The sequence below is a fragment of the Pararhizobium capsulatum DSM 1112 genome (assembly GCF_030814475.1).
Taxonomy (GTDB): domain Bacteria; phylum Pseudomonadota; class Alphaproteobacteria; order Rhizobiales; family Rhizobiaceae; genus Pararhizobium; species Pararhizobium capsulatum.
In genome coordinates, this window is sequence record NZ_JAUSVF010000001.1 from 2,259,220 (window position 1) to 2,316,672 (window position 57,453).

A 57,453-nucleotide genomic window follows, 5' to 3' on the forward strand; every position below is an offset into this window, starting at 1 on the left:
TTCCCTCGGGCGCGTCCACCGGCGCGCATGAAGCCGTAGAGCTTCGCGATGGCGGCAGCCGCTATCTCGGCAAGGGCGTGGAGAAGGCTGTCGAAGCCGTCAATGGCGAAATCTACGAAGCTGTCGGTGGTCTCGAGGCCGAAGACCAGGTTCTGATCGACGACACCATGATCGAGCTGGATGGCACGCCGAACAAGGCGCGTATCGGCGCCAACGCCATCCTCGGCGTATCGCTCGCCGTTGCCAAGGCTGCTGCCGCTGCTGCCGGCCTGCCGCTCTATCGCTACGTCGGTGGCCCGAACGCCCGCGTTCTGCCGGTTCCGATGATGAATATCATCAACGGCGGCGCCCATGCCGATAACCCGATCGACTTCCAGGAATTCATGATCGTTCCGGTCGGCGCCGAAACCATCCGTGACGCTGTTCGTATGGGCTCGGAAGTCTTCCACACCTTGAAGAAGCAGCTTGCTGCCGATGGCCACAACACCAACGTTGGCGATGAAGGCGGTTTCGCACCGGGTCTCGCATCTGCTCCGGCAGCCCTCGACTTCATCATGAAGTCGATTGAAAAGGCCGGCTACCGTCCGGGCGAAGACATGCACATCGCTCTCGATTGCGCCTCGACCGAATTCTTCAAGGACGGCAAGTACGTGCTCGAAGGCGAAGGCCGCACGCTTGAGCCGGAAGCCATGGCCGAATATCTGGCCGAGCTTGCCGGAAAGTACCCGATCTTCTCGATCGAAGACGGCATGGCTGAAGACGACTGGGATGGTTGGAAGGCCCTGACCGACAAGATCGGCAAGAAGGTGCAGCTGGTCGGCGACGACCTGTTTGTCACCAACTCGGCCCGCCTGCGCGATGGTATCAAGATGGGCGTCGCCAATTCGATCCTCGTCAAGGTCAACCAGATCGGCTCGCTCTCCGAAACGCTGGATGCTGTTGAAACCGCACACAAGGCAGCCTATACCGCCGTCATGTCGCACCGTTCGGGCGAGACCGAGGATTCGACGATTGCCGATCTCGCGGTTGCCACCAACTGCGGCCAGATCAAGACCGGCTCGCTGGCTCGCTCCGACCGTACCGCCAAGTACAACCAGCTGATCCGCATCGAAGAGCAGCTTGGTCCGCAGGCCCGTTACGCCGGCACGTCCATCCTGCGCGGCTGATAGGCGCTCCGACTGCAAGTTTGAGGCGCCTTCAATTCTCCGGTCGTCATCCTCGGGCCTGACCCGAGGATCTTCCAGCCTCTCACTGAGTGGAGAGGCTGATGGATGCTCGGCTCAAGGCCGAGCATGACGGAAGAGGGTCGCTCCTTCTCAATGATCCAACCCGCGTTCTTCACAGGGCGCGGGTTTTTTCATAGGCCCCGTTATGGTCAACGGTCGGTTAATCAATCGGCGCTATCGTCTGCCTGTATTGCGTACAGGGCATGAGCAATGTGGACCAAACATCACAAGAAGCGGAAACTGGGGCGGTTTGTCATGCCGCTCATCACGGTCGCCTTTCTTTCCTATTTCGGCTATCATTCCGTCCATGGCGACTATGGGCTGAAGGCGACGGAGACATTTGATCGCCAGCGGATCGAGCGCCAGGCGCGTCTCGACGAGTTGACGGAGAAGCGCCAGATCCTCGAAAAGGAAGTTGCGTTGCTGAGTGACGGATCGCTGGAACGGGACATGCTCGACGAGAAGGCTCGTTTCGGGCTGAATATGTCGCGCGCCGATGAAATCGTGATTTTTCACTGATTTCTGAAATTAACTCGAAATAAGTTAATCTTGAAAAGACTTTAAATTTCATACATTTGAGCGGAATATAAGCCATGCAAATATAGCATTGCTGTCGGGTCGTTCTTTGCCTATGGTGTCGTCAAAAGGCAAACCATAGGGAGGATTGTATGGCACCGCGAAAATCCGCGTCCGTATCCAGCCGCAAGACGTCGGCAAAACCCGCCAAGAGGGATTTCACCGCAGGAACGATAGCTGAGTTTGACCGCGATGCCGATATGAAGGCCTATCGCGAGATGCTGCTGATCCGTCGTTTTGAGGAGAAGGCCGGCCAGCTTTACGGCATGGGTTTCATCGGTGGTTTCTGTCACCTCTACATCGGCCAGGAAGCTGTCGTCGTGGGCATGCAGCTGGCCTTGAAGGAAGGCGATCAGGTTATCACCGCCTATCGCGATCATGGCCACATGCTGGCTTGCGGCATGAGTGCCCGCGGCGTCATGGCCGAGCTGACCGGTCGACGCAGCGGACTTTCCCGAGGGAAGGGCGGCTCGATGCACATGTTCTCCAAGGAAAAGAATTTCTACGGCGGCCACGGCATCGTCGGCGCGCAGGTTTCGCTCGGAACCGGTCTTGCCTTTGCCAAGAAGTATCGCGGCAACGACAATGTCTCGCTCGCCTATTTCGGCGACGGCGCTGCGAACCAGGGCCAGGTATATGAGAGCTTCAACATGGCCGCCCTCTGGAAGCTGCCGGTGATCTACATCGTCGAGAACAACCGTTACGCCATGGGTACTTCGGTATCACGCGCATCGGCCGGCCACGATTTCTCGCAGCGCGGCGTAGCACTCGGTATTCCGGGCTTTCAGGTCGACGGCATGGACGTTCGCGCCGTCAAGGCTGCAGGCGACGAGGCTGTTGCCCATTGCCGCGCCGGCAAGGGTCCGATCATCCTTGAAATGCAGACCTACCGTTATCGCGGCCACTCCATGTCCGACCCGGCGAAATATCGCTCCAAGGACGAAGTGCAGAAGATGCGGTCGGAACACGACCCGATCGAACAGGTGAAGGCGCGTATCCTTGAAAACGGATGGGCGAGCGAAGACGAGCTGAAGGCGATCGACAAGGACGTCCGCGACATCGTTGCCGACAGCGCCGATTTCGCCCAGTCCGATCCGGAGCCGGATGTATCCGAGCTCTACACCGACATTCTGCTTTAAGACCGGGACGAGGAAAACATCATGCCTATCGAAATCCTGATGCCCGCTCTGTCGCCGACGATGGAAGAAGGCACGCTCAGCAAGTGGCTGAAAAACGAAGGTGACAAGGTCACCTCCGGCGACGTGATCGCCGAAATCGAAACCGACAAGGCGACCATGGAAGTGGAAGCCGTCGATGAAGGCACGATCGGCAAGATCCTGATCGCCGCCGGCACCGAAAACGTCAAGGTCAACACCGCTATCGCCGTCCTGCTGCAGGATGGCGAAAGCGCTGGCGACGTTGCAGCTCCGAAGGCTGCGGCTCCTGCCGAGCCTGCGAAGGCCGAAGAGCCGGCACCTGCCGCAGCAGCGTCCGCTCCGGTCGCTGCCCAGCCGAAGGTCGAGGTTGCCTCCGATCCGGATATTCCGGCCGGCACCGAAATGGTTTCGACCACCGTGCGCGAAGCGCTTCGCGACGCAATGGCTGAAGAAATGCGCCGCAGCGAAGACGTCTTCGTCATGGGTGAAGAAGTCGCCGAATACCAAGGCGCCTACAAGATCACCCAAGGCCTGCTGCAGGAATTCGGTCCGCGTCGCGTCGTCGATACGCCGATCACCGAACACGGTTTTGCCGGCGTCGGCGTCGGTGCGGCGATGACGGGCTTGCGCCCGATCGTCGAGTTCATGACCTTCAACTTCGCCATGCAGGCGATCGACCACATCATCAACTCGGCTGCCAAGACGCTCTATATGTCCGGCGGTCAGATGGGTGCGCCGATGGTGTTTCGCGGCCCGTCGGGTGCGGCTGCCCGCGTCGGTGCGCAGCATTCGCAGTGCTATGCCGCCTGGTACAGCCATATTCCGGGCCTCAAGGTCATCATGCCCTACACGGCGGCTGACGCGAAGGGCCTCCTGAAGGCGGCGATCCGCGATCCGAACCCGGTGATCTTCCTTGAAAACGAAATCCTCTACGGTCACTCCTTCGATGTGCCGAAGATGGATGATTTCGTCCTGCCGATCGGCAAGGCGCGCGTTCACAAGGTCGGCACGGACGTGACCATCGTTTCCTTCGGCATCGGCATGACCTATGCGGTCAAGGCCGCTGCTGAACTCGAAAAGGATGGCATCGATGTCGAGATCATCGATCTGCGCACCATCCGTCCGATGGACCTGCCGACCGTGATCGAATCGGTGAAGAAGACCGGCCGTCTGGTCACCGTCGAGGAAGGCTTCCCGCAATCATCAGTCGGCACGGAAATCGCCACCCGCGTCATGCAGCAGGCTTTCGACTACCTTGATGCGCCGATCCTGACGATTGCCGGCAAGGATGTTCCGATGCCGTATGCGGCAAACCTCGAAAAGCTGGCCCTGCCGAATGTCGGCGAAGTCGTCCAGGCGGTGAAGACCGTCTGCTACAAATAAGGGAGGGTGAACAGATGCCTATCAACATCACCATGCCAGCCCTTTCGCCGACCATGGAAGAGGGCAACCTTTCCAAGTGGCTGGTCAAGGAAGGCGACAAGGTCTCCTCCGGCGACGTCCTCTGCGAGATCGAAACCGACAAGGCGACGATGGAAGTCGAATCCGTGGACGAGGGCGTCGTTGCCAAGCTCGTCGTTCCCGCCGGCACCGAAGGCGTCAAGGTCAATGCCCTGATCGCCATTCTCGCTGCTGACGGCGAGGATGTTGCCGCTGCCGCATCCGGCGGCGGCGCAGCTGCTCCCAAGGCCGAAGCCCCGAAGACGGAAGCGCCGAAGGCTGAAGTTGCCCCGGCCGCTAAGGCTGAAGCTGCACCTGCCGCCGCTCCGGCCGTTGCCCAGGCTTCTGCATCCTCCGGCGCACGCACCTTCTCGTCGCCGCTGGCCCGGCGTCTTGCCAAGGACGCGGGCCTCGACATCTCGGCTGTTGTTGGCTCCGGCCCGCACGGTCGCGTCGTCAAGAAGGACGTGGAAACCGCTGTCGCTGGCGGCGGTGCCAAGCCTGTCGCCGCTGCTCCGGCATCTGCCGCTGCATCCGCACCGGCCCCGGCGCTTGCCAAGGGCCCGTCCGAAGAGGCGGTGCTCAAGAACTTCGCCGAAGGTTCCTACGAGCTTGTTCCGCATGACGGCATGCGCAAGACCATTGCCAAGCGACTGCAGGAATCCAAGCAGACCATCCCGCATTTCTACGTTTCTGTAGACTGCGAGCTGGATGCGCTCCTGGCGCTGCGCGCGCAGGTCAATGCGTCTGCACCGGAGAAGGACGGCAAGCCCGGCTACAAGATCTCGGTCAACGACATGGTCATTAAGGCCCTTGCCCTTGCCCTGCGTGACGTGCCGGACGCGAACGTGTCCTGGACGGATAGCAACATGGTCAAGCACAAGCACGCCGATGTCGGCGTTGCCGTCTCGATCCCCGGCGGTCTCATCACCCCGATCATCCGCAGTGCCGAACTGAAGAGCCTGTCGGCTATCTCCAACGAGATGAAGGATCTCGGCGCTCGCGCCAAGAGCCGCAAGCTGAAGCCTGAGGAATATCAGGGCGGCACGACGGCCGTTTCCAACATGGGCATGATGGGCGTGAAAAACTTCGCCGCCGTCGTCAACCCGCCGCACGCGACGATCCTGGCGATCGGTGCAGGCGAGGAGCGCGTCGTAGTGAAGAAGGGCCAGATGGTTGTCGCCAACGTGATGACCGTCACCCTTTCGACCGACCACCGCGCCGTCGATGGAGCACTCGGAGCCGAACTTCTCGGCGCCTTCAAGCGCTACATCGAAAATCCGATGGGCATGCTGGTCTGACGCAGTCTTTCCCTCCCCCTTGCGGGGAGGGTGTCCGCTTAGCGGACGGGTGGGGGTGCTGACGAAGGACGGAGAGAGCTGCCATGGCTTGGAATCGCGAAAATCCGCAACCAGCCAGCCGCGAAGCCGCAAGGAATGCGCCGCGCCTGCGTCGCTCCTTGACGGACGCGGAACGCCGTTTCTGGACCGCACTTCGCAAGGAGTTGGCGGAAATGCCGGACACGCATTTTCGACGTCAGGTGCCTATTGGTCGTTACGTGGCAGACTTCGTTTGTCTCGGGCGGCGTCTCATCATCGGACTCGATGGTGAGATTCATGCCGACCCGGAGCAGAGGAAACGGGACGTAGAGCGTGATGCCTATCTTCGAGCGCAGGACTTTCGTGTCATTCGATTCAAAAACCGTGATGTGATGCTGGATATGAAGACGGTGTTGAAAACAATAGCTGTGGAGCTTGGTCGATGCACCCCCACCCCTAGCCCCTCCCCGCAAGGGAGAGGGGTACCTGGAGGTTCCGCATGAAAACAATCCTCTGCTATGGCGACAGTCTGACCTGGGGCTACGATGCAGCCTCTGTCGGTCGGCATGCGCTTGAGGATCGCTGGTCAAGCGTGCTGGCGAAGGCCCTGGGGCCGGATGTCCACATCATCGCGGAAGGCTTGAACGGCCGTACCACCGCCTATGACGATCATCTGGCCGATTGCGATCGCAACGGCGCGCGCATCCTGCCGACGATCCTGCATAGCCACGATCCCATCGATCTCGTGATCCTGCTGCTCGGCACCAATGATCTGAAGCCGGTCATTCACGGCACGGCCTTCGGTGCGGTGCAGGGCATGGAGCGGCTGGTCGAACTGGTGCGGCATCACGCCTGGTCGTTCGACACCGACAGCACCCCGGAAATCCTGATCGTCGCACCACCGGCGATCCGCGAAACCGCGAATGAGGCCTTTGCCGCCATGTTTGCCGGTACGCTGGAACAATCGGCGATGCTGGCTTCGCTCTACGCAGATCTGGCTGATGAGAAGGGCTGCGGCTTCTTCGATGCCGGCTCTGTTGCTGAAACAACGCCGCTCGACGGCATTCATCTCGATGCGGAAAATACCCGCGCCATCGGACGCGGCCTCGAGCCGATTGTCCGCATGATGCTCGGGCTTTGAGAACAAGACGCGATTTTGCTTTCGCGCAAGGACAAAGGCAGGAAACACCATGGCTGAGAATTACGACGTCATCATCATCGGTTCCGGTCCCGGCGGCTATATCGCAGCGATCCGTGCGGCCCAGCTCGGCCTGAAAGTCGCCTGCGTCGAGCGCGAGCATCTGGCCGGCATCTGCTCCAACTGGGGCTGCATACCGACCAAGGCGCTGCTGCGCTCTGCCGACGTGCTGCACAGCGCCCAGCATGCCAAGAACTACGGCCTGACGCTGGAAGGCACGATCAAGCCGGACCTGAAGGCGATCGTCGCCCGCTCGCGCGGCATTGCCGAGCGCATGAACGGCGGCGTCGGCTTCCTGTTCAAGAAGAACAAGGTCGATATCATCTGGGGAGAGGCCAAGCTGACCAAGCCCGGCGAAATCGTCGTGTCAAAGACGACAAAGCCCGCGCAACAGCCGCAGGCGCCTCTGCCGAAGAACGCCAAGGGCGAGGGCACCTATACCGCCAAGCACATCATCATCGCCACCGGCGCCCGTCCGCGCGCGCTGCCCGGCATCGAGCCGGATGGCAAGCTGATCTGGACCTACTTCGAGGCGATGAAGCCGGAAGAAATGCCGAAGTCACTACTGGTCATGGGCTCGGGCGCCATCGGCATCGAGTTTGCGTCCTTCTACCGCACCATGGGTGTCGATGTGACGGTCGTCGAAGTCATGAGCCAGGTGATGCCGGTCGAGGACCCGGAAATCTCGGCGATCGCCAAGAAACAGTTCGAAAAGCAGGGCATGAAAATTCTGCTCGATGCCAAGGTGACGAAGGTCGAAAAGGCTGCCAACTCTATCACCGCCCATGTCGAAAAGAAGGACGGCTCGGTCGAGAAGATCACCGCTGACCGGATGATCTCGGCTGTCGGCGTGCAGGGCAATATCGAGAACCTCGGCCTTGAAGCCCTCGGCGTGAAGACCGATCGCGGCTGCATCGTTATCGACGGTTATGGCAAGACCAACGTTCCCGGCATCTATGCGATCGGCGACGTCGCCGGCCCGCCGATGCTGGCCCACAAGGCCGAGCATGAAGCGGTCATCTGCATCGAGAAGATCGCCGGCCTGCCGAACGTGCATCCGATGGACAAGCTGAAAATCCCCGGCTGCACCTATTGCAATCCGCAGGTCGCCTCTGTCGGCTTGACGGAAGCGAAAGCCAAGGCCGAAGGCCGCGAAGTCCGCGTCGGCCGCTTCCCCTTCGTCGCCAACGGCAAGGCGATCGCGCTTGGCGAGGATCAGGGTCTCGTCAAGACGATCTTCGACAAGAAGACCGGTGAGTTGCTCGGCGCCCACATGGTTGGCGCAGAAGTCACCGAGCTCATCCAGGGCTTCGTCGTCGCCATGAACCTGGAGACGACGGAAGAAGACCTGATGCACACCATCTTCCCGCATCCGACGATTTCGGAGACGATGAAGGAAAGCGTGCTGGATGCCTACGGGCGTGCACTGAACGCTTGATTGTGTTAGGGCTCGCCTCCATTTTGAAGGCGAGCCGCATTTTCGGCTCGAACGGGCGTGTGCTTTGATGCGCCTGAAGGAAAGCGAAAGATGGTCACTATTCTCGACCGCACCAACAATATTGATGATGCCAAGCGCGTTCGCCATCCGGAAAAGGCCCACAAGCCCGACACCGAGATGCTGCGCAAGCCGGAATGGATCCGCGTCAAGGCGCCGGTGTCGAAGGGCTACCAGGAAACCCGCTCTATCGTGAAGGAGCACAAGCTCGTCACGGTCTGTGAGGAAGCGGGCTGCCCGAATATCGGCGAGTGCTGGGACAAGAAGCACGCGACCTTCATGATCATGGGCGAGATCTGTACCCGCGCCTGCGCGTTCTGCAATGTCGCCACCGGCAAGCCGAATGCGCTGGACATGGCCGAGCCCGAAAACGTCGCCAAGGCCGTCAAGCAGATGGGCCTTTCCCACGTCGTCATCACGTCAGTCGACCGCGACGATCTGGCCGACGGTGGGGCCGAGCATTTCGAGAAGGTGATCTGGGCAATCCGCGCCGCGTCGCCGCTGACCACCATCGAGATCCTGACGCCCGACTTCCTGAAGAAGCCCGGCGCGCTGGAACGCGTCGTTGCAGCCAAGCCGGACGTCTTCAACCACAACATGGAAACCGTGCCCGGCAACTATCTGACCGTCCGCCCCGGTGCGCGCTACTTCCACTCGGTTCGTCTGCTTCAGCGCGTCAAGGAACTCGATCCGACGATGTTCACCAAGTCCGGAATCATGGTCGGTCTCGGCGAAGAGCGCAACGAAGTGCTGCAGCTGATGGACGACCTGCGCACGGCCGACGTCGATTTCCTAACCATCGGTCAGTACCTGCAACCGACCCGCAAGCACCACAAGGTCGAGAGCTTCGTTACGCCCGAAGAATTCAAGTCCTATGAGACTGTCGCCTACACCAAGGGCTTCCTGATGGTGGCATCGAGCCCGCTGACCCGCTCCTCGCACCACGCCGGCGACGATTTCGCCCGCCTCAAGGCGAACCGCGAGAAGAAGCTTCTGGCCGCCGCCGAGTAATTTTTAGTGGTCGTACGGAGCCGCAGCCGAAAGGCTGCGGCTTTTTGCATTCGCAGCAAACCAATTCGGAGTGGGGACAGTATGGCGCGCTATCTCGATACACTGGACCAAGCTGCTGATATCCTGCAATCAGCCGAACGTATCCTCCTCATCGGCTGCTCCGGCAGCGGCAAGAGCACTTTGGCAACAGCGCTCGCGAAGCGTTTCGGTTTGACCTACATCTCCATGGATCGCGAAGTTTTCTGGATGCCCGGCTGGACGCCGCGCCCGCGCGCTGAGGCACTTGATCGCCTGCGCGCCTTCGTGGACGAACCCAGATGGGTGATAGACGGCACCAGTCCCGGCACGCTTCCACTGCGCCTACCGCGCACCGATATCCTGATCTGGCTGCGCCCCCCACGTCGCATTTCGCTTTACGGCGTTATTTCCCGCTGGTGGAAATTCCGCGGCCGCACGCGGCCTGAAATGGCGGATGGTTGCCCGGAACGCGTGACCATTGAGTTTCTCCGCTACATCTGGAATTTCGAGAAGACGCAAACACCCGAAATCGAAGCGGCACTGGAAAAGTCCGGCACCGACGTACCCCTCATCGTGTTGAAATCCCGCGCGATGAACGAGCGCCTACTTGCACTTGTAACCGGTCGCGATTAGCTCTCACCCATGCCTCAATTCGAAACCAGACGCCCCGTCAAGCACTCCGCCGAGCAGATGTTCGATCTCGTCGCCGATGTGGAGCGCTATCCCGAGTTCCTGCCGCTCTGTGAAGCATTGACCGTTCGCTCCCGCAAGGAACGCGACGGCAAGGTGCTTCTGGTTGCCGACATGACGATCGGCTACAAGGCGATCCGCGAAACCTTCGCCACACAGGTTCTGCTCAACAGGGCAGAGCGCGTGATCGATGTGAAATATATCGATGGCCCCTTCAAGTATCTCGACAATCGCTGGCGGTTCGAAGATGCGGATGAGGGCGGCTCGAATGTGCATTTCTTCATCGACTATGAGTTCAGGAGCCGGATTCTCGGTGCACTGATGGGGTCGATGTTCGACCGCGCGTTCCGCATGTTCGCAGAAGCCTTCGAAAAGCGCGCCGATGCGATCTACGCCTCAGCTTGAGCCGTATTTTCAGATTGTTTTTTCAAGGAGACTTGCCGACGGCAACGCGTTCTGGGAGGAGCGCCGGACGAGCAGGCCATGAATGCCTTTCAGATTTGCCCGCCGGGCGCAAACTGACTACGTGAAAGCTCCTGCCTCGATCAGTATTTCCAGCGCCGTCCGCAGCGTTGCAAGCCGCACGCCCTGACGCCCGATGTCGCCGTACCGCATCTCGCGATGAAACACCTTGCCATCACGCCGGGCCGCCGCCAGATGCACAAGGCCGACCGGTTTTTCGATCGAGCCGCCGCCCGGGCCGGCAACACCCGTTACGGCGATGCTGACGTCTGCTCGCGAGCCCGCCAGAGCCCCATTCGCCATTTCGATCGCCGTTTCCCGCGAGACTGCGCCATAGGCCTTGAGCGTCTCCGACGAAACGCCGATCATCCGCATCTTCGCCTCGTTGGAATAGGTGACGAAGCCGCGGTCGATGACGGCGGAGGAGCCGGGGATTTCCGTGAGCGCACCGGCGATCATGCCGCCAGTGCAGGATTCGGCTGTGGCGATCATCAGTCCACGGGCCGTAAAATCGTGGATGATGGAATAAGCCTGTTCCTCGATATCCCTCGGCCAGATGCTCACGGTTCTATCCCCCGAAAGCCACGGTCGCTGTTGCAATCGCGGCGATGCCTTCGCGCCTTCCGACGAAACCGATTTTCTCGTTGGTGGTCGCCTTCACCGAGCATCGGTCGAGGCTGATGCTCAGCATATCGGCGAGGTTTTCCCGCATCTTGTTCCGATGCGGCCCGACCTTCGGCGCTTCGGCGATCAGCGAGATGTCCGCGTTCATGATAACGCCACCACGCTCGCGCACGATCTTTGCTGCGTGCTCAAGGAAAATGCGGGAGGCTGCACCCTTCCACTGCGGATCGGACGGCGGAAAATGGTCGCCGATATCGCCGGCGCCGCAGGTCGCAAGCAGGGCATCGGTCAAGGCGTGAAGGGCGACATCGGCATCCGAATGGCCGAGCAACTTCTGGTCATGCGGAATGAAAATACCGCAAAGCGTGACGCCATCACCCTCTACGAGCTGATGCACGTCGTAACCGTTGCCGGTGCGGATGTCGGGCAGGGCGGTACGGTTGAGTATCTGGTCGGCCATGGCGATATCCCGTTTGGTCGTCAGTTTGAAATTATCCGGCGATCCCTCGACCAGCGTCACGGGCATTCCGGCCCATTCAGCGATAGAGGCATCATCGGTAAAGTCGGTACGCGCGGATCTGGCCGCCTCTTCATGCGCCGGCAGGATCGACGCAAAGCGGAAACACTGGGGCGTCTGGGCACCGAAAAGTCCGGTGCGGGGAACCGTTTCGCTAACCAGGCCATCGGCACCGGCCCGCTTCAGCGTATCGGCGACGGCGATGGCGGGAAGAACCGCATCGTGACCGACAGAAAGGGCGTCGTGGCATCGCTCCAGCAGCGCATTGTCTACGAACGGGCGGGCTGCATCCTGGATCATCACATGGCTTGGTGCGCGCAATGAAAGTGCCCTGAGGCCCGCCAGCACCGAAAGCTGTCGTGTCGAGCCGCCATGCACGACGGTCAGGTCAAGGCCGGGGGAAAGAAGCTGGCGCGCCTTTTCAAACAGGGCTTCATCGTCGGGATGAATGACCACAACGAAGACAAGCTTCCGGGACGCCTCCACAGCCCATGTCGCAAAAGCTTCAAGCGTGTGGCAGATAACAGGCCGACCACCGATCAGCCGATATTGCTTGGGACCTTCTTCGGGGGCGCCGGCCCTTTCGCCGCGTCCCGCCGCCACGATGACGACACCACAGGAAATTTCTTCTTTTGTTCGCATCTTCTAAAAGGCGTCCTGTGATTCTCTTCGCTTTTCAGCTATGAGGCCCCTCCGCTTCCAGGGGCGTCGCCCCTATGGGCCATATTTGGGGCGAGGTTTACCGTGAACCTCCGGGCTTGGCCAGTTGTGGATGAAAAAATGGACGGGCTTGCGGAAAAGGCTTGGCAAGTCCATGAACAATGTCTAAAAATAGTGCAAAAGTTTTATGTGCCTGAAAGATAATCAATTGCCATTGCTGGCCTTGTCATCCCCGTTTCAGGTTGGGGGAGTTGCGTTTCGAAACCGCATCGTGCTCGCGCCGATGTCGGGCGTCACGGACTTGCCGTTTCGCCAGCTTGCCTGGCGCTTTGGCGCCGGCCTCGTTGTGACCGAGATGGTAGCGAGCCGCGAGCTCGTCGGCAATGCCTCGGAGAGCTGGGCTCGCCTGAAAGGCGTGGGTATAAGACCTCACATGGTGCAGCTCGCGGGACGCGAGGCCCATTGGATGGCGGAGGCTGCGCGCATCGCTGCCGACCATGGAGCCGATATCATCGACATCAATATGGGTTGCCCGGCAAAGAAGGTGATAGGCGGCTATTCCGGCTCGGCGCTGATGCGCGATCCCGATCACGCTCTTTCGTTGATCGAGGCCACGGTCGGTGCCGTTTCCGTACCTGTGACGCTGAAGATGCGGCTTGGCTGGGACGAAAACTCCATCAATGCGCCGGAGATCGCGCGCAGGGCGGAAGCGGCTGGCGTGCAGATGATCACCATACACGGGCGCACGCGGATGCAGTTCTACAATGGGCGCGCCGACTGGGATGCGATCCGTGCAGTGCGCGACACCATCTCCGTGCCGCTGGTTGCCAATGGCGATGTAGAAACTGAGGCGGATGCTCATGAGATCCTGCGTCGTTCGGGTGCTGATGCGGTGATGGTCGGTCGCTCAACGCAGGGGCGGCCCTGGCATGCGGGCGTCCTGGCCGGGGCAGTCAAGCACCCCAATCTCGAAGAGGTCGCCCGGATCATTGCCGAGCACTATTCGATGATGCTCGAATTCCACGGTGCGGAGGCCGGTCTTCGCCACGCGCGCAAGCATATCGGTTGGTACCTCGATCGGTTCGCGCCAGGGCTTGCGGGAGCATCCAAGGCGGAGATCATGACCTCGACAGACCCGGGAGCCGTGCTCTCAAAGGTGACCGCAGCCATCGCTGAAGGCGAGGGTGCGGCGGAAACGGATATCGCAGCATGAGCAACGAGATACGTGACGAGGAGCGAAAGGGGATCAACTCCCTGCCGATGGCCGTGCTCAATGCTATCCAGAACCCGGTCATACTCGTCAACGAGAAGGGCCTCGTCGCCTTCGCCAACTGGGAGGCCGAAGCCTTCTTCGGGGCGAGCGCCAACTATCTGGCAAAGCACGACATCAGCAATTTCATCCCCTTCGGTAGCCCTTTGCTGACGTTGATCGATCAAGTGCGCGAGCGTCGTGCAGCCGTGAACGAATATCGTGTCGATCTCAGCTCGCCCCGCCTCGGTGCAGACAAGCTGGTCGATCTCTATGTGGCGCCGGTGCTTTCGGAGCCGGGCTCGGTCGTCATTGTCTTCCAGGAGCGATCGATGGCCGACAAGATCGACAGGCAACTCACGCATCGTGCTGCAGCGCGCTCGGTGACCGGTCTTGCCTCAATGCTCGCACATGAAATCAAGAACCCGCTTTCCGGCATCCGGGGCGCTGCTCAGCTTCTGGAAACGTCTGTCGATGACGAGGATCGGGCCCTGACCCGGCTGATTTGCGACGAGACGGATCGGATTGTATCCTTGGTGGACCGTATGGAGGTTTTCTCCGACGAGCGCCCGGTCGATCGGCATCCGGTCAATATCCACTCGGTACTCGACCATGTGAAGGCCATTGCGAAGGCTGGATTCGCCCGCAACATCCGCATCACCGAAAACTACGATCCCTCGCTTCCGCCGGTCTATGCAAACAGAGACCAGCTTGTGCAGGTATTTCTCAATCTGGTGAAGAACGCAGCCGAGGCGGTCGGCAACAGGCCAGAGGGCGAGATCATGCTGACGACGGCCTATCGGCCCGGTATCCGCTTGTCCGTCGCAGGCACGCGCGAAAAAATCTCGCTTCCGCTCGAATTTTGCGTCCACGACAATGGGCCGGGCGTGCCGGCCGACCTCGTGGAACATCTCTTCGATCCGTTCATCACCACCAAGACGAATGGATCTGGCCTTGGTCTTGCTCTGGTCGCCAAGATCATCGGTGGCCACGGCGGCATCGTTGAATGCGACAGCCAGGCCCATCGCACCACATTCCGCGTTCTGATGCCGGCATCCAAAGGCAACTCGGCAGAGGACACAGCACCCATGAGCATTAAAGGACAATCCTGATGACAGGCGCCACGATTCTCGTTGCTGACGACGACGCCGCGATCCGCACCGTGCTCAACCAGGCGCTCAGCCGCGCTGGCTATGACGTACGCATTACTTCCAATGCTGCCACGCTTTGGCGTTGGATCGCCGCCGGTGATGGCGATCTTGTCGTGACCGACGTCGTGATGCCGGACGAAAACGCATTTGACCTGCTGCCGCGCATCAAGAAGGCTCGTCCGGATTTGCCAGTGCTGGTCATGAGCGCCCAGAACACCTTCATGACGGCCATCAAGGCTTCAGAGAAGGGCGCCTACGACTATCTGCCGAAGCCCTTCGACCTGACCGAACTGATCGCGATTATTGGTCGTGCCTTGGCCGAGCCGAAGCGCAAGCCCGTCAAGCTGGAAGATGACACGCAGGACGGCATGCCGCTGGTCGGGCGTTCCGCCGCCATGCAGGAAATTTACCGTGTTCTGGCGCGTCTGATGCAGACCGACCTGACGCTGATGATCACCGGCGAATCGGGTACCGGCAAGGAACTGGTGGCCCGTGCGCTGCATGACTACGGCAAGCGCCGCAATGGCCCGTTTGTCGCGATCAACATGGCTGCCATTCCGCGTGACCTGATCGAATCAGAACTGTTCGGCCACGAGAAAGGCGCCTTCACCGGCGCGCAGAACCGCTCCACCGGCCGCTTCGAGCAGGCCGAAGGTGGCACGCTCTTCCTCGATGAAATCGGCGACATGCCGATGGATGCCCAGACACGCCTGCTTCGGGTGCTCCAGCAGGGCGAATACACAACAGTTGGCGGGCGCACGCCGATCCGTTCAGACGTGCGCATCGTCGCTGCGACCAACAAAGACCTGAAGCAGTCGATCAATCAGGGCCTTTTCCGCGAAGATCTCTATTACCGCCTGAACGTCGTTCCGCTGCGTCTGCCACCGCTTCGTGATCGTGCAGAGGACATTCCGGATCTCGTTCGCCACTTTGTCCAGCAGGCGGAGAAGGAAGGCCTCGACGTCAAGCGCTTCGATCAGGAAGCGCTTGAACTGATGAAGGCGCATCCCTGGCCCGGCAACGTCCGCGAGCTGGAAAACGTCGTGCGGCGTCTGACGGCTCTGTATCCGCAGGACGTCATCACCCGCGAAATCATCGAGAACGAACTGCGTTCGGATATTCCCGACAGTCCGATTGAAAAGGCTGCAGGCCGGACGGGATCGATGTCGATCTCGCAGGCGGTCGAGGAGAATATGCGCCAGTATTTTTCCGGCTTTGGCGATGGCCTGCCGCCAGCTGGCCTTTACGACCGTGTTTTGGCTGAAATGGAATACCCGCTTATTCTCGCGGCATTGACAGCCACACGCGGTAATCAGATCAAGGCGGCGGACTTGCTTGGCCTCAATCGCAACACATTGCGCAAGAAAATCCGCGAACTCGGCGTATCTGTTTACCGAAGCTCACGCAACGCTTGACTTGATCATAACAACCGTTGCATTTTCGCCACATTGTGTTGCTTAGACGACACATGTGCGGAGCCCATCACAAGTTCTCCGCAGCGTCATTGGCGCCGGATCAGCGGTTGTTTGCAACAACCTGTTTGGTTCGGCCGGTCACTTTCTGACCAGAAAGCGAAAGAGTTGCCGGCGGCGTTTCCGTAGGAAACTTCGTCGGATCGGGGAAAGCTTTTTATATGGCCGACAGGCTGACACTGCCACTTGAGGGCGAGGAAATTGTCGTTGCCGGTACAGACCGGCGTGCTACCTTTGCCCTGCCGGGTTTGCTTCTCGCCACTGGCGCACTTTTCTGCGCGATCGCCTCGCTGCTGATCCTGCTTGGGCTGACGCCAATCCGTCCGGAAACGCCAGTCGTTATCGGATCGGCAGCGATCAACGCCATCTTTGTCATCGGCCTGATGGTGCTTATAGGTCGTGAGGTCACGCGGCTGCTCAAGGCGCGTAGCCGGGGAAGGGCAGCGGCCAGGCTGCATATCCGTATCGTCGCGCTGTTCTCTATCGTTGCCATCACACCAGCCATTCTCGTCGCCATTTTCGCGTCGATTACACTGGATGTTGGCCTAGACCGGTGGTTCTCGCTTCGAACCCAGTCAATCGTTCGTTCATCCATGGATGTCGCCCAGGCTTACGTGCTTGAAAACGCGAGCTATCTGCAGGGACAGACGGTTTCGATGGCGAACGATCTGGAGCGTAATCGCCAGCTTTACAGTCTCGATCGTACCGGCTTCATCGAACTGATGACGCGGCAAGCGCGGGGGCGTGGCATGCTCGGCGCCTTTCTGGTGCGCGCTGACGGATCGGCAATTCTTCAGGCGAATATTCCGACGGAACGCCCGTTACCGGCGATCCCGAAAGACGCGTTGCTAAGCTCGGTCGCCGGGCAGCCGACCCTCATTCCTCCGGGGGTAACAAATCTTGTTGGCGCTGTGATCCCAATCGACAACATCGAGGGCGCCTATCTCTACACCGTCCGCACCGTCGACCCGAAGGTGATGAATTCGATGCGGCTGATGGAGGAGAATGCCGCGGAATATCGTAATCTGGAGGCTGGCCGTACCTCGCTTCAGGTCGCTTTCGGTGTTCTTTATCTGGGCTTCGCGTTGATTGTGCTTCTGGCTGCGATCTGGACCGCAATTGCCGTGGCAGACCGCATTGTACGTCCGATCCGTCTTCTGATCGGTGCCGCTGACAGTGTCGCGGCGGGTAACCTCAATGTGGCCGTGCCCGTCCATACTGTCGATGGTGACGTCGGTAGCCTTTCGCGCACGTTCAACAAGATGATCGCCGAAATCCGCACGCAGCGCGACCAGATTCTGGAGGCCAAGGACGAGATGGATCATCGCCGCCGCTTCATAGAGGCGGTGCTTTCAGGCGTAACCGCAGCTGTCATTGGCGTTGAAAACGATCGTCGGATCACGATCGCCAATCCGTCGTCCGAACACTTCCTCTCCAATCATCCTCTTGATTTGATCGGTGAAAGGCTGGCCGACGTCGCGCCGGAGATAGAGGAGGTGCTGAATGAAGCCTCCAGCCGCCATCGCAATGAGTATCGTAAACAGATCAACATCATGCGCGGCGGAACCGAGCGCACATTGAATGTCCAGGTCACGCGCGAGGAGACGACGGATGCAAAGGACGCCTACGTCATCACCATCGACGATATTACCGATCTCGTGATCGCTCAGCGTTCGACGGCCTGGGCGGACGTGGCGCGCCGCATTGCCCATGAAATCAAGAACCCCCTGACACCAATCCAGTTGTCCGCCGAGCGGCTGAAGCGCCGCTATGGACGGCAGATTGCCGAGGATGACCGTGTTGTTTTCGATCAATGCACGGACACGATTGTCCGCCAGGTAGAAGACATCGGCAGGATGGTCGACGAGTTTTCCGCCTTCGCCCGTATGCCCAAGCCCACCAAGGAAAAAGTGGATATCAGGGCGGTTCTCAAGGACGCCGTATTCCTGCGGGAGATGGGAAACACCCATGTCAGCTTTATCAGAGACTTCGGCGACGAGCCGCTGGAAGGCCTCTTTGACAGCCGCATGCTGAGCCAGGCCTTCGGAAATATCGTCAAGAACGCAGTCGAGGCTATCGAGGCGCTGCCTGCCGACGCTGTTCGCGGGGAGTTGAAGATCATGGTGCGTTCCCGCCGAAACGAGGCAACAGGACAGTATGTCGTTGACGTCATCGACAACGGCAAGGGGCTTCCTACGGAAAATCGCCACCGCATTCTCGAGCCCTATATGACGATGCGTGAAAAGGGCACTGGCCTTGGTCTCGCGATCGTCAAGAAGATTATCGAGGACCACGGCGGGCACATTGAGCTGCATGACGCCCCGGCTGATTTCGATGGCGGCAATGGGGCAATGATCAGAATTATCCTGCCACCGGCTCCAGGCGCTGGCGGCTCCGAAATGACACAGGACAAGGACTACTCTCATGGCGGCTGATATTCTTGTAGTTGATGACGAGGAGGACATCCGCGAGATCGTTTCCGGCATCCTCTCCGATGAGGGCCACGAGACACGAACTGCCTTCGACAGCGACAGCGCGTTGGCCGCGATCAGCGATCGTGTACCGCGGCTGGTGTTTCTCGATATCTGGATGCAGGGGAGCAAGCTCGACGGGCTGGCTCTGCTCGACGAGATCAAGAGCCGTCATCCCGACCTGCCGGTGGTGATGATCTCCGGCCACGGCAATATCGAAACCGCCGTATCGGCGATCCGACGTGGCGCCTATGACTTCATCGAGAAGCCCTTCAAGGCGGACCGGCTGATCCTGATCGCCGAACGGGCGCTGGAAACGTCGAAGCTCAAACGCGAGGTTTTCGAACTCAAGAAGCGCTCGGGAGACCCGGTCGAGCTGATCGGCACCTCCGTTGCTGTCTCTCAGTTGCGCCAGAATATCGAGAAGGTTGCGCCCACCAACAGCCGCATCATGATCCACGGCCCGTCCGGTTCTGGCAAGGAACTGGTGGCGCGCATGATTCACCGCAAATCGACGCGAGCAGGCGGTCCTTTTGTTGCGCTAAATGCCGCCGCCATCACGCCGGATCGCATGGAAATGGCGTTGTTCGGGACCGAAGGCACTGCCGGCCAGCCGCGCAAGACGGGCGCGCTTGAAGAAGCTCACGGCGGCATTCTCTATCTCGATGAAGTCGGAGAGATGCCGCGCGAGACGCAGAACAAGATTTTGCGTGTCTTGGTCGACCAGCAGTTCGAACGTGTCGGCGGCTCCAAGCGCGTCAAGGTCGATGTCCGCATCATCTCCTCGACAGCCTACAATCTGGAAAGCCAGATTGCCGAGGGCGCCTTCCGCGAAGACCTCTATCACCGTCTGGCCGTCATCCCCGTGCGGGTGCCGGCACTTGCCGAGCGCCGCGAGGATATTCCCTTCCTCGTCGATATGTTCATGCGCCAGATCAGCGAGCAGGCGGGGATCCGTGCCCGCAAGATCGGCGACGATGCTCTTGCCGTCCTGCAGGCCCATGACTGGCCGGGCAATATCCGCCAGTTGCGCAACAACATCGAGCGTCTGATGATTCTGGCACGTACCGACGGGCCGGATACGGCAATCTCCGCCGACATGCTGCCAACCGAGGTCGGCGACAGCCTGCCGAAGATTTCTGCGCAGGGTGACCAGCACATCATGACCTTGCCGCTCCGTGAGGCGCGAGAAATGTTCGAAAGGGATTACCTCATCGCGCAGATCAACCGTTTCGGCGGTAATATTTCCCGCACGGCTGAGTTTGTCGGCATGGAGCGCTCGGCGCTGCATCGCAAGCTCAAGTCTCTCGGCGTCTGATAGTTCAAACCCGGAGGCGGGCATGACGAGAATAGCTTATGTAAACGGGGCCTATCTTCGCACGGCTGACGCAGGCGTTTCGATCGAGGATCGTGGCTTCCAGTTTGCCGATGGTGTCTACGAGGTCTGCGAAATCCGGAACAGCTATATCGTGGACCTGACCCGCCATCTGGATCGTCTCGACCGCTCATTGTCGGAAATCCGCATCAATCACCCGATGTCACGCAAGGCATTGGTCGGGATCATCCGCCATGTGATCCGCCGCAACCATGTCAAAAACGGGCTGTTCTACATGCAGGTGACGCGCGGTGCCGCACGGCGGGATCATGTGTTTCCAGCAGCCCACACGCCGCCGACGCTGGTTGTGACGGCAAAGCGCACGGATGCCTCGCTGATCGCCCGGAAGAATGCTGACGGTATCCGCGCCATTACCATGCCTGAAAATCGATGGGATCGGGTGGATATCAAGACAGTCGGCCTTCTGTCTAACGTGCTGGCGCGCCAAGATGCCAAGGAGGCGGGTGCGCAGGAGGCGATCTACGTCGATACGGACGGAAAGGTGACGGAAGGAGCGGCCACCAATGTCTGGATCGTGGACAAGGACGGAGTGCTGAGAACTCGCCCCGCCGATCACGGCATCCTGCGCGGCATTACCCGCACGACGCTCCAGGATGTGGCAACCAAAATTGGGCTTAAAATCGAGGAGCGCGCCTTCACCGTCGAGGAAATGCTGGCCGCACGGGAGGTGTTTATCACCGCGGCGACCAGTATTTGCTTCCCGGTCGTGACTGTGGACGGCCACACGATCGCCAACGGCCATCCCGGCAGCACGGCGCAGAAAATCCGCGAAGCCTTTTTCGACGTTGCGGAGAAGACTTTGATTTGATACCAAATCCGGGGAGATGCCGTGAACTTCATAGCTGGCGGTGTTTGGGGCATTCGAATCGTATAATCAACCGGTTAATCGGAACCGGCAAATAAGAAAGAAGCGGCGCCATGGCGGAACGTTCTCAGAACCTGCAGGACCTTTTTCTCAATACAGTCCGCAAGCAGAAAATATCTTTGACGATTTTTCTTATCAATGGTGTGAAACTGACAGGGGTCGTCACGTCTTTTGACAACTTCTGTGTGCTTTTGCGTCGTGACGGTCATTCGCAGCTGGTGTACAAGCACGCCATCTCGACCATCATGCCGGGTCAGCCGATGCAGATGTTCGAGAGCGAAGAATCCGCTTCCTGACAGGACACCTGACATTACCAAACGTGATACCAAATCGTCGTCGATCATCCCGGAGCTGGAAAAGCTTCGTGATGACATGCGCGCTCTCGTCGTCGTTCCGGTTCTGAAGAAAACCGGCCGCCAAGCTGCGGCCGATCCTTCTGTGCCGACGACAACCCGTTCCGATGAAAGCCGTCTCGAAGAGACTGTTGGGCTTGCTCTGGCCATCGACCTGACAGTCGTGCAGGGGCTGATTGTCCCGGTCGCGCAGCCGAAGCCCGGTACGTTGCTGGGTACAGGCAAGATCGAGGAAATCGGCCACCTGCTGACCGAGCACAATGCCGGCCTTGTCATTGTCGACCACCCGCTGACGCCGGTTCAGCAGCGCAATCTCGAGAAGGAATGGAACGCCAAGGTCATCGACCGGACGGGCCTTATCCTCGAAATCTTCGGCCGCCGCGCCTCCACCAAGGAAGGCACGCTGCAAGTCGAGCTTGCACATCTCAATTACCAGAAGGGCCGGCTGGTTCGCAGCTGGACCCACCTTGAACGTCAGCGCGGTGGCGCAGGCTTCCTCGGTGGCCCTGGTGAAACCCAGATCGAAGCCGACCGTCGGCTTCTGCAGGAAAAGATCCTGAAGCTCGAAAAGGAGCTGGAGCAGGTGCGCCGCACCCGCCAGCTGCACCGTGCCAAGCGGAAAAAGGTGCCGCACCCGATCGTGGCGCTGGTCGGCTATACCAACGCCGGCAAGTCGACGCTGTTCAACCGCATCACTGGCGCAGGCGTTCTGGCCGAGGACATGCTGTTTGCCACGCTCGATCCGACGCTGCGGCGCATGAAGCTGCCGCAGGGCCGCACCGTCATGCTTTCCGATACCGTCGGTTTCATCTCCGACCTGCCGACCCATCTGGTGGCTGCTTTCCGGGCGACGCTGGAAGAGGTTCTGGAAGCCGACCTGATCCTGCATGTGCGCGATCTCTCGGACCCGGACAATCAGGTTCAGTCGAGTGATGTCCTGCGCATCCTTGCCGATCTCGGCATCGACGAGAAGGCTGGCGCAGAACGCATCATCGAAGTCTGGAACAAGATCGATCGGTTAGAGCCAGAGGCGCACGAGGCGTTGGTGCAGAAGGCTGCGACTGGCGAAAACACGGTCGCGGTTTCTGCTGTGACAGGTGAGGGTGTCGATGCGATGATAGCTGAAATCAGCAAGCGTCTCTCTGGCGTGATGACGGAAACTACCGTGGTCTTGACGACGGACAAGCTACAATTGCTCTCTTGGATTTACGAGCACGCAATTATTGACGGGCGTGACGACCTTGAGGATGGTTCCGTAAGCCTCGACCTGCGCCTGACGGCCACGGAGGCAGCCGAACTCGATAGACGTTTAGGCAACGGGCCGAGGCCCGTGGCTGAAGACTGGTAAAAAGTACGTGTTTCTTGTCGTCCATTTGTGGACATGTTTGCGCTCTCCCTCGTCATGGTCGGGCCTGTCCCGACCATCTGCTGGTCCTTCAGTGTGACGAGAGGCTGGAAGATCCTCGGCTCAAGGCCGAGGATGACAGAAGAGTGTGAGGTACGCTCCTTTACGAAAAGGGCGCGAGCAACTGGAACGCCGTCACCCTAACTGCCGCTCGATAGCTTTCGCCGCCTGCCAGAGATCTTCCATACGCTCCAGCGTCGCCTCTTCCAGGCTCTCGCCATTGGCATCCAGCGTAGTCTCGATATGCGAAAAGCGGCGGCGGAATTTGGTGTTGGTGCCGCGCAGCGCCATTTCCGGCTCCGCGCCGACATGGCGGCCGATATTGACGACGGCGAAGATCAGGTCGCCCAGTTCATCGGCAACCTTGCTCTTGTTGCCGCTTTTCAGCGCTTCGCGAAGCTCCGCGACTTCCTCCTCGATCTTGTCGAGGATCGGTTCGGGTTCGGACCAGTCGAAACCGACTTTGGCGGCACGTTCCTGCAGCTTCAAAGCCTCGATCAGCGCCGGAAAGCTGCGCTGCACAGAGCCGAGGTAACCGGCATCCGGGTCTTCCGGCAGGCCATGTTTGGCCCGGCGGGCACGGCGTTCGGCCTTTTCCGCCTGTTTGATCGCATCCCATTGCAGCTTCACCGCTTCCGGCGTGTCGGCGTCCGAGCGGGCGAACACATGCGGATGGCGGCGGATCATTTTGCGGGTGACAGCCTCGACCACGTCGCCGAATGAGAAGTCACCCGCTTCCTCGGCCATGCGCGCGTGAAAAACCACCTGCAGCAGCAGGTCGCCCAGCTCATCGCAAAGATCGTCCATGTCATTGCGCTCAATCGCGTCGGCCACCTCGTAGGCCTCCTCGATCGTATAGGGCTTGATGCTCTCGAAGGTTTGGACGACATCCCACGGGCAACCCGTTTCCGGCTGCCGCAAGGCTTCCATGATTTCGATGAGGCGGCTGATATCGCGGGAAGGCTGCATTTGGTCAGTTCAACGGAATGTCGTTGCCGGATTTGCCGGACTGGTAGCTTTCGGAAAGGGCATCATACCGGGCGCGGATGCGGGCATCCTGCTCCTTCAGTTCCCCCTTGAGCGCCGGTTCCGCTGTCGCGATGAGATCGCCGATCTTGGCCGAGTGCCAGAAGGCGTTGTTCTTGGCATAGCCGCCGGGTTCGAGCCGGAAAACCTCCTTCAGGATTTTCAGGTCGTGCGGAATGGCAAAGGCATCGCGCGAATCTTCGTGGCTGAAGAAATAGTAGAAATTGTCGAATCCGGCCCAGGTGATGGCCGAAAGGCACATCGAGCACGGCTCGTGGGTGGAGAGAAAGATCAGGTCCTTGGTGTCCTGCTTGTCGGCCCGCTCGTAGAAGCGCTTCAGCGTATGCACTTCGCCATGCCAGAGCGGATTTTCCGTCTCGTTGTTGGTCTCGGCCAGCACCAGCGAGAGATCGGACTTACGCAGGATCGCTGCGCCGAACACCTTGTTGCCGGCCGCAACGCCCTTTTCCGTGAGCGGCAGGATGTCGTGCTCGATAACGGAGAGCAGGCGGGCGGCCAGAGCGGTGGGTTCGGTTTGGGGCATGGTCGGGAGACTCCTAGGATATTTGCCGCATTTAAGGGATATCCGCTCCGCGAAGCAACTGCCCTTAAACGTGTTGCTGCGCGGTGACAGTCGGTGAGATTTGCTCAATTGGCTGCGATGTCGAGTAAAACAATACGCGACCGCAGGGCCATGAGAATTTCTGTTTCTTCAACTTCGCGGCTATAAAAGAGATATTCTGAAAACCTGTAACAGGACCCTTTCCGGATCATGAGCGAACAGCTGACCGTTTTCCCGGCCTTCTTCCGCGTTGCGCAGAAATGTGTGGCGGTTTTCGGCAATGGTGACGAGGCTTATGCCAAGGTCCGGCTGTTGATGAACACGCAGGCCCGCATCGTCGTTTATGTGGACGAGCCGGAATTGGATTTTGCGACTTTTCTTGAGCGGAATGCGATCGAGACGATCCGCGCAGCCTTCACGTCCTCGCAGGTCGATGGGGCAACGCTTGTCTTTGCTGCCACTGGCGATGCGACGCAGGATCGAATTATTGTTGCTGCGGCTCGCGCCCAGAAAATTCCGGTCAATGCCGTCGATCAGCCGGATTATTGCGATTTCCTGACGCCCGCGTTGGTCAACCGCGCGCCCGTCGCTGTTGCGATTGGCACGGAAGGGGCGGGGCCGGTTCTCGCCCAGATGATCCGGGCGCAGATCGATCAGCTGCTTTCGCCATCGCTCGGTCGCGTAGCTTCATTGGCGCAGGCCTATCGAGGGGCCGTCGATCGTCTGTTACCCCGCGGCGTTGCGCGCCGGGTCTTCTGGCATCGGTTTTTCTCCGGCGCGGTCGCCGATCAGGTGGCGCTTGGCAAGGATGCCGAAGCCCGCCGCGAGGCGACGAAGCTGCTGCAGTCGATGGAGAAGGTCGCCGGCCATGTCTGGCTTGTTGGTGCCGGTCCGGGCGCTGAGGACCTCCTGACGCTGCGTGCGCAACGCGTGATGATGCAGGCGGATGTGCTCGTCTATGACGCGCTCGTTCCGCAGGCGATCGTCGATAAGGGGCGGCGCGACGCGGAGCGGATTTCGGTCGGCAAGCGCAAGGGTTGCCATTCGAAGTCACAGGATGAGATCAATCAGCTGCTCGTGCGTCTTGGCCGGGAAGGAAAGCGCGTCGTGCGGCTGAAGTCCGGCGATCCGTTGGTCTTCGGCCGGGCAGGTGAGGAGATGGCGGCGCTGCGCGATGCGGGCGTGACCTATGAGATCGTGCCCGGTATTACGTCAGCCTTTGCGGCGGCGGCTGATTTTGAATTGCCGTTGACGCTGCGTGGCGTATCCTCGTCGCTGATTTTTACCACTGGCCATGATCTGGCGGGTGACGTTTTGCCTGATTGGGCAAGGCTGGCGATTTCAGGCGCCACGATTTCAGTTTATATGGGGCGTACCGTTGCAGCCTCGGTTGCCGCGCGCCTGATGGAAGCCGGGCTGCCTGCGGAAACGACGGTTGCAGTGATCGAGAATGCCAGCCGCGCCGACCGCAGGCTGCTTCACGGCACACTGCGGGATCTGCCGGATCTGGAGCATCGCGACGAACTCAGCGGCCCGGTCATGGTGATCATCGGCGATGCCGTTGCGGGTGCGAATTTCGAGCGCTCCGAACCGCTGGTTCGGGGCAAGTCGATCAAGGGCGAGGCAGTGCTGCGCCACAAGGAAAGCGAAACAAGGAACTGACATGGCAGACAAGGTCTTGACCGCAAATCGCCTTTCGGACGGCATCTCCGTCTGGCTCGATGCCGCCGGAAACTGGGTGGAATCGCTGCAGGACGCTTTCGTCGCCCGTCATGCAGAGGCTGTCACGGCGCTGGAAGCCACCGGGAAAACGGCTTTCGCCGATAACAAGGTGGTTGACGTCAATGTCATTGACATCGAAGAGGTCGATGGTGTGTTGCGTCCCTTGCGTCTTCGCGAACGCATCCGTGCCGAAGGCCCGACCATTGACTATGCAACCGGCTACAAGGGTCTGAGCGGCCCGGTCCAGGCGGCTTGAGGAAAAGAGTAAGATGTATCGTTACGATGAATTCGACCACGCCTTTGTCTCTGATCGTGTCGAGCAGTTCCGCGATCAGGTGACACGTCGCCTGTCCGGCGAACTGGCGGAGGATGCCTTCAAGCCGCTGCGGCTGATGAACGGCGTTTATTTGCAGCTGCATGCCTATATGCTGCGCGTTGCCATTCCCTATGGCACGCTGAACAGCCGCCAGATGCGTATGCTGGCCCATATCGCCCGTAAATATGACCGCGGTTATGGCCACTTCACCACACGCCAGAACATCCAGTATAATTGGCCGAGCCTTTCGGACACGCCGGATATCCTGGCCGAGCTGGCGTCTGTTGAGATGCATGCGTTGCAGACGTCGGGCAACTGTATCCGCAACGTCACCGCCGATCATTTTGCCGGTGCTGCGGCCGACGAAGTCGCAGATCCGCGCCCCTATGCGGAAATCCTGCGCCAGTGGTCGTCGGTTCACCCGGAATTTTCGTTCCTGCCGCGCAAGTTCAAGATCGCCGTCACCGGCGCCGAGCGTGACCGAGCAGCTATCCAGGTTCACGATATCGGTCTGCATCTGAAGAAGAACGAGGCCGGTGAAATCGGCTTTGCCGTCTATGTCGGCGGCGGGCAGGGGCGTACCCCGATGATCGCCAAGAAGATCAAGGACTTCCTGCCGGAAGCCGATCTCCTGTCATACACCACGGCCATCATGCGCGTTTACAACCTGCACGGCCGTCGCGACAACAAGTACAAGGCCCGCATCAAGATCCTCGTCCATGAAACCGGCGTCGAGGAGCTGGCCGGTCAGGTCGAGCAGGAGTTCCTGCAGCTCAAGAACACCGAGCTGAAGCTTCCCGAAGCTGACATCCAGGCGATCTCGACCTATTTCGCGTTGCCGGAATTGGCGCAGCGTCCCGAAGGCTGGGCGAACCTCGCGGGCTGGAAGAAGGCGGATGCCGAATTTGCCCGCTGGGTTCACCAGAACGTGCAGCCGCACAAGAACCCCGACTATGGCATGGTAACGATCTCGCTGAAGCCGATCGGCGGCATCCCCGGGGATGCGACCGACGTGCAGATGGACGCGATTGCCGATCTCGCCGAAGAATATGCTTTCGACGAAATCCGCATCAGCCACGAGCAGAACATCATCTTCCCGCATGTGGCGCTGGCCGATCTCGAAGCTGTCTATCGTGGCCTGGTCTCCATCGGTCTTGCAACGGCCAATGCCGGCCTGATCACCGATATCATTGCCTGTCCCGGGCTGGACTACTGCGCGCTTGCCAATGCGCGCTCCATTCCCCTGTCGCAGGAAATCTCGACGCGCTTCGGCGATCCCGAGCGTCAGGCCAATATCGGTGAGCTGAAGATCAAGATTTCGGGCTGCATCAATGCCTGCGGCCACCACCATGTCGGCCATATCGGCCTGCTGGGCGTGGAGAAGAAGGGTGCCGAACTTTACCAGATCACGCTCGGTGGTTCTGGCGACGAGAACACCTCGATAGGCGAAATTATTGGCCGTGGCTTTGAACCGGAGAAGGTAACGGATGCGATCGAGACGATTGTCGAGACCTATCTCGGCCTGCGTCTCGATGCCGGCGAAAAATTCCTCGATGCCTATCGCCGCGTTGGCCCGCAACCCTTCAAGGAGGCGCTGTACGGCAATGGCGCACAGGCAGCCGCCTAAGGCGCAAGGACAGTATGATGACGAAAATCTGGAAAGAAACCGGTTTCGTGACGGACGACCCGTGGGTCGTGGAAACGGAAGAGACCAAGGCGGGTTCGAATGAAAAGGCGATCCTTGGCGTGGATGCCTTCATAGAGAAGGCGCAGGCCGGAGAAAGCGGGTTGGGCGTGCTCATCAACCCGGCAGACGATGTTTTGAGCCTGCAGCCGTTTCTGGAGCAAATCTCGCTGGTTGCCGTGGTGTTTCCGGCGTTCAATGACGGCCGCGCTTTCAGCCATGCGTCGCTTCTGCGTTCGCGCCTTGGCTTTCACAAGGAAATTCGGGCTGTCGGTGATGTGCTGATCGACCAGGTGCCGCATATGCTGCGCTGTGGCATCGACAGCTTCGCCGTGACCAACGCTACGGCGTTGAAGCGCCTCTCCGAAGGTCGGCTGCCGGGCATCGAAAACCATTATCAGCCGACGGCACGCTCATCGACCGATGCCAAGTCCTACAGCTGGCGTCGGGTCTCCTGAGACCCGCGACAGTCTGAAGCATACGAGAATGCCCGAAAACCGGCTATAATTGGAACGGAATTGCTTCCATTCCGGCTGTGTTTGGAATATCCGCAGAACCTGAATACCGAAGTCACCATTTACAGGACATGATGCCAAGATGAATGCTCCGGCCATGCTCGAAGAATTTGTGGTTCCCACGCCTGCCGGCGTGTTTGCGGAAACCGTGACGAGTGTCACCCATTATACGGATCGGCTCTTCCGCTTCCGCATGACGCGGCCTGCCGAGTTCCGTTTCCGTTCGGGCGAATTTGCCATGATCGGCCTGATGGTCGAGGGCAAGCCGGTTTACCGCGCCTATTCGATCGCAAGCCCGTCTTGGGACGAAGAACTTGAATTCTTCTCGATCAAGGTGCCGGATGGCCCGCTGACATCGCATCTGCAGAAGATCAAGGTTGGTGATCAGGTGCTGCTGCGCAAGAAGCCAACGGGCACGCTCGTTCTCGACGCGTTGACGCCCGGTAAGCGTCTCTACATGTTCTCGACCGGCACCGGCATCGCGCCCTTCGCGAGCCTGATCCGCGATCCCGACGTGTATGAAAAATACGATGAGGTCATCCTCACCCATACGACCCGCGACGTCGCAGAGCTGAAGTATGGCTTCGATCTCATCGACGAGATCCGCAGTCACGAATTCCTGTCGGAAATCGTCGGCGACAAGCTCCGCCACTATGCAACTGTGACCCGCGAGGATTATCCGTTTAAGGGCCGTATCACCAACCTGATCCGCGACGGAAAGTTCTTCTCCGATCTCAAACTTCCGGCCTTCGACCCCGCGGTCGACCGCGGCATGATCTGCGGTTCCACGGAGATGCTGAAGGAAACCAAGGAATTGCTGGAAGCCGCGGGCCTCAACGAGGGGGCCAACAGCAAGCCTGCCGAGTTCGTCATCGAGCGCGCTTTCGTCGGCTGATCGCTCGATTGCTTACCAAACAAAAAGGGCGGCTCGCTTGGGCCGCCCTTTTTGTTTGTGTTTCGCACTTTCTCAGAGCACGAAATAGCCCTTCTGGAAGGTGATCGCGTCGTACAGATAGATGGCAAAATCGGCAATCTTGTCGCCATTGGTGTCACCGGATACGAGCGTCTTGCCGTTTGAGAGGACGCTGCGCAGTTGGCCGATAGTGCCCGAGAAAACATCCTTGCCGATATAGCTGAAGGCCTGATCGCCTTTGCTTTGGGAATTGGCGTCGATCCCTGACAGACCTATCCGGTCACCATCCGCATAAACAAAATCATAGATCGTATCTCGCCCGGATGCGGCCACGGTCGATTGCGTTGCCGAAGTGAAGACGAACGTATCCGCGCCCGAGCCGCCATAGAGCTTGTCCGCGCCAAGGCCGCCGGTCAGGGTGTCGTTTCCAGAATCGCCGTTCAGAATGTCGTTTCCGGATTCCCCGAAAAGCTTGTCATTCGCCGCTCCACCGGAAAGTGTGTTGGCGCCGCCGTTTCCAGAAAGCGTGTCGGAATACTTCGAGCCGAGCAGGTTCTCGATCGAGGAGTATGTGTCTCCGCTGGCCTCACCTGTATTGCTTGACGAGGCGGTGAGGCTGGCAAGCACGGCGGCAGTCGCATCGGCGTAAGACGCGGTGTCAGTGCCACCGCCACCGGAGAGCGCATCGGCACCGCCGCGACCGTTCAGAAAATCGTTGCCGTCATTGCCGCCCAGGCTGTTGGCACTGGCGTTTCCGGAGAGCGTATCGCTGTAGTGCGTGCCATAAAGATTTTCGATCGAGGAATAGGTATCGCCTTTGGCTTCCCCTGCATTCTTCGACGGTGTCGCCAGATCGGCGACAAGGGAACCGGTTGCACTGGAGTAGGTGGCGGTATCCGTCCCGCTTCCGCCGTTCAGCTTGTCCGCGCCGGTACCACCGTTCAGGGTATCGTTGCCTCCATTCCCAAGTAGGGCGTCATCGCCAACACCGCCGGTCAACCGGTTGACTGCGTCGTCGCCAGCGAGATTGTCGGCATAGTTCGTGCCCTGAAGGTTTTCGATGGACGAATAGGTGTCGCCCTTGGCATCGTTGCTGTTCGAAGAAGGTGACAAGAGGTTGGCGATGATCCCCTTGCTGGAACCTATATAGGAAGCTGTATCCGTTCCGGACCCGCCCATCAATTTGTCCGATCCAGCTCCGCCCACGAGATAGTCGTCGCCGCTATCGCCATTCAGCGTGTCGTTGCCGCCATTGCCGTAAAGCCTGTTGGTCACCTGGTTGCCGGTAATGGTATCGGCGCCGGAGCCACCCTTGACGTTTTCGATCAGCGACTGGGTGTTGCCATGGTAGAGCAGGGCATTGAAGATGTTGCCACTCGCATATCCGTTGTTCGGACCGCCGCCGAGATAGGCAAGTTGGGTGTCGTCGAAAGCGGAATATTTCCCAGGCCGAAGATCGACATTGAGAGATGTTTTGTAGGCGGTGAGATCGAACGTGTCTTCACCGCCGCCATCCCACAGAGTTGCAAAAATGCGATTGTCGCCCGCCTCGATCGCGACCTGGCCATTGACCATGGTATCGCCGCTCCCGGGCATCCACTTGTAGGTGGTGCTGCCGCTTTGGGTGGAGTAGTCGGCGCCATACATATGCTGAAGCGCGGCGATATCAGCCATCATATAGGTCTGCGGTGCACCGAAGCTCTCATACTCGTAACCGTCGCCGCCGATATAGCCGCTATAGGTCATGACGGAGTATTCAACGGAGTTATAGGCGGCCGGCAACACTTCGCCGCCAGTGGCTTCGTGACCATGTTTCAAGCCCAGTGCATGGCCCAGCTCGTGCAACATCGTATGCCAGGCGTAGTTGCCCGCGACTGGTGTGCGATAATCGTTTGAAGTTCCCGCATATTGGGTGCTGAACCAGACGTCGCCGGCTTCCGCATATTCGGCCGGAAAGTAGGCATAGGCTGTCGGGCTGGCCGCATCGGATTGAGCAAGACGAATATTTGCCGTCGAGGTTGTTCCGGCCGAGGAGCCTATGTTGGTGAAACCTTCGACGGAAAAGCCGTCATTTGCGCTTGTGCCATACGACTGCTCCAGCGCGAAAAGCGCGGCATTTTCCTGGTCGGTCGATACGTCGCCGAAATTGTTGTCGGCCTCACCGCTGTATGTGTAGCTCGACTTGCTTGTCGGGAACGCATAGGTGATGTTCGCTCCGCTCCAGGCCGAACCAGACAAAATGCCATTGATGAGATTGGTGTTGGCACCCGCAATCAACTTGGTTTGCTTGCTAGTTCCAGTCATCACATTACGTTGTATGAAGGTGCTGTCTGGCACCTGGAAGTCTGGCCCGATGGCGAACGCTTGCGCGGCTGGCTCGTCGGCGTTTTAACAACAGGAGCTTTCGGGAAAATAAAGGTGCCGACTAAATGTTGAATTTTTGGCGCGATACCGCCGGCACAATCTTGACTGCGGGGGTTCTATTGGTGATTCCTGTGGCTTTTCTTTGTCCCGCGGGGGCTTCTGGAAGCAACCCACCGGGTACCGGTGGCATCATGACTCCGGCGCCGGATGGTGAAGTTGCCATCCGCAAGGAATACGAGGGTACCGTGCGGCATGGCACACGCGAAGCCTTCGAGCTCTTCATTCGCCGTCATCCGGAGCATCCACTTGCCGACGAAGCACGGGCCTGGCTAGCACGCTGAAGCTCCGTCTCAAGCCGAAGACGTCCTTCAGTACGGTAGAATTAGCGGATGTCTAATATTTAAGCAAAGCCAAATGCTTGCGGGTCCAGAATAAAGTCCCGCATTGATCCGTCATGCGGCGATAGCGGTTGACGGCGGCTGTGTTGCTTGCCAGTCTTGCCGCAGGGGAAACGGTCGTGAACGGCGGGAATCGGAGGGTGCACGGCGTGACGGTGGGAACGTTTCTTGTATGGCTGCTGATTGGCTTTGCAGGGCTGCTCGCAGTGCCGGCCGTCAGCCACACCAATGCGGAAACGACCTTTTCTCTCATGGCCTCATCCATGGCCTTTACGGGCATGGCTATCGCTCAGTTCCTTGCGACCCGGCCGCCGCTCATGGAGTACCTTTTCGGTGGCCTGGACCGCATCTACCGAACACACCGCACCATCGGCATCACCGTTCTGCTGCTGATCCTGGTCCATTATTTCGTGACCCCGAACTTCAAGGGGCTGGCGCTGACCAGCAGCTTGAACGACCTCGCAAAGGAGGCCGGTACCTACGCCTTTTATGGTTTCGTCATTCTTCTTCTGCTCAGCATCGTCAAGACGATCCCGCGCACCCGTGTCGAATTTCCCTACCATCTCTGGCGCTGGACGCACCGGTTGGTCGGCATTCTCTTCATCCTCGTCGCTTTCCACCAAACCTTCATCAAACGGCCCTATGACGGCACGGCGATGCTCGCGACCTATCTCAATGTCTTCGCGATGCTCGGGACGGCAAGCTATCTCTATACCCAGCTTCTGCCGTGGATCAGGCGGAGACGCTATGAGGTCTTCGATATCGAGCGCCACGAGGGAGCGACGATCGTTTCGGCGCGTCCACTGGGGTGGCGACTGAAGGCCCGGCCGGGCCAGTTCGGTTTCTTTAGCGTCAAAAAGAAGGGGCTTCGGGAACCGCATCCCTTTACGATCGCGGGATTGGATGATGATGGCGTTGTCCGTTTCGCGATTAAGCCGCTCGGAGATTTTACGCGTGCGCTGAGGGAAGGGCTGACAGTTGGCGACCGGTTGACGCTGGAAGGGGGCTATGGCCGCTTCAATCACCGTCGTGGCGGCAACAAGCAGATCTGGCTTGCGGGCGGCATCGGCGTGACGCCGTTTCTGGCGATGGCAAGCCGGTTGAAGGGCGACGAGGGCCAGGATATCCAGATGGTCTATTGCGTGCGCGACAAAAACGAGGCGATCGGCCTTGAAACCTTCCAGTCACAAGCGGAAAAACTCGCCAATTTCAATTTCCTACTGCATGATTCAAAAACGGACGGACGGTTGGATGCCGAACGTCTTGCGGCGACAAGCGGGATCGATCCGGGTGAGGCGGACCTGTGGTTCTGCGGGCCACCCGCCTTGCGAAAGGCAATCGAAAGCGGTTTGCGGGTAATGGGCAAGAAGCCAAAACGCGTCGAGTTCGAGCGGTTCGAGTTCAGGTGAACGAAGCCATGGGCGGGAGAGAGACGATGGACGACATCGGCCAGAAGGTGAAAGCGGGCGGCAGGAGTGTGCCGATGTCCCAATTTGCCGCCGCCATCGGTTTTGCGCTGGCGCTCGGTATGAGCCTTCTCTGTCCGGTGGAGGCCGTTGCGCGCGATCCTTTCAGCACGAATGCTTATGCCACCTACAAGCCGAGCCTCGACAACGGCAAATACCTCTTCAATGCCGCCGGCTGTGGCGCCTGCCATGGATCAGGTGAAAATACCGAGCTGCTTTCTGGCGGCTTGGAGATGCCGACGGCGATCGGAACTTTTTTTGCGCCCAATATCTCGCCCCATGCCAATGGTATCGGTGGATGGTCGAATGCGAGGTTCCTGAACGCTGTAATGCTCGGCGTGGACGAGGAAGGCAACAATCTCTATCCGGTGATGCCGTATACGTCCTATGGCGGCATGAAGCCCGAGGATGTGCTCGACATCAAAGCCTATATCGACACGTTGGAAGCCTCGGATGCCACTTCCAAAGAGCACGAAATCTCCTTCCCCTTCAGCCGGCAGACGACGATCACTCTGTGGAAGCGCAGCCATTTCAACGTGCCCGAATACCAGTCGCGTGAGGAAACCCAGATGGAGCGTGGGCGCTATCTGGTGGAAAATGTTGGCGGCTGCGGCGATTGCCATACGCCGCGCACGACGACTTATGGACTGGACATGGAGCATGCCTATGAAGGCGAGAAGGGACTGACCGGGGCTGTGGCGCCGGATATCACCAAGGCGCGCATGGGAGGGCTGGCCTCGCCGGAGGTCTTTACTGTCGGCTTTATTGACGAGGGCAAGAAGCTCTCCGGTTCGCCGCTGAGCGACCCCGTCATGCGTCGGCTGGCGCATGGGCTCTCGGTCCTTACGGAAAAGGATCGCACGGCCATCTACGCCTTTCTGGCGGATCGCGAGGTCACCCCCCCGCAGCCGGTGCAGCAATCGGCGACAGCCGTCTGCAAGGAAAGCACGCCGGCAGTGGCTCTGGAGGGGGGCAATGCGGCTCTCGCAACAGCGGCCGATGCCTTCATCGGCAAATACTGCCGCAATTGTCATGGCCCTGGCGAAAGTGCCCAGGGCAGTTATCCGGCTGGCGAGCTGACTTCAATTGCCGCCGACCCCGCTTTCGTGACACCCGGCGATGCTTCCAGGTCGCGTCTCTTTACCTCCGTCACCAGCGGCCGCATGCCGCTCGGTAAACGTCCGACGGCCGAGGAGGTGAAGAGCCTGGAGGACTGGATCAATTCCCTGAACACATCCAACCTGCCGCAAACAGCCGCCGCAAAGCCGGCGCGTACCCGTCCCATGCTTGCCTATGGTGGTTTTATCGAGGCTGCGTTGAAAGATGTCTCCACGGTCAATCCGCTCGATCGCCCGTTCATCCGTTATTTTTCCTATCGCAACCAGTATAACGGCATGATGGGCTGCGAGGAGGAAAAGACCTTCATGAAGCGGATGCCGACGCTCGCCGGCGGCTTCAAGAAACTCCTCAACTCGCTCTCCTACGGGCCTGAGCTGGTGCTGCCGCACGAAGTGGAGGGCACGAACGGCCTGCTGGTGCGGGTCGATCTGCGCGATCTCCGATGGTCGGACGATGATTACAAATTTCTGGTGAAGGAGTATTTTTACGGCGTTGATCCGGCAAGCAATGCCTCGCTTCTGGCGCTTTCCAAGGAAACTGACAGCGTATTGCCGATCATGCGCATCGACTGGTTCATGGCCAATGCAGCAAAGCCCCGGATCTACAACCAGCTGATGAAACTGCCGCCTGATATCCGCGATCTGGAGCAACGCTTCAAGATCGATGTCGATGATAATATCCGGCAGCTGCGTGTGCTGCGCGCGGGTTTTGCCGACGGATCATCCGGTGTTTCCGACCACAACCGTATGCTCGAGCGGCATGAAATGCCCTTTGGCGGTTATTACTGGAAATCCTATGATTTCGGCGGCGATGTCGGTCGTCAGGTTTTGAAACGCTTTCCGCACGGACCGAAGAGGCTGGAGCCGCTGGATACGGGTCTGACCTCCTTCGAGCATGACGGTGGCGAGATGATCTTCTCGCTGCCGAACGGGCTGCAAGGCTATTATCTCTCGACATCAGCCGGAAAGCAGCTCGATGTCGGACCGACGACGATCGTTTCCTTCCGCAAACGGCCGATCGGCAAGGGCGTCGAGATCGTCAATGCACGCTCCTGCTTCGATTGCCATGCCAACGGCATCCTGTCGAAGCGTGACCAACTGCGGGAGCATATCCGGACATCGACCTTGTTCGACCGCGACCAGAAGGACCTTCTGCTGAAGCTTTATGTTTCGCAGGAAGACCTGGATGGGGCTTATAGCAAGGACCGTCAGCGCTTCGTCGATGCGCTGGTAAAACTCGGTGTGACGCAACCGACGCCCGATGGCAGCGCCGAGAGCATGCAGGCGCCGGGCAGTGCCGAACTGGTTACCTACTTTGCCGACAAGTATGAAGACGAACTCGATTTCGAGGCAATGGCCTCCGAATTCGACATGACGCCGGCCGAATTTTCACGCGCTGTTCAGCAGGTGACGGACAACGACACCCTGCGGCTGGCGCTCGACTGGGTGACGACGCTGGAAGCCGGCGGCACGATCCCGCGCGCGGAGCTTGAACAGCAATATGCCAACCTGGTGCATCCGCTCATGCAGCTGAAGCCACTCGATACGGCCACCGTCAATTTGTCGGATGCCTATCTCCTTGCAGCCAATCCAGAGGCAACAACGACACAAGCAATCGTCAAACCGGGGACATTGGTGGCTGCGATACCGGCGTATCGGCAGGAGGAAACGAAGACCGAAGACAAGCTGGAACTTGCATTGCACGTCGCGTCAACGACGGCGAAGGTCGGCGATCAGCTCTCCTTCGAGCTGAGTTCCAACAAGACCTGCGAGCTGCAGGTTCTCTATGTCGAGGAAGCTGGCAATGTCGAGGTGATCCCGGATGCGATGATCGGCAATACCACGCTTGGGGTTGGTGAACGCAAGCTCATACCCCAACCCGGTACCGGCAATCTCACTTTCGACAGTCCAGCGCCGGCCGAAACCATGATCGCCTTCTGCCGCGCTGGTGGCTTGGGAGATCAGAAGCTGACTGCAGAACGGGCGCGCCAGCTGGTCGAACAATCGCATCTGCCGCCCACGCGTGGCCTCGCCATCAATCTTGCGAAGAAGGCAGAGGATGATCATGGCCTAAGCGGGCTGCAGGTCGTCACCTTCGAGATCAGGCCGTAGGGGAAGGGCGCTGGATGAATTTGAAGCTGATGGGATTGGCTTTTCTGTTGGGAATTTCGACGACGGCCGCCCATGCCGCCTGCAATGCCTTGACCGACGTTGCAGGGGCCACGAATTCCGGTGACGAGGCGGTCGCAAAACACCTAGCTGCAGACGGCGATAAGGCTGGCTGCAACAGCGACGATCTTGCGCTGATCGACAGGATCGCTGCGCTTGCCACGTTCAATCGCATTGTGTCTGCCGTCGGTGCCGGGGCAAACCTTGATGGTTTTGAAAGCGAGCTTCAGGGTGTCATCACGGAAACCGCCGCTCCGTGGCAGGTGCTTGATGCGCTTGGCGATATCAACCGCGATCGCAGAAATTACGAGGCGGCGGCGCGCTACTACCAGATGGCGCTGGAAGACAGCGACAACCGACTGGATGGCGCCGGATGCCGACTATATCGCCCGCCTTGATCGCATGGCGACGGAGATGCGGCTTGCCGCGCCAAGGCCGGTGAAGCTCGCCATGCGCGGCGCCTGCAAGGTCAGCTATCGCGGCGTCTCGCTGAAGAAGAAGGCGACGCCGGTGCGCTACGTCTTCGGCACCGCCGAATTTACGCCGGAGGGGATAGAATCGGCGAAAGACCTGTCGCAGTGCCTGAAGTCGGTGAAACCTGCCGCCATCACCCTCATCGGGCACGCCGATCCTATCGGCACGGCCGCCGCGAACCGGACGCTTTCAGTCGCGCGTGCGAAGGCCCTGGCAAATTACCTGGTCGCGGAAGGATACCAAGGCGCATGGCAGGTCGTGGGGAAGGGTGAGGACGATCCCTTCAAGCCGGATGACGCCAGCGCCTATGACGAGGAGACACTGAACCAGTTGAATCGCCGCGTCGAAGTCGATCTGGAGCAATGAAGATGGTGCGCGGTGTTTTGCTCTCGGCCTTGCTGTTGGTCTCCACGTCGCAGATGGCGCTTTCGGCGACCCGCGCTCTTGTCATCGGCATCGATGCCTATCCGCATGAGGTGAGCCTCGAAGGCGCGGTCAAGGATGCGCAGGATGTGGCAGCCGCGTTGCAGGGGGCGGGCGTAACGCAGTTGCTGACCTCCTATGATGCGCAGGCGCGCAAGGATGATATCCGGGCAGCCTGGGTCGATCTCGTGGCAGGCTCGGCCGAAGGCGATACGATTATTCTTACCTATGCCGGGCATGGTTCGCAAATGCCGGAGCTGGTGGCGGGTGACGAAGAGGATGGCCTCGACGAGTTCCTTCAATTGCCGGGTTTCGACAGGGCACGGGCAGAGGAAACCAAGCGCGAGATCATCGTCGACAATGAGCTGAATGCCTGGTTCTCCGAAGCCGAAGCCAAGGGTGTGCGGGTTCTCTTCGTCTCCGACAGCTGCCATTCCGGTGGCATGAGCCGCTCCTTCAGCGGCAAGACGCGGCTGGCCCCCGCGGTCACCGTGAAGCTCTCACCTCCTTCGCAGGAAGCCGAGAGCGGCGCAAAAATTCGCGAGGCCGATTTCCGCGAGGTGACCGTGCTTGCGGCATCGCTCGAAAGTCAGCCATCGCCGGAGGTAATCATCGAAGGCGAGCCGCGCGGTGCGCTCAGCTGGAGCTTTGCGCGCGCGGTCGAAGGTGCTGCCGATCGCGATGGCGATGGCAGGATCTCGCGCATCGAGCTTGAAGACTATGTTTTTGCCAATGTGAAGCATCAGTCAGAGGCGTTGCAAGTTCCCAACTTCACGCCGCAACTGCCGCGCTCAGTCGATGAAGTCATGCTGCCGATCGGCGAAGCCGGTGCCGGAATGGCTTGGGGACAGGCTGGAAAGACGGCGGCGGAACTCGGATGGCAGGACAAACTGGCACTCGATGCGGGCGGTGCCGACCTATCACTTCAGCATGTCGGCGGCGCGGGTGTCCCCTATCGCTGGGATGTTGACAGCGGTGTCTTCTACACGCCCAACGGCGATGTCGCCGGCGAGCATGTCGATGACAAGACCGTCCAGGGCGTGGTCGACAAGTTCGTGCTGCTCGATTTCCTGAAAATTCTCGCCAGCCGCAATCCGGGTTCGGTCTCGCTTTCACCCGTAAAGGACATCTATGCCAAGGGCGACCGCATCGCCTTCGAGGCGCCGGCCAGCCACTATCGCAATATGATCGTCTTCAATCTCGCCAATACGGGCGAGGTGCAGTTGCTTGACGTGCAGCAGGAGGGAACGGAGAGCCATGTGTTCAAGCTCACCGACCTTGAGGTCGTGGAACCCTTTGGCGCCGATCATCTGGTGGTGATTTCTACAAACGAGCCGATCGATGCGATTGCTGCCCTTCTCGCTCGGAAGAATGTGGACGCCGCAAGCCTGTTGCAGCTGCTGCTCTCGCGGCTGGATGGCAAGGAGACGGCCGTCGCGATCCAGCCGCTCTATACCAGGGAAAAGCTGTGATGCGCTTTTGGGTGCCAGTTGCCGCCTTGGTCGTGGCCGTCCTTTGCTCTAGCTCCCCGGCTTTCGCGAAAGATCGTGCATTGGTGATCGGCATCGGCACCTATGAAAACCTCCCTGAGGACATGCTTCTCCATGGGCCGAAGAACGACGTCAAGGCGATTGCGGGCCTGCTGACCAACACACTTGGCTTCAAGCCCGAGTCCATCCGGACTTTGACCGACCAGCAGGCAACAAAGGCGGCGATGCTGTCTTCGATCAAGGAATGGCTGGTCGACGGGACGAAAGCTGGTGATCGCGTCTTCCTTTATTTCTCCGGGCACGGCCTGCAGGTGAAGGACGAGAGCGGCGACGAGGAAGACGGGATGGACGAGGCGATCTCGACCTATGACCTCAAGGCGGGTGACGATGACTGGACCAACGTCATCCTCGACGACGAACTGGAGCCGTTGGTGGCCCGGATGAAGGGCAGGGCGGTGACTGTCGTCATCGACGCCTGCCATTCCGGCACGATTTCCCGGTCTCTCTCGCCGCAGGCTGCGGCTGGTTTGAAGGGTGCGCGGTTCCTTCCACGGCCGTTCGCCACAGCGCGCAAACTCGTCACGCGCGGCCTGCGCATCGATCTTGGCGTGGTGGATAAGCCTGTACCGCTGGTGGAGGCGGGGGTGACGATATGGAGTGCCGCGGCACCCTATCAGGTCGCCTGGGACGACGTGCGGCTGCCGATCGAGGACCGTCATGGAGTCTTCACAGCCGCATTTATCGAGGGATATCAACCGAAGACATCGGATGCCAATGCCAACGGCCTCACCAGCAATGCGGAGTTGCTGGACTATGTGACGAAACAATCCAAGGATTACTGCGCCTCGCAGGAGGCCTGCGACGATATCGATCCGCAGCTTGAAGCGATGCCGGAGGTGTTGGGTGCTGCCGTGGTCAAGCCGGATCTCGTCGTTGAAACGCCTGCCGAAACCACACCGGTAGAAACGCAACCTGTTGAGGTCGAAACGGCTGCATACGAAGAGGTGAAGCCGGAACCAGCGGCTCTCCCGGTCTACATCGCCTCAAACCCGCTTGATGGCGTGGGTGATATTCTTGGCCGCGGCGATACAGGGTAAGCGCGCAGGCGACCCCACGTAGCGGGGGGGCGTAAAATGGCTCATTTTCGGCATGAATCATGCGGAGAATCCTATGAGCGACAGTGTGAATCAGGCTCGTGCCTTTGAGGTTTTGACAGCGACACCGGTACGGTCGAGACGTAAGCCGCGCGATTGGCCGGATGACGAGAAGGCGCGGCTGATTGCCGAGACGTTTCTGCCGGGGGCGAATGTCTCGGCTATCGCACGCGCTGCAGGACTGGATGCTTCGCAGCTTTACGGCTGGCGTCGCAAGGCATTGGCCTCGGGATCGGTGGTGCCCCTTTCGAAAGAGGCTAATGAAAGGGTTAGTTTCGCGCGCGTCGAAGCTGTTGCAAGTTCACCGGTGGAGATCGTCATGGGTGACGTCGTGGTGCGCGTTGCCGGAGATATCGAGCCGGATCATCTTGCCAAGATCCTACGGGCGGTGCGCAGGGCATGATTGCGTCTGGCGTTGTCGTTTACGTCTCCTGCCAACCGGTCGACTTTCGCAAGGGAGCGGCTTCGTTGATGGCTTTGGTCAGGGATGGCGGTCTAGATCCTTTCAATAGCGCCCTTTACGTGTTCCGTTCCAAACGGAAGGACCGTGTCCGGATCGTGTGGTGGGATGGCAGCGGGGTCTGTCTCTATTCGAAAGTTATCGAAGGAAATGGCTTTTGCTGGCCGGCAGCGACGGCGGCGCGCATCCGTCTGGATCATGCCCAGCTCATGGCCCTACTGGCCGGAATGGATTGGAAGAAGATCCGCCCGGCGACAATCAGGAGGCCGCTTTCGACGGGTTGAACCCATCCAAAAAATCTCACGCATGTTACTGTAAACGCTAGGAAAAGATCACTATTTGTGATCTACTTCCTGCTATGATGTTCTCTGCTTCGGACCTTCCTGACGACGTTGATGCACTCAAGGCGATGATCGTCGCCATGAGTGCAGAAGGCGCCGCTGCCCGAGCGGAGATCACCCGGCTTGAGGCATTGAAGAAAGACACTGACGAGCGGATCGCCACCCTCACTGCGATTGTGAAAGTTCTACAGCGTGCTCAGAAAGGCACCCGCTCAGAACGGCTTCGGTTGGGAATCGACGATGATCAGATCGACTTTGCGTTCGAGGAGGTCGAAACCGGCTTAGCGACGATCGACAGCGAGCTCGACCAGTTACGGAAAGACAAGCCGAAGCGGGAGGCTCGCCCGCGCAAAGGCTTTGCCGCTCATCTCGAGCGTATCGAGGAGGTCATTGAACCTGAAATCCCTGAAGAGTGCCAAGGGTTGGAAAAGGTTTTGATCGGCGAAGACCGATCCGAGCGGCTCGATGTCATCCCACCGAAGTTTAGGGTTATTGTCACCCGCAGACCTAAATACGCGTTTAGGGGCCGTGACGGCGTGCTGCAGGCTTTGGCACCTGCCCATATCATCGAAGCTGGCCTGCCGAGCGAACGGCTCCTGGCCTACATCGCCGTATCCAAATACGCCGACGGCCTTCCGCTCTACCGTCAGGAAACAATCTACCTGCGCGACAGCGTGGTACTGAGCCGCTCCTTGATGGCTCAATGGATGGGACATCTCGGCTTCGAGCTCAAGATCCTGGCCGATTACATCCTGGAGAGGATTAAAGCAGGTGAAAGGGTCTTTGCCGACGAAACGACATTGCCGACCCTGGTGCCTGGTTCGGGAAAAACAATGACGGCATGGCTGTGGGCCTATGCACGTGATGATCGGCCGTTCGGGGGATCAGGGCCACCAATGGTCGCCTACAGATTTGAAGACAGCAGAGGTGGGCGCTGTGTGGCCCGTCACCTGAGCGGCTTCAACGGCATTCTCCAGGTTGATGGGCACGGCGCCTATACGAGCATGGTCAAAGAGCAGGTCAAGGCCGGCAGCAACGAAACCATCACGTTGGCAGGGTGCTGGGCGCATGTCAGGCGCAAATTCTACGAACTCCATGTGGGGGGTATCAATCACGCCGCGACAGCCTCGGTGAAGGCGATGAGCGAGTTGTGGAAGGTCGAGGACGAGATCCGGGGAAAGGATGCCAACATCCGTGCTGCCGCACGACAAGAGCGGTCTGCGGCCATTGTCGCCAACCTTTTTGACATCTGGGAAAAGGAGCTCGCGAAAGTTTCTGGCAAGTCCAAGACCGCGGAAGCGATCCGCTATGCAATGACCCGCCGACAATCTCTGGAACGCTTTCTCGGTGACGGCCGCATCGAGATTGACTCCAATATCGTCGAGCGCGCAATCCGTCCCCAAACGATCACACGGAAGAATAGTCTATTTGCCGGAAGCGAAGGCGGTGGCAACACATGGGCCACGATCGCCACGCTTTTGCAGACAGCTAAAATGAACAACGTCGATCCGCTCGCCTGGCTGACACAGACCTTAGTTCGCATGGCCAACGGATGGCCCGCGCAGGATATCGACGCTCTGATGCCGTGGAACTTCGAGTCGAGCGTGGTCGGCTAACCGCTTACGATACAGGTGATGTTGCCATCAGTCTTCAACCCGGCCCGGACCTTAAACCCGGAGATGTCTTCACCATCTCCGTCACAAGCAACCATGATGGCCAGCTCGTGCTTCTGGATGTCGACGCCAAGGGAATGGCGACGCAGATTTTCCCGAACACGCTGGCAAAGAAGATCACGTCACTGACTGCCGGGCAGCCGCTCACCCTTCCGGACCCCTATTACGGCTTCGATTTCGAGGCAGAAGGTGAGGGCGAAAACATGCTCGTCGCTCTCGTTGTCGAAGACGATGTCGATCTGACGCCGGTTGTGCCGAAGGAGCAGGGGCTTTCGCACAAGATCGATGCGCGCGAGGCGCTGAGCGACATCGTTGCGCGGTTGAGAAAAGTCTGGACAGGTGATGCTGAAAACCGCGGTACGGCTTGGTACGCGGGCACATTGAAATACCGCATCGATTGATGCGCCTTCCCGCCTCGCCCAAAAAACAGGCCCCGCGGGATGGCGAGGCCTGTAAAGTCGATAAATCTTTCAGATAGAGCTTAATGCAGAATCTGGCTAAGGAACAGCCGGGTGCGCTCGTGCTGGGGATTGTCGAAGAATTCGGCGGGCGAGTTCTGCTCGACGATCTGGCCCTGGTCCATGAAGATCACGCGGTTGGCGACCTGACGGGCAAAGCCCATTTCGTGGGTGACGCAGAGCATGGTCATGCCTTCTTCGGCAAGCGAGACCATGGTGTCGAGCACTTCCTTGACCATTTCAGGATCGAGCGCCGAGGTCGGCTCATCGAACAGCATGATCTTCGGCTTCATGCACAGCGAGCGGGCGATCGCCACCCGCTGCTGCTGGCCGCCGGAGAGCTGGCCCGGATACTTGTGTGCCTGTTCGGGAATCTTGACACGCTTCAGGTAGTGCATCGCCACTTCCTCGGCGTCCTTCTTCGGCATCTTGCGTACCCAGATCGGAGCGAGCGTGCAATTTTCCAGGATCGTCAGGTGAGGAAAGAGGTTGAAGTGCTGGAACACCATACCGACTTCGCGGCGCACTTCGTCGATCTTCTTCAGGTCGTTGGTAAGCTCGATGCCGTCAACGAGGATCTGACCCTTCTGATGTTCTTCCAGCCGGTTGATGCAGCGGATCATCGTCGACTTGCCGGAGCCTGACGGACCGGCAATGACGATACGCTCGCCCTTCATGACCTTGAGATTGATATCCCGAAGAACGTGGAAATCGCCATACCACTTGTTCATGTTGGTGATTTCGACGGCAACATCCGTCGCCGAGACCTGCAGTTTTGGTTTTACGGCTTCGTTTGCCATTGTATTCCCCTTTTATCGTTTGTGGCCCTTGTCGAGCATACGTTCCATGAAACCGGAATAGCGCGACATGCCGAAGCAGAAAAGCCAGAAAATGAACCCGGCAAAAACAAGCCCCGTCAGAGGCGTGACCGGAGAAGCCCAGTTTGCGTCCGAAAAGTTGAGACGGACAATACCGAGAAGGTCGAACATCGAGATGATCGACACGAGGGACGTGTCCTTGAACATGCCGATGAACGTGTTGACGATACCCGGAATGACCAGCTTCAGCGCCTGCGGCAGGATGATCAGGCGCATCTTCTGCCAGTAGCTGAGACCAAGAGAATCGGCACCTTCGGACTGTCCTTTCGGGATCGCCTGCAGGCCGCCACGGATCACCTCTGCCATATAAGCGGCCGCGAAGAGCGACACGCCGATCAAGGCGCGCAAAAACTTGTCGAACGGCGTTCCGGGCGGCATGAACAGCGGCAGCATGACGCTTGCCATGAACAGAACCGTGATCAGAGGAATACCGCGCACGATCTCGATGAAGACCGTGGACAAAAGCTTGATCACCGGCATTTTCGATCGCCTCCCAAGCGCCAGGATGATCCCAAGCGGTAGGGAGACGACGATGCCGACGAAGGACAGGATCAGGGTGACCATCAAGCCGCCCCAGAGCGCCGTTTCGACATGCTCAAGGCCAAAGAAGCCACCGACGAGCAGGAAGAACGATACGAACGGCAGCACGGCAAAGAGCAGGATCGCGTTGAGGTTCTTGTAAGGGGCCTTCGGGATGAGCATCGGGACGAGCAAAGCCACGAAGAGAATGGCGACCAGCATTGGGCGCCAGCGCTCTGCGACCGGGTAGCGGCCAAAGGCAAACTGGTCGAGTTTGGCGCCGACGAAGGCCCAGCAGGCGCCGCTCCAGCCTTCTGGCTGTGTACCGCCCTGGGCGACCGTGGCGCACACCCCACGCCCGCCGCCTGTCCAGGCGGCGTCGATGAAGAGCCAGTTGATCACCGGCGGCAGGAACCAGCCGATGAGAAGCAAGCCGATCAAGGTCAGGATGGTGTCCTTGGGGGTCGCGAAGAGGTTTTTCCGCAGCCAGAAGAATACACCCGATTCATTGATAGGAGGTGTGGATGGGCCGATGATTTCGCCTCGGACGAAGCTGTGTTGTGACATCTCTTAGCGCTCCACCAATGCCATTCTGGCGTTGAACCAGTTCATGAAGACCGACGTGATCAGGCTCAGCGACAGATAGACAACCAGCCAGATGCTCACGATCTCGACAGACTGACCAGTCTGGTTGAGGATGGTGCCTCCCACGGCCACCAGGTCGGCGTAACCGATCGCGATGGCGAGCGAGGAGTTCTTCGTCAGGTTCAGATACTGGCTGGTCAGAGGTGGAATGATGATCCGCATGGCCTGCGGCACGACGACGAGCCGGGTGGCGAGGCCAGAACGGATACCGAGGGCCTCGGCCGCTTCTGTCTGCCCCTTGCTGACGCCGCGGATACCCGCCCGGACGATTTCAGCGATGAAGGCTGCGGTGTAGAACGAGAGCGCGAGGAACAGCGACAGGAACTCCGGTCCCATGACGCTGCCGCCGGTCAGGTTGAATTTTCCGGCAACAGGAACGTCGAAGGAAATTGGCATGCCTGTCAACAGATAGACCAGCAGCGGCAGCCCGATGATCAGGCCGAGATTGGCCCAAAGAACCGGAAAACGCTGGCCGGTTGCCATCTGCCTGCGGTTCGCCGCGCGCGCTACGAAGATCGCGGCGATAATACCGATGACCAGAGCATAGAATATGAACTGGGCGCCATCCGCGAATACCGGCTTCGGGAAGGCCAGTCCGCGGTTGTTGATGAACATGCTGAACGGCAGGACCAGAGATTCACGCGGCTGCGGCAGAACCGCCAGAACGCCGCTGTACCAGAAGAAGATGACGAGCAGGGGCGGAATGTTGCGAAACACTTCCACATAGATCATCGATAGTTTGGCGATCAGCCAGTTATGGGAAAGACGGCCGATACCGACAATGAAGCCGATGATGGTCGCTGTGACAATGCCTGTGATCGCCACCAGCAGCGTGTTGAGGAAGCCGACGTAAAGCGCGCGGCCATAGGTCGAGTCGCTGCTGAACGGAACAAGGGATTGTCCGAGATCAAAGCCTGCACGTCCGTTGAGAAAGCCGTAACCCGAGGCGATGTTTGCGCGCTTCAGGTTCTCGATGGTGTTGGCGCTCACCCAATAGATAAACAAGATCAGGAGCGCCATGGTCAGGATCTGGTAGGCGATACCCCTGACGTTTGGATCGTTCAAAATAGAGCCTGTCGACCGGCTTTTGCCGGACGGATTCATGGCGTCGACTGTCATTCAGAGCCTCATTTCCCCGAGCCGCCCTTTTGGACGATCATTCTTATTGGGAGAGAAAAGCGGCCGAAGCCGCTTTTCAAGTCTTGTCTTGCTGGGATCAGCGAACCGGAGGTGCGTACTGGATGCCGCCCTTGCTCCAAAGAGCATTGAGGCCGCGCTCGATCTTCAGCGGGCTACCAGCGCCGATGTTGCGGTCGAAGACCTCGCCGTAGTTACCGACGGCAGTGATGATCTTTGCAGCCCAGTCGTTTTCGAGGCCGAGATCGGTTCCGATCTTGGTGTCGGCTTCAACACCGAGGAAGCGCTGAACATCCGGGTTCGGAGACTTCTTCATCTCTTCGACGTTGGCCTGGGTAATGCCGAAGTCTTCAGCATTGATCAGGGCGTAGTGAACCCAGCTGACGATATCGAACCACTGGTCGTCGCCCTGGCGAACGGCCGGGCCGAGCGGTTCCTTGGAGATGATTTCCGGCAGGATGACGTGATCATCCGGAGCCGAAAGGGTGAGACGCAGCGAGTACAGGCCCGACTGGTCGGTGGTGTAGACGTCGCAACGACCAGCGTCGTAGGCGGCGTTCACTTCTTCGAGCTTTTCGAAGACGACCGGGTTGTACTGCATGTTGTTGGCTTTGAAGTAGTCGGCGAGGTTAAGCTCGGTCGTGGTGCCGGTCTGTACGCAGACGGCAGCGCCGGACAGTTCAAGGGCCGACTTCACATTCAGGCTCTTGCGAACCATGAAGCCCTGGCCGTCATAGTAGTTGACGGGGCGGAAGTTGAAGCCGAGTGCGGTGTCGCGGTTGATTGTCCAGGTCGTGTTACGGGCCAGGACATCGACTTCTCCGGACTGCAGCGCAGGGAAGCGATCCTTGGCGGAGGTCGGCGTGTACTTGACCTTGGTGGCGTCACCGAAGATGGCGGCTGCGATAGCCTTGCAGTAATCGACGTCGAAGCCGCTCCAGTTACCGGAAGCATCCGGGGAGGCGAAGCCTGCCAGACCGGTGTTGACGCCGCATTGAACGAAACCCTTGGCTTTAACGTCGTCCAGCGTCGAAGCGGACGCACCGTGAGTGCCAATCCCCATAACGGCAGCGCCGATAAGCGCCGTCAGGATTTTTTTTCCCATTTTTTATAACCTTTTTAAGTTGTCGTTCTCCGTCCTGCGCCGTCTGAGCCGAAGAAGACGGCCGCAGCCCCCGCCACCCTCCTGGCGCGAGTACCACATATCACATGCTCAAATGTCCGCAGGGTCAAGACATCGTGCCGATTTTTTGGGCCGGGCGTGTTCAAACCTGCGTTCCGCTTTCGGAACGGGCAGTTTTCTTCGGATCAGTGCAGTGGATGATCAAAAAAGCGACAGGCAGTCGGTCCTGCCTGTAGGGTAAGCGGCCACATGTCGGGGCTTGACCCCGGCAAGCCCGAAGTTGAAAAGTCCTTCAACGACATTCCTCAGACGGATTCTCCCATGAACGATAAGAAGAGTTTTCTGGCCGACGCCGGAACCAACACGCGGCTCGCTCACATCGGTAACGACCCAGCGGATTATCACGGTTTCGTGAACCCTCCGGTGGTTCATGCGTCCACGGTGCTTTTTCCAAATGCCCGGACCATGGAGACACGGAACCAGAAATATACGTACGGCACGCGCGGCACGCCGACCACAGATGCCCTTTGCGAAGCGATTGATGACCTCGAAGGTTCGGCCGGCACAATCCTCGTCCCCTCGGGCCTGGCTGCGGTCACCGTTCCTTTCCTGGCATTCCTGTCCAGCGGCGATCACGCGTTGATTGTCGATTCAGTCTATTTTCCGACCCGCCATTTCTGCGACACGATGCTGAAACGTCTGGGCGTTTCGGTCGATTACTACGATCCGATGATCGGGGCGGGCATCGAGGCGCTGATCAAGCCGAGCACAAAGCTGGTGCATACGGAAGCTCCTGGCTCCAACACTTTTGAAATGCAGGATATCAGCGCAATCAGCGCCGTGGCCCATCGTCATGGCTGCGTCGTGACGATGGACAATACCTGGGCGACGCCTCTCTATTTCAGGCCCTTGGATCATGGCGTGGACATCTCCATCCATGCCTCCACGAAGTATCCGTCAGGCCATTCCGACATTCTTCTTGGCACGGTATCGGCGAATGCAAAGTACTGGGAGCAGCTGAAGGAAGCCAACATTACGCTCGGCATCTGTGGTGCACCCGATGACAGCTACCAGATCTTGCGCGGCCTGCGCACCATGGGTGTCCGGCTGGAGCGCCACCAGGAAAGTGCGCTCAACATTGCACGCTGGCTCGATGAGCGCGAGGACGTCGCCCGTGTTCTGCATCCTGCATTGCCGAGCTTTCCCGGACACGATCTCTGGAAGCGCGATTTCAAGGGCGCAAGCGGCATCTTCTCCTTCGTCCTGAATGTTGATAGCGCCGACCAGTTCAAGACAAAGGCACATGCCTTCCTTGATGCGTTGCGTCTTTTCGGGCTTGGCTACTCCTGGGGCGGATATGAAAGCCTGGCCTTGCAGGTCGGTCTCTCGGACCGACGCATCTGCACGGCGCCCGTCGAAGGTCCAGTGCTGCGGCTGCAGATCGGCCTTGAAGATGTGGCCGATATCCGCAGGGACATCGAGGCAGGCCTTGCAGCTGCAGCTGCCGTCTGAGCCACTTCAGTCCTGAGGCTGATACCCGTAGAGCCAATCGAAATCGGCGGCCAGATTTTCGGGCCGCCGAAGCGAGAGCATGATGTCGCGCCCGAGGCGAAACGGCCCGGCGGCATGGTAGGCAAAGCGATTGAAAGCGCCGCGCGAGCGAACCCGCGCGATGCGGGGGCGGCGATGCTGGCTGAATGCCGCGAGCGCCGCCTGCTGATCCGAAATCTCGGACAGGAAATGCGCGAGTTCAAAGGCATCCTCGATCGCCATCGCAGCGCCCTGTGCTGCAAACGGCATCATCGCATGGGCGGCATCGCCGATCAGTATGGTGTGTCCAGAATGGTGCCAGGAACCCTCGGTCACCTCGTGCAAGGGCCACCTCGTGATTTCGGGTGCGTTGAGAACAAGCCCGCGGAGATCGGGATGCCATCCGGAAAGGGCGTGCGCGAGCTCATCTCGGTCGGTTACATTCGTGGCCCAGTTTTCGTTTTCCGCAGCACCTTTAGAGATCGCCACGAGATTAAACCGCGAAGCTGTCAGCGGATAGGCGACAAGATGGGCGCCACTCCCCAGAAAAGCAGTGACGCGGCGGGCGTCGAGGCTGCCCGGGAGATCTGCCTCCCGTAACGTCATGCGCCAGGCAATATTGCCGGAAAATTTAGATATTCCAGCAGTTTCCAATCTTTTTCTTGTCTTTGACCAGACGCCATCGGCGCCCAAGAGCAGGCGATATCCCTCAGGTGGACGCCCGGCATCGACGGTCTCACCCATTCGAAGTGTGCAGAGGGGTTCGGCTTTGACGGCATCCAGAAGAACGCGCTGGAGATCGCCGCGGTGGAGAACGGCGTAAGGTGCTCCCCAGCGTTCTCTCGCAAAGCGACCACAGGGAACGGTAGCGATCGTGCGCAACGACCTGCCGTCAGCAAGGGACACGCTTTCGGGAAGTCGCCACACGGTTTCCAGTGCCGGCAGAAGACCGAGCTTGTCGAGAATGCGTGTTGCATTGGGGGAGAGCTGAAGTCCCGCCCCGATCTCGCTCAAGGCCTGCGCCTGATCGAATATCGCAACGGTAAAGCCCTTGCGGGCAAGTGACAGCGCTGCTGTCAGGCCGGCAATGCCGGCCCCCGCGATCATGATGGGACCGGTTTCAGCCATGGGGGTGCGACTGTCAGAAGAGGAAGATCGCTATCGCGATCAGGCTGCCTTGTCTGCAAAGGTGCAGCCGTCAGGAACGGTCTGGTTCGCCTTGAGTTGCGGATTGTAGCGATAAAGCGTCGAGCAGTAGGAGCAGACCTTTTCGTTGTCGTCGCCCATGTCGATGTAGATATGCGGGTGGTCGTAAGGAACGGATGCTCCGGTGCACATGAATTCCTTGACGCCGATTTCGATCACCCGGTGACCGCCGTCGTTCTGGAAATGGGGAATACCGTGCCCGGCCATGAGATGCTCCACTTGCAAGTTTTAAAGTTCGTCTGTTGGCGCGCACCATAGAAAGCTTTGACGCAAAAGTGTAGCGGCAAAGATGTCGCTGCCCGCCGTTTTTTCGGGATCAGGGGTTTTCTCCCGGCGGCAGAGGGCATAGGTTCCGGCCGAATTCAGACCTGCCGGATATCTCCCATGGATCTCAACCCGCCACCATTTTCGCCGTTCAGCCATGACGGATTGTCGATTGCCTATTTCGACGAAGGCGACCCGTCGGGCGAACCTGTGCTCCTCATCCACGGTTTTGCCTCGAGTGCCAACGTCAACTGGGTTTTTCCCGGATGGCTGAAGACGCTCGGCGACGCCGGCTATCGTGTTATTGCGTTCGATCATCGCGGCCATGGCGCCAGCAGCAAGCCGCATGATCCCGCGCTTTATCATCCGCAGTCCATGGCGGCGGATGCCGTGGCGCTGCTCGATCACCTTGGCATCGCGACGGCTAATGTCATGGGTTATTCGATGGGCGCGCGTGTTACCGCCTTCATGGCACTTGCCCATCCCCATCGGGTTCGCACGGTGATTTTCGGCGGGCTTGGCATCGGCATGGTCACGGGCGTTGGCGACTGGGATCCAATTGCGGGTGCCCTGCTTGCGCCGTCGCTGGATGATGTAACTCACGAGCGGGGACGAATGTTCAGGGCTTTTGCCGAGCAGACGAAGAGCGACCGCCTGGCACTGGCTGCCTGTATCTCCACCTCACGCGACCTGCTGACGGCCGAGGATATGGGACGTATCGATATTCCCGCGCTCATAGGTGTGGGCACGAAAGATGACATCGCCGGTTCCGCCCAGGAGCTTGCCGACATCATGCCCCATGCGACGGCGATCGATATCCCCGGACGTGACCACATGCTGGCCGTCGGCGACCGGGTTTTCAAGAAAGCCGTATTGGAATTCTTGACCACATTCGGCCACGGCTGACGAAGCGGGCAGCCGCCCATTTCTATTGGCGGAAATTTGCCTTATATCTGAGACGACGACGGACTACGAAGGAGAGCGACGATGGTCGCCAGGACAGATATTCGCCCGACCGAAACCGTGAAGGTCATGGATCCCATTTGGGACAGCCTTCAGGAAGAGGCGCGCGTTGCCGCGATGCAGGATCCGCTGCTGGCGGCATTTCTCTATTCGACCGTGATCAACCAGCGTTCGCTGGAAGATGCCGTGATCTATCGGATCTGCGAACGCCTCGACCATCCGGATCTGCAGGCCAACCTGTTGCGCCAGACCTTCGCGGAGATGCTTGAGGAGTGGCCCGAATGGGGCTCGATCCTGCGCGTCGACATTCAGGCGGTCTATGATCGCGATCCCGCCTGCACGCGGTTCATCGAAGCCGTTCTGTATTTCAAGGGCTTCCATGCCCTGCAGACACATCGGCTCGCCCACTGGCTGCTTGAGCGTGGCCGGCGTGATTTTGCCCTTTACCTGCAAAGCCGTTCGTCTTCCGTATTCCAGACGGATATCAATCCGGCAGCCCGCATTGGCAAGGGCATCTTCCTCGACCACGCGACAGGCCTCGTCGTCGGCGAGACTGCCGTTATCGGAGACAACGTCTCGATCCTCCACGGCGTCACGCTCGGTGGCACTGGCAAGGAAGGCAGCGATCGCCACCCCAAGATCGGCAACGGTGTGCTGATCGGCGCTGGTGCGAAGATTCTCGGAAACATTCATATCGGCCACTGCTCGCGTGTTGCGGCCGGTTCCGTCGTGTTGAAGGCAGTGCCTCCGAAGACCACTGTTGCAGGGGTTCCTGCCCGTGTGGTGGGCGAGGCGGGATGTTCCGAACCTTCGCGTTCCATGGATCAGATTCTGGCCGCCTACGAGATCTGATCTGTCTCGCGTACATTGCGCTTCTGGACGACCGCTTGATCCGGCGGGAATTGACAGGTAGCGGCGCCTTTATGGGTTTACACCGCTTTGGCCAGTGTGCGAGAAACGGCGCAAATCAAAACCGCCATGGAGAAAAGACTTGAAGCCCGAAGAAATCCGCAAGCTGGAAGCTTATTTCAAGCGCACCTTCAACCAGTCGATGGTCATCAAGGCGCGTCCGCGCAAGGATGAATCGGCGGAAGTTTACCTCGGCGACGAGTTCCTGGGAGTCGTCTTCCGGGATGAGGAAGACGGTGAGCTTTCCTACAACTTCTCGATGGCAATACTCGATATCGACCTGTAAGTCGAAGATATCGCCTTGAAGCATTTTTAACCCGGCTTGATGATTTCAAGCCGGGTTTTTTGTAAAAATAATACTTTTCATATTGGTTTTTGAAGAATTTTTGAAAAAATCTTGAAGTTTAAGTCAAGTCGTTGGGTTGTAAGTCTTTTATTGCATTGCACGCATATCTTGACTTTTTTGTGCGGTGCATATAAATTACGAACATCCGCGGGCCGACAATAAGGAGCACCCAATGTTCAATTTCGACGAAGCCAACAAGAAGAGCAAGGAAACGATGGACACCGTGCTGAAAAGCTACGCGTCGGTCTCCAAGGGGTTCCAGGCCATAGCAACAGAAGCCGCCGATTATTCGAAGAAGTCCTTCGAAGAGGGCGTCGCCCATCTCGAAAAAATTACCTCCGTGAAGAGCGTTGAGGCTGCTTTCGAACTGCAGACCAACTATTTCAAATCCGCCTATGAAGCTTACGTCGCTGAAGCCACCAAGCTCGGCGAAATGTATGCCGATCTCGCCAAGGACGCCTACAAGCCTTACGAGGCGCCTGTTGCCAAGGCGACCGCTGCCGTCAAGGCTGCCGCTGCCTGATCGACGTTTCAGTTATTAGTGCATATATGACCGGTCGTGGTTTCCACGGCCGGTTTTTTGTTGTTCATCGGTGTGCTCCCACAACGCTCAAGCATGAGAAAAGTAGTCAATCTTCGTGATGACGACGCAATTGTGATTGCAGTGCAGAAGAACAGCCTTAAAATCCGAAAAAGAACCACTAGATTATGTGTCACGTAGGGTCGCGGACCAACTCGCCCTCGCGCGATACGACCAAGGGAATGAAGACGCATGAAAGTGATGCCGGTCCGGATGCAAAAAGAGGGTGACGGGGACGCCGGGAATGGCAACCGTGGTACCTCTGTTATCACCCGGACAAAGCCAAAGACCAAGAAGCCCAGCCTTTATCGAGTCCTGCTTCTGAACGACGACTACACGCCCATGGAGTTCGTGATCCATATTCTGGAGCGTTTTTTCCAGAAGGATCGCGAAGCGGCGACCCTGATTATGCTGCATGTTCACAATCACGGCGTGGGCGAGTGCGGTGTCTTTACCTATGAGGTCGCCGAAACCAAAGTGACGCAAGTGATGGATTTTGCCCGACAGCATCAGCATCCCCTGCAATGCGTCATGGAAAAGAAATGAGGAACGAACGTGCCAACATTTTCGACCAGCCTTGAAAAGGCGCTGCACCAGGCTCTGACACTGGCCAACGAGCGTCATCACGAATACGCGACGCTGGAGCATCTGCTCCTGGCGCTGATCGATGATTCGGATGCGGCGGCGGTTATGGGGGCCTGCAACGTCAACCTCGACAGCCTTCGCAAGACGGTGTCTGATTATGTCGATAACGAACTCGGCAACCTGGTGACGGGCTATGACGAAGATTCCAAACCGACAGCCGGCTTCCAGCGCGTCATCCAGCGCGCTGTCATCCATGTACAATCGTCCGGCCGGGAAGAGGTGACGGGTGCTAACGTACTCGTTGCGATCTTCGCCGAGCGCGAAAGCCACGCTGCATATTTCCTGCAGGAGCAGGAGATGACCCGTTACGATGCGGTCAACTTCATCTCGCACGGCATCGGCAAGCGGCCGGGAGCCTCGGAAACACGCACGCCGCGTGGTGCCGATGAGCCCGAATCGGAGCAGAAGGCTCCGCGCGGGGATCCGGAGGAGAGCGGCGCCAAGAAGCAGCAGGACGCCCTGACCGCCTATTGCGTCAATCTCAACGAGAAGGCCAAGGTCGGCAAGATCGATCCGTTGATCGGCCGCCACGCCGAGGTCAACCGCACGATCCAGATCTTGTGCCGTCGCTCTAAGAACAACCCGCTCTATGTAGGTGATCCCGGCGTCGGCAAGACGGCAATAGCCGAAGGTCTGGCCAAGCGCATTGTCGAAAAGAAAGTGCCGGAAGCGTTGCAGGATGCGACCATCTTCTCGCTCGACATGGGTACACTGCTCGCCGGCACCCGCTATCGCGGTGACTTCGAAGAGCGCCTGAAGCAGGTCGTCAAGGAACTGGAAGATTATCCGGGCGCGGTGCTGTTCATCGATGAAATCCACACCGTCATCGGAGCGGGCGCAACCTCGGGCGGCGCCATGGATGCGTCGAACCTGTTGAAGCCGGCTCTGTCCTCCGGGGCGATCCGCTGCATTGGCTCGACCACCTACAAGGAATATCGCCAGTTCTTTGAAAAGGACCGGGCGCTTGTCCGTCGCTTCCAGAAGATCGATGTCAACGAGCCAACGATCGACGATGCCATCGAGATCATGAAGGGTTTGAAGCCCTACTTCGAAGACTATCACAAGTTGAGATACTCCAACGAGGCGATCAAGTCGGCCGTCGAGCTTTCTGCCCGCTACATCAACGATCGCAAGCTGCCGGACAAGGCGATCGACGTGATCGACGAGACCGGTGCGGCCCAGATGTTGCTGCCCGTCGGCAAGCGCCGCAAGCTGATCACCGAGAAGGAGATCGAAGCGACGATCGCCACCATGGCCCGCATTCCGGCAAAGACCGTTTCCAAGGATGACGAGACCGTTCTCGCCAACCTGGAGCAGGAACTGCGCTCGGTGGTCTATGGTCAGGATCTGGCGATCGAGGCTCTGTCGTCGGCCATCAAGCTGGCGCGGGCGGGCCTGCGCGAACCGAACAAGCCGATCGGCTCCTACGTCTTCTCTGGTCCGACGGGTGTCGGTAAGACCGAAGTCGCCAAGCAGCTTGCTTCCTCGCTCGGTGTCGAGCTGCTGCGGTTCGACATGTCGGAATACATGGAGCGCCACACCGTCTCGCGACTGCTCGGGGCACCTCCCGGCTATGTCGGTTTCGATCAGGGTGGCCTGCTGACCGATGGCATTGACCAGCATCCGCATTCCGTGCTGCTGCTTGACGAAATCGAAAAGGCCCATCCGGACCTGTTCAACATCCTCTTGCAGGTCATGGACCATGGCTCGCTGACGGACCACAACGGCAAGAAGATCGACTTCCGCAACGTCATTCTGATCATGACGACCAATGCTGGCGCTTCGGAAATGGCCAAGGCTGCGTTCGGCTTCGGTTCCTCCAAGCGCGAAGGCGACGATGTGGAGGCGCTGAACCGTCTGTTCACGCCGGAGTTCCGCAACCGTCTCGATGCGGTGATCCCGTTCGGTTCGCTGCCGACACCGGTCATCCATCAGGTCGTGCAGAAGTTCGTCATGCAGCTGGAAACCCAGCTTGCAGAGCGCAACGTTACTTTTGACCTGCATCCGGATGCGATCGCCTGGCTGGCCGAAAAGGGTTACGACGAGAAGATGGGCGCACGGCCGCTGTCGCGCGTCATTCAGGAAAACATCAAGAAACCGCTCGCCGACGAAATCCTCTTCGGCAAGCTGAAGAAGGGTGGCGTTGTCACGGTTTCCGTCGGGACCAAGTCCGACGGCACCAAGGGCATCCTGCTTGATGCGGTTCCTGAAACGGCGCGCATCAAGCCGAAGGCCGAGATCGTGACGCCGGTCAAGAAGTCGAAGGCTGCCAAGCCAAAGGACGTTGAAACCGTCGGTGCGGAAAGCGATGTAAAGCCGAAGCCCAAGAAGGCTGCAGCGGCCAAGGCACCCGCAAAGGCCGAAACGCCGGCAGCCCCCGCTGCCGAAGCGCCCCGCAAGGGTCGCACGGTTCCGAAAGTGCCGCGCAAGAAATAAGCGCTGGCGAACGAGCGAGTGGTGCCGGGTTAACAGCCCGGCATCGTTTTATGAGCAGGGCGGTTTATGGATCAGGAGAATAGCGCTTCCCACGCACATTGGTTCCTTGTGGGTATGCGCGGTATCGTTAGCCTTCCGGCGATCATCCTGATGCTCTCATTCATCGGCTTTTGTGCGCTGACCGTGCAAGCCGGCATTCCCGTCGAGCAGGTGGTCTTCATGACCGGTATGGTCTGGGCCTTGCCGGCAAAGGTCATTCTCGTTGGCTCGATCATGGCCGGCGCCAACCTGCTGACGGCCTTTGTCGCAGTAACGCTGTCTTCCGTCCGCCTCATGCCCATGGTGGCCGCCCTTGTGCCGGAAATCCGGGGCCGACAAACGCCAACCTGGTTGCTTCTCTTTCTTTCCCATTTCGTGGCAATCACTGCCTGGGTCTATGCGATCGAGAAGGTTGCCGATGTTCCTCGCGAGCGTCGAGTCGCCTTTTTTGCCGGCTTCGGCATTACGCTTGTACTTGCCAACATGCTGCTCGTAGCCGTGGCCTACCGCTATGTCGCAACATTCCCGCCGATCGTTGCCGGCTGCCTGTTCTTCCTGACGCCGGTCTATTTTCTTGCCTCGATCTGGAATTCTGCGCGCCATCGCGTGGTTCATATCGCGCTGATCCTTGGCCTCGTTGCCGGACCGTTTTTCTATTGGCTCTTTCCCGAGTTCGACATCCTGCTGGCAGGGCTGATCGGCGGAACGGTCGCTTGGGCGGGGGAGAGAGCGTGGCGGCTGAGACGGGTGGC

54 protein-coding genes (2 of these 54 cut by a window edge) are annotated in these 57,453 nt (G+C 59.2%); 43 read left to right on the top strand and 11 right to left on the bottom strand.

The window, feature by feature from the left end; genetic code table 11:
* From eno to QO002_RS11115, 11 genes are all read left to right on the top strand, one after another.
* On the top strand, positions 1–1,166 hold the 3' portion of the coding sequence (gene eno / locus QO002_RS11065) for a phosphopyruvate hydratase (RefSeq protein ID WP_307229542.1). 109 nt of this gene lie to the left of the window's left edge; only the last 1,166 of its 1,275 coding nucleotides appear in the window; the start codon falls outside the window, past its left edge; the stop codon is at positions 1,164–1,166.
* A gap of 270 nt (positions 1,167–1,436) precedes the next feature.
* Entirely contained in the window at positions 1,437–1,745 is a 309-nt protein-coding gene (locus tag QO002_RS11070; protein ID WP_307229544.1) for an FtsB family cell division protein, read from the top strand.
* Positions 1,746–1,894: 149 nt separating this feature from the next.
* Complete coding sequence (gene pdhA, locus QO002_RS11075) at positions 1,895–2,941, top strand: pyruvate dehydrogenase (acetyl-transferring) E1 component subunit alpha (protein WP_307229547.1); 1,047 nt, start codon at positions 1,895–1,897, stop codon at positions 2,939–2,941.
* A 21-nt stretch (positions 2,942–2,962) separates the two neighbouring features.
* On the top strand, positions 2,963–4,342 hold the full coding sequence (locus tag QO002_RS11080) for a pyruvate dehydrogenase complex E1 component subunit beta (protein ID WP_307229549.1): 1,380 nt from the start codon (positions 2,963–2,965) through the stop codon (positions 4,340–4,342).
* Positions 4,343–4,356: 14 nt separating this feature from the next.
* Positions 4,357–5,700 (top strand): pyruvate dehydrogenase complex dihydrolipoamide acetyltransferase, encoded by a 1,344-nt coding sequence (locus tag QO002_RS11085; protein ID WP_307229551.1) that lies wholly within the window; start codon positions 4,357–4,359, stop codon positions 5,698–5,700.
* A gap of 83 nt (positions 5,701–5,783) precedes the next feature.
* Positions 5,784–6,221, top strand: a complete 438-nt coding sequence (locus QO002_RS11090; protein WP_307229553.1) for an endonuclease domain-containing protein — start codon at positions 5,784–5,786, stop codon at positions 6,219–6,221.
* Positions 6,218–6,859, top strand: a complete 642-nt coding sequence (locus QO002_RS11095; protein WP_307229555.1) for an SGNH/GDSL hydrolase family protein — start codon at positions 6,218–6,220, stop codon at positions 6,857–6,859. The genes QO002_RS11090 and QO002_RS11095 overlap by 4 nt, the downstream gene beginning before the upstream one ends.
* A 49-nt stretch (positions 6,860–6,908) precedes the next feature.
* Entirely contained in the window at positions 6,909–8,354 is a 1,446-nt protein-coding gene (lpdA, locus tag QO002_RS11100) for a dihydrolipoyl dehydrogenase (protein ID WP_307229557.1), read from the top strand.
* A 90-nt stretch (positions 8,355–8,444) separates the two neighbouring features.
* Complete coding sequence (lipA, locus tag QO002_RS11105) at positions 8,445–9,422, top strand: lipoyl synthase (protein ID WP_307229559.1); 978 nt, start codon at positions 8,445–8,447, stop codon at positions 9,420–9,422.
* Between the two features lie 81 nt (positions 9,423–9,503).
* On the top strand, positions 9,504–10,073 hold the full coding sequence (locus tag QO002_RS11110; RefSeq protein ID WP_307229561.1) for an AAA family ATPase: 570 nt from the start codon (positions 9,504–9,506) through the stop codon (positions 10,071–10,073).
* Between the two features lie 9 nt (positions 10,074–10,082).
* Positions 10,083–10,535 carry a type II toxin-antitoxin system RatA family toxin gene (locus QO002_RS11115; RefSeq protein WP_307229563.1) on the top strand — a complete coding sequence of 151 codons (453 nt, stop codon included), beginning with the start codon at positions 10,083–10,085 and terminating at the stop codon, positions 10,533–10,535.
* Between the two features lie 117 nt (positions 10,536–10,652).
* On the opposite strand, the gene QO002_RS11120 is transcribed toward QO002_RS11115, so the two are convergent.
* Positions 10,653–11,150 (bottom strand): CinA family protein, encoded by a 498-nt coding sequence (locus tag QO002_RS11120; RefSeq protein WP_307233322.1) that lies wholly within the window; start codon positions 11,148–11,150, stop codon positions 10,653–10,655.
* Positions 11,151–11,160: 10 nt separating this feature from the next.
* On the bottom strand, positions 11,161–12,375 hold the full coding sequence (locus QO002_RS11125; protein ID WP_307229565.1) for a bifunctional 2-C-methyl-D-erythritol 4-phosphate cytidylyltransferase/2-C-methyl-D-erythritol 2,4-cyclodiphosphate synthase: 1,215 nt from the start codon (positions 12,373–12,375) through the stop codon (positions 11,161–11,163).
* Between the two features lie 205 nt (positions 12,376–12,580).
* Between QO002_RS11125 and dusB the strand changes: the two genes are divergently transcribed.
* The 8 genes from dusB (at position 12,581) to hflX (ending at position 22,698) form a co-directional block, all read left to right on the top strand.
* Complete coding sequence (gene dusB / locus QO002_RS11130) at positions 12,581–13,606, top strand: tRNA dihydrouridine synthase DusB (protein WP_307229566.1); 1,026 nt, start codon at positions 12,581–12,583, stop codon at positions 13,604–13,606.
* Positions 13,603–14,754, top strand: coding sequence for a two-component system sensor histidine kinase NtrB (locus tag QO002_RS11135; protein ID WP_307229568.1), 1,152 nt, complete (start codon positions 13,603–13,605; stop codon positions 14,752–14,754). Before dusB ends, QO002_RS11135 begins: the two co-directional genes overlap by 4 nt.
* On the top strand, positions 14,754–16,208 hold the full coding sequence (gene ntrC / locus QO002_RS11140; protein ID WP_307229570.1) for a nitrogen regulation protein NR(I): 1,455 nt from the start codon (positions 14,754–14,756) through the stop codon (positions 16,206–16,208). Before QO002_RS11135 ends, ntrC begins: the two co-directional genes overlap by 1 nt.
* Positions 16,209–16,426: 218 nt before the next feature.
* Positions 16,427–18,700, top strand: coding sequence for a sensor histidine kinase NtrY-like (locus QO002_RS11145; RefSeq protein ID WP_307229573.1), 2,274 nt, complete (start codon positions 16,427–16,429; stop codon positions 18,698–18,700).
* The gene (ntrX, locus tag QO002_RS11150; protein WP_307229575.1) at positions 18,690–20,054 is read left to right on the top strand and encodes a nitrogen assimilation response regulator NtrX; all 1,365 of its coding nucleotides are present in this window, start codon (positions 18,690–18,692) and stop codon (positions 20,052–20,054) included. The genes QO002_RS11145 and ntrX overlap by 11 nt, the downstream gene beginning before the upstream one ends.
* A 22-nt stretch (positions 20,055–20,076) precedes the next feature.
* Positions 20,077–20,940, top strand: a complete 864-nt coding sequence (locus QO002_RS11155; protein ID WP_307229577.1) for a D-amino-acid transaminase — start codon at positions 20,077–20,079, stop codon at positions 20,938–20,940.
* Between the two features lie 110 nt (positions 20,941–21,050).
* Positions 21,051–21,293 carry an RNA chaperone Hfq gene (hfq, locus tag QO002_RS11160; RefSeq protein ID WP_018325164.1) on the top strand — a complete coding sequence of 81 codons (243 nt, stop codon included), beginning with the start codon at positions 21,051–21,053 and terminating at the stop codon, positions 21,291–21,293.
* Positions 21,294–21,369: 76 nt separating this feature from the next.
* Positions 21,370–22,698 carry a GTPase HflX gene (gene hflX, locus QO002_RS11165; RefSeq protein WP_307229605.1) on the top strand — a complete coding sequence of 443 codons (1,329 nt, stop codon included), beginning with the start codon at positions 21,370–21,372 and terminating at the stop codon, positions 22,696–22,698.
* Between the two features lie 192 nt (positions 22,699–22,890).
* On the opposite strand, the gene mazG is transcribed toward hflX, so the two are convergent.
* On the bottom strand, positions 22,891–23,724 hold the full coding sequence (gene mazG, locus QO002_RS11170) for a nucleoside triphosphate pyrophosphohydrolase (protein WP_307229607.1): 834 nt from the start codon (positions 23,722–23,724) through the stop codon (positions 22,891–22,893).
* Positions 23,725–23,728: 4 nt separating this feature from the next.
* Positions 23,729–24,325, bottom strand: coding sequence for a deaminase (locus tag QO002_RS11175; protein WP_307229609.1), 597 nt, complete (start codon positions 24,323–24,325; stop codon positions 23,729–23,731).
* A 228-nt stretch (positions 24,326–24,553) separates the two neighbouring features.
* Here QO002_RS11175 and cysG point away from each other — a divergent pair, with 228 nt between their 5' ends.
* From cysG to QO002_RS11200, 5 genes are all read left to right on the top strand, one after another.
* On the top strand, positions 24,554–26,005 hold the full coding sequence (gene cysG, locus QO002_RS11180) for a siroheme synthase CysG (protein WP_307229611.1): 1,452 nt from the start codon (positions 24,554–24,556) through the stop codon (positions 26,003–26,005).
* A gap of 1 nt (position 26,006) precedes the next feature.
* Positions 26,007–26,321, top strand: coding sequence for a DUF2849 domain-containing protein (locus QO002_RS11185; RefSeq protein ID WP_307229612.1), 315 nt, complete (start codon positions 26,007–26,009; stop codon positions 26,319–26,321).
* 13 nt (positions 26,322–26,334) lie between these two features.
* Complete coding sequence (locus tag QO002_RS11190; RefSeq protein ID WP_307229614.1) at positions 26,335–28,008, top strand: nitrite/sulfite reductase; 1,674 nt, start codon at positions 26,335–26,337, stop codon at positions 28,006–28,008.
* Between the two features lie 17 nt (positions 28,009–28,025).
* A complete protein-coding gene (locus tag QO002_RS11195) occupies positions 28,026–28,523 on the top strand; it encodes a DUF934 domain-containing protein (RefSeq protein ID WP_307229616.1) in 498 nt (165 codons plus the stop codon).
* Between the two features lie 139 nt (positions 28,524–28,662).
* Positions 28,663–29,475 (top strand): ferredoxin--NADP reductase, encoded by an 813-nt coding sequence (locus tag QO002_RS11200; protein ID WP_307229617.1) that lies wholly within the window; start codon positions 28,663–28,665, stop codon positions 29,473–29,475.
* 72 nt (positions 29,476–29,547) lie between these two features.
* Here QO002_RS11200 and QO002_RS11205 read toward each other — a convergent pair whose 3' ends face one another.
* Positions 29,548–31,797 (bottom strand): M10 family metallopeptidase C-terminal domain-containing protein, encoded by a 2,250-nt coding sequence (locus QO002_RS11205; protein ID WP_307229619.1) that lies wholly within the window; start codon positions 31,795–31,797, stop codon positions 29,548–29,550.
* A gap of 251 nt (positions 31,798–32,048) precedes the next feature.
* Here QO002_RS11205 and QO002_RS11210 point away from each other — a divergent pair, with 251 nt between their 5' ends.
* The 11 genes from QO002_RS11210 to QO002_RS11260 all read left to right on the top strand — a co-directional run bounded on the left by QO002_RS11210 (position 32,049) and on the right by QO002_RS11260 (position 43,424).
* The gene (locus tag QO002_RS11210; protein WP_307229621.1) at positions 32,049–32,198 is read left to right on the top strand and encodes a tetratricopeptide repeat protein; all 150 of its coding nucleotides are present in this window, start codon (positions 32,049–32,051) and stop codon (positions 32,196–32,198) included.
* A 176-nt stretch (positions 32,199–32,374) separates the two neighbouring features.
* Positions 32,375–33,664 carry a ferredoxin reductase family protein gene (locus QO002_RS11215; RefSeq protein WP_307229623.1) on the top strand — a complete coding sequence of 430 codons (1,290 nt, stop codon included), beginning with the start codon at positions 32,375–32,377 and terminating at the stop codon, positions 33,662–33,664.
* A gap of 26 nt (positions 33,665–33,690) precedes the next feature.
* Positions 33,691–36,951, top strand: a complete 3,261-nt coding sequence (locus tag QO002_RS11220) for a c-type cytochrome (RefSeq protein ID WP_307229625.1) — start codon at positions 33,691–33,693, stop codon at positions 36,949–36,951.
* 14 nt (positions 36,952–36,965) lie between these two features.
* Entirely contained in the window at positions 36,966–37,406 is a 441-nt protein-coding gene (locus QO002_RS11225; protein WP_307229627.1) for a hypothetical protein, read from the top strand.
* The gene (locus QO002_RS11230; protein WP_307229629.1) at positions 37,372–37,848 is read left to right on the top strand and encodes an OmpA family protein; all 477 of its coding nucleotides are present in this window, start codon (positions 37,372–37,374) and stop codon (positions 37,846–37,848) included. The genes QO002_RS11225 and QO002_RS11230 overlap by 35 nt, the downstream gene beginning before the upstream one ends.
* A gap of 2 nt (positions 37,849–37,850) precedes the next feature.
* Positions 37,851–39,377: a caspase family protein gene (locus QO002_RS11235; RefSeq protein WP_307229631.1), complete on the top strand. Its 1,527-nt coding sequence runs from the start codon at positions 37,851–37,853 to the stop codon at positions 39,375–39,377.
* Positions 39,377–40,492: a caspase family protein gene (locus tag QO002_RS11240; RefSeq protein ID WP_307229633.1), complete on the top strand. Its 1,116-nt coding sequence runs from the start codon at positions 39,377–39,379 to the stop codon at positions 40,490–40,492. The genes QO002_RS11235 and QO002_RS11240 overlap by 1 nt, the downstream gene beginning before the upstream one ends.
* 73 nt (positions 40,493–40,565) lie before the next feature.
* Entirely contained in the window at positions 40,566–40,952 is a 387-nt protein-coding gene (locus QO002_RS11245; RefSeq protein WP_307225521.1) for a transposase, read from the top strand.
* Entirely contained in the window at positions 40,949–41,293 is a 345-nt protein-coding gene (gene tnpB, locus QO002_RS11250; protein ID WP_037098231.1) for an IS66 family insertion sequence element accessory protein TnpB, read from the top strand. Before QO002_RS11245 ends, tnpB begins: the two co-directional genes overlap by 4 nt.
* Before the next feature lie 74 nt (positions 41,294–41,367).
* A complete protein-coding gene (tnpC, locus tag QO002_RS11255; RefSeq protein ID WP_307225515.1) occupies positions 41,368–42,966 on the top strand; it encodes an IS66 family transposase in 1,599 nt (532 codons plus the stop codon).
* Entirely contained in the window at positions 42,936–43,424 is a 489-nt protein-coding gene (locus tag QO002_RS11260; RefSeq protein WP_307229635.1) for a DUF4384 domain-containing protein, read from the top strand. The genes tnpC and QO002_RS11260 overlap by 31 nt, the downstream gene beginning before the upstream one ends.
* Before the next feature lie 80 nt (positions 43,425–43,504).
* Here QO002_RS11260 and QO002_RS11265 read toward each other — a convergent pair whose 3' ends face one another.
* The 4 genes from QO002_RS11265 to QO002_RS11280 all read right to left on the bottom strand — a co-directional run bounded on the left by QO002_RS11265 (position 43,505) and on the right by QO002_RS11280 (position 47,765).
* Entirely contained in the window at positions 43,505–44,281 is a 777-nt protein-coding gene (locus QO002_RS11265) for an amino acid ABC transporter ATP-binding protein (protein ID WP_307229638.1), read from the bottom strand.
* Between the two features lie 12 nt (positions 44,282–44,293).
* A complete protein-coding gene (locus QO002_RS11270; protein ID WP_307229639.1) occupies positions 44,294–45,445 on the bottom strand; it encodes an amino acid ABC transporter permease in 1,152 nt (383 codons plus the stop codon).
* Positions 45,446–45,448: 3 nt separating this feature from the next.
* A complete protein-coding gene (locus QO002_RS11275; protein WP_307229641.1) occupies positions 45,449–46,642 on the bottom strand; it encodes an amino acid ABC transporter permease in 1,194 nt (397 codons plus the stop codon).
* A gap of 97 nt (positions 46,643–46,739) precedes the next feature.
* The gene (locus tag QO002_RS11280; RefSeq protein WP_307229644.1) at positions 46,740–47,765 is read right to left on the bottom strand and encodes an amino acid ABC transporter substrate-binding protein; all 1,026 of its coding nucleotides are present in this window, start codon (positions 47,763–47,765) and stop codon (positions 46,740–46,742) included.
* Positions 47,766–48,104: 339 nt separating this feature from the next.
* Here QO002_RS11280 and QO002_RS11285 point away from each other — a divergent pair, with 339 nt between their 5' ends.
* Entirely contained in the window at positions 48,105–49,295 is a 1,191-nt protein-coding gene (locus QO002_RS11285) for a cystathionine beta-lyase (protein WP_307229646.1), read from the top strand.
* Between the two features lie 6 nt (positions 49,296–49,301).
* On the opposite strand, the gene QO002_RS11290 is transcribed toward QO002_RS11285, so the two are convergent.
* Positions 49,302–50,441: an FAD-dependent monooxygenase gene (locus QO002_RS11290; RefSeq protein ID WP_307229649.1), complete on the bottom strand. Its 1,140-nt coding sequence runs from the start codon at positions 50,439–50,441 to the stop codon at positions 49,302–49,304.
* Between the two features lie 39 nt (positions 50,442–50,480).
* Positions 50,481–50,726, bottom strand: coding sequence for a zinc-finger domain-containing protein (locus tag QO002_RS11295; protein WP_307229650.1), 246 nt, complete (start codon positions 50,724–50,726; stop codon positions 50,481–50,483).
* Positions 50,727–50,903: 177 nt separating this feature from the next.
* Between QO002_RS11295 and QO002_RS11300 the strand changes: the two genes are divergently transcribed.
* The 7 genes from QO002_RS11300 to QO002_RS11330 form a co-directional block, all read left to right on the top strand.
* Positions 50,904–51,689 (top strand): alpha/beta fold hydrolase, encoded by a 786-nt coding sequence (locus QO002_RS11300; RefSeq protein ID WP_307229652.1) that lies wholly within the window; start codon positions 50,904–50,906, stop codon positions 51,687–51,689.
* 81 nt (positions 51,690–51,770) lie between these two features.
* Positions 51,771–52,598 (top strand): serine O-acetyltransferase, encoded by an 828-nt coding sequence (gene cysE, locus QO002_RS11305; protein WP_307229653.1) that lies wholly within the window; start codon positions 51,771–51,773, stop codon positions 52,596–52,598.
* A gap of 139 nt (positions 52,599–52,737) precedes the next feature.
* The gene (locus tag QO002_RS11310) at positions 52,738–52,941 is read left to right on the top strand and encodes a DUF3126 family protein (protein WP_307229655.1); all 204 of its coding nucleotides are present in this window, start codon (positions 52,738–52,740) and stop codon (positions 52,939–52,941) included.
* 232 nt (positions 52,942–53,173) lie between these two features.
* Positions 53,174–53,524, top strand: coding sequence for a phasin family protein (locus tag QO002_RS11315; RefSeq protein WP_307229657.1), 351 nt, complete (start codon positions 53,174–53,176; stop codon positions 53,522–53,524).
* Positions 53,525–53,773: 249 nt separating this feature from the next.
* Complete coding sequence (clpS, locus tag QO002_RS11320; protein ID WP_307229659.1) at positions 53,774–54,127, top strand: ATP-dependent Clp protease adapter ClpS; 354 nt, start codon at positions 53,774–53,776, stop codon at positions 54,125–54,127.
* 9 nt (positions 54,128–54,136) lie between these two features.
* A complete protein-coding gene (gene clpA, locus QO002_RS11325) occupies positions 54,137–56,662 on the top strand; it encodes an ATP-dependent Clp protease ATP-binding subunit ClpA (protein WP_307229661.1) in 2,526 nt (841 codons plus the stop codon).
* 66 nt (positions 56,663–56,728) lie between these two features.
* A protein-coding gene (locus tag QO002_RS11330) for an AzlC family ABC transporter permease (RefSeq protein WP_307229663.1) crosses the window boundary here: on the top strand, positions 56,729–57,453 show its 5' portion. 22 nt of this gene lie beyond the right edge of the window; the window shows 725 of its 747 coding nt (coding positions 1–725); its start codon is at positions 56,729–56,731; its stop codon lies beyond the right edge, outside the window.

Excerpts from the sequence above, each read along its gene's own strand:
- lpdA (WP_307229557.1), top strand. The coding sequence starts at position 6,909 with ATGGCTGAGAATTACGACGTCATCATCATCGGTTCCGGTCCCGGCGGC.
- QO002_RS11270 (WP_307229639.1), bottom strand. The coding sequence starts at position 45,445 with ATGTCACAACACAGCTTCGTCCGAGGCGAAATCATCGGCCCATCCACA.
- QO002_RS11155 (WP_307229577.1), top strand. The coding sequence starts at position 20,077 with ATGACGAGAATAGCTTATGTAAACGGGGCCTATCTTCGCACGGCTGAC.
- tnpB (WP_037098231.1), top strand. The coding sequence starts at position 40,949 with ATGATTGCGTCTGGCGTTGTCGTTTACGTCTCCTGCCAACCGGTCGAC.
- cysE (WP_307229653.1), top strand. The coding sequence starts at position 51,771 with ATGGTCGCCAGGACAGATATTCGCCCGACCGAAACCGTGAAGGTCATG.
- QO002_RS11110 (WP_307229561.1), top strand. The coding sequence starts at position 9,504 with ATGGCGCGCTATCTCGATACACTGGACCAAGCTGCTGATATCCTGCAA.
- QO002_RS11115 (WP_307229563.1), top strand. The coding sequence starts at position 10,083 with ATGCCTCAATTCGAAACCAGACGCCCCGTCAAGCACTCCGCCGAGCAG.
- QO002_RS11175 (WP_307229609.1), bottom strand. The coding sequence starts at position 24,325 with ATGCCCCAAACCGAACCCACCGCTCTGGCCGCCCGCCTGCTCTCCGTT.
- QO002_RS11080 (WP_307229549.1), top strand. The coding sequence starts at position 2,963 with ATGCCTATCGAAATCCTGATGCCCGCTCTGTCGCCGACGATGGAAGAA.
- QO002_RS11285 (WP_307229646.1), top strand. The coding sequence starts at position 48,105 with ATGAACGATAAGAAGAGTTTTCTGGCCGACGCCGGAACCAACACGCGG.
- tnpC (WP_307225515.1), top strand. The coding sequence starts at position 41,368 with ATGATGTTCTCTGCTTCGGACCTTCCTGACGACGTTGATGCACTCAAG.
- QO002_RS11135 (WP_307229568.1), top strand. The coding sequence starts at position 13,603 with ATGAGCAACGAGATACGTGACGAGGAGCGAAAGGGGATCAACTCCCTG.
- QO002_RS11090 (WP_307229553.1), top strand. The coding sequence starts at position 5,784 with ATGGCTTGGAATCGCGAAAATCCGCAACCAGCCAGCCGCGAAGCCGCA.
- QO002_RS11195 (WP_307229616.1), top strand. The coding sequence starts at position 28,026 with ATGACGAAAATCTGGAAAGAAACCGGTTTCGTGACGGACGACCCGTGG.
- QO002_RS11095 (WP_307229555.1), top strand. The coding sequence starts at position 6,218 with ATGAAAACAATCCTCTGCTATGGCGACAGTCTGACCTGGGGCTACGAT.
- mazG (WP_307229607.1), bottom strand. The coding sequence starts at position 23,724 with ATGCAGCCTTCCCGCGATATCAGCCGCCTCATCGAAATCATGGAAGCC.
- cysG (WP_307229611.1), top strand. The coding sequence starts at position 24,554 with ATGAGCGAACAGCTGACCGTTTTCCCGGCCTTCTTCCGCGTTGCGCAG.
- QO002_RS11085 (WP_307229551.1), top strand. The coding sequence starts at position 4,357 with ATGCCTATCAACATCACCATGCCAGCCCTTTCGCCGACCATGGAAGAG.
- QO002_RS11190 (WP_307229614.1), top strand. The coding sequence starts at position 26,335 with ATGTATCGTTACGATGAATTCGACCACGCCTTTGTCTCTGATCGTGTC.
- dusB (WP_307229566.1), top strand. The coding sequence starts at position 12,581 with ATGTGCCTGAAAGATAATCAATTGCCATTGCTGGCCTTGTCATCCCCG.
- QO002_RS11275 (WP_307229641.1), bottom strand. The coding sequence starts at position 46,642 with ATGACAGTCGACGCCATGAATCCGTCCGGCAAAAGCCGGTCGACAGGC.
- ntrC (WP_307229570.1), top strand. The coding sequence starts at position 14,754 with ATGACAGGCGCCACGATTCTCGTTGCTGACGACGACGCCGCGATCCGC.
- QO002_RS11290 (WP_307229649.1), bottom strand. The coding sequence starts at position 50,441 with ATGGCTGAAACCGGTCCCATCATGATCGCGGGGGCCGGCATTGCCGGC.
- clpS (WP_307229659.1), top strand. The coding sequence starts at position 53,774 with ATGAAAGTGATGCCGGTCCGGATGCAAAAAGAGGGTGACGGGGACGCC.
- lipA (WP_307229559.1), top strand. The coding sequence starts at position 8,445 with ATGGTCACTATTCTCGACCGCACCAACAATATTGATGATGCCAAGCGC.
- ntrX (WP_307229575.1), top strand. The coding sequence starts at position 18,690 with ATGGCGGCTGATATTCTTGTAGTTGATGACGAGGAGGACATCCGCGAG.
- QO002_RS11185 (WP_307229612.1), top strand. The coding sequence starts at position 26,007 with ATGGCAGACAAGGTCTTGACCGCAAATCGCCTTTCGGACGGCATCTCC.
- pdhA (WP_307229547.1), top strand. The coding sequence starts at position 1,895 with ATGGCACCGCGAAAATCCGCGTCCGTATCCAGCCGCAAGACGTCGGCA.
- QO002_RS11315 (WP_307229657.1), top strand. The coding sequence starts at position 53,174 with ATGTTCAATTTCGACGAAGCCAACAAGAAGAGCAAGGAAACGATGGAC.
- QO002_RS11210 (WP_307229621.1), top strand. The coding sequence starts at position 32,049 with ATGACTCCGGCGCCGGATGGTGAAGTTGCCATCCGCAAGGAATACGAG.
- QO002_RS11295 (WP_307229650.1), bottom strand. The coding sequence starts at position 50,726 with ATGGCCGGGCACGGTATTCCCCATTTCCAGAACGACGGCGGTCACCGG.
- QO002_RS11125 (WP_307229565.1), bottom strand. The coding sequence starts at position 12,375 with ATGCGAACAAAAGAAGAAATTTCCTGTGGTGTCGTCATCGTGGCGGCG.
- QO002_RS11225 (WP_307229627.1), top strand. The coding sequence starts at position 36,966 with ATGAATTTGAAGCTGATGGGATTGGCTTTTCTGTTGGGAATTTCGACG.
- QO002_RS11280 (WP_307229644.1), bottom strand. The coding sequence starts at position 47,765 with ATGGGAAAAAAAATCCTGACGGCGCTTATCGGCGCTGCCGTTATGGGG.
- QO002_RS11300 (WP_307229652.1), top strand. The coding sequence starts at position 50,904 with ATGGATCTCAACCCGCCACCATTTTCGCCGTTCAGCCATGACGGATTG.
- hfq (WP_018325164.1), top strand. The coding sequence starts at position 21,051 with ATGGCGGAACGTTCTCAGAACCTGCAGGACCTTTTTCTCAATACAGTC.
- QO002_RS11220 (WP_307229625.1), top strand. The coding sequence starts at position 33,691 with ATGGACGACATCGGCCAGAAGGTGAAAGCGGGCGGCAGGAGTGTGCCG.
- QO002_RS11145 (WP_307229573.1), top strand. The coding sequence starts at position 16,427 with ATGGCCGACAGGCTGACACTGCCACTTGAGGGCGAGGAAATTGTCGTT.
- QO002_RS11240 (WP_307229633.1), top strand. The coding sequence starts at position 39,377 with ATGCGCTTTTGGGTGCCAGTTGCCGCCTTGGTCGTGGCCGTCCTTTGC.
- QO002_RS11235 (WP_307229631.1), top strand. The coding sequence starts at position 37,851 with ATGGTGCGCGGTGTTTTGCTCTCGGCCTTGCTGTTGGTCTCCACGTCG.
- QO002_RS11070 (WP_307229544.1), top strand. The coding sequence starts at position 1,437 with ATGTGGACCAAACATCACAAGAAGCGGAAACTGGGGCGGTTTGTCATG.
- hflX (WP_307229605.1), top strand. The coding sequence starts at position 21,370 with ATGCGCGCTCTCGTCGTCGTTCCGGTTCTGAAGAAAACCGGCCGCCAA.
- QO002_RS11245 (WP_307225521.1), top strand. The coding sequence starts at position 40,566 with ATGAGCGACAGTGTGAATCAGGCTCGTGCCTTTGAGGTTTTGACAGCG.
- QO002_RS11230 (WP_307229629.1), top strand. The coding sequence starts at position 37,372 with ATGGCGCCGGATGCCGACTATATCGCCCGCCTTGATCGCATGGCGACG.
- QO002_RS11265 (WP_307229638.1), bottom strand. The coding sequence starts at position 44,281 with ATGGCAAACGAAGCCGTAAAACCAAAACTGCAGGTCTCGGCGACGGAT.
- QO002_RS11205 (WP_307229619.1), bottom strand. The coding sequence starts at position 31,797 with ATGACTGGAACTAGCAAGCAAACCAAGTTGATTGCGGGTGCCAACACC.
- QO002_RS11200 (WP_307229617.1), top strand. The coding sequence starts at position 28,663 with ATGAATGCTCCGGCCATGCTCGAAGAATTTGTGGTTCCCACGCCTGCC.